At 60.0% G+C, this 56049-nt stretch carries 58 protein-coding genes and 4 pseudogenes (2 of these 62 cut by a window edge); 27 read left to right on the plus strand and 35 right to left on the minus strand.

Features of this window, described 5'->3' with window-relative positions; all coding sequences use genetic code 11:
- A protein-coding gene (locus NKI58_RS20200) for a strawberry notch-like NTP hydrolase domain-containing protein (RefSeq protein ID WP_352853654.1) crosses the window boundary here: on the minus strand, window positions 1-1695 show its 5' portion. Its footprint begins 2844 nt before the window's first position; 1695 of the gene's 4539 nt are visible here — the first part of the coding sequence; the start codon lies at window positions 1693-1695; its stop codon lies beyond the left edge, outside the window.
- A 184-nt stretch (window positions 1696-1879) separates the two neighbouring features.
- Here NKI58_RS20200 and NKI58_RS20205 point away from each other — a divergent pair, with 184 nt between their 5' ends.
- Window positions 1880-3070 (plus strand): DUF1173 domain-containing protein, encoded by a 1191-nt coding sequence (locus tag NKI58_RS20205; protein WP_352642922.1) that lies wholly within the window; start codon window positions 1880-1882, stop codon window positions 3068-3070.
- 268 nt (window positions 3071-3338) lie between these two features.
- Here the strand turns inward: NKI58_RS20205 and NKI58_RS20210 are convergent, their stop codons facing one another.
- Complete coding sequence (locus NKI58_RS20210) at window positions 3339-4217, minus strand: LysR family transcriptional regulator (RefSeq protein WP_352842731.1); 879 nt, start codon at window positions 4215-4217, stop codon at window positions 3339-3341.
- 142 nt (window positions 4218-4359) lie between these two features.
- On the opposite strand from NKI58_RS20210, the gene NKI58_RS20215 reads away from it, so the two are divergent.
- The gene (locus NKI58_RS20215; RefSeq protein WP_352642912.1) at window positions 4360-5271 is read left to right on the plus strand and encodes a DMT family transporter; all 912 of its coding nucleotides are present in this window, start codon (window positions 4360-4362) and stop codon (window positions 5269-5271) included.
- Between the two features lie 207 nt (window positions 5272-5478).
- Here NKI58_RS20215 and NKI58_RS20220 read toward each other — a convergent pair whose 3' ends face one another.
- From NKI58_RS20220 to NKI58_RS20235, 4 genes are all read right to left on the minus strand, one after another.
- On the minus strand, window positions 5479-6003 hold the full coding sequence (locus NKI58_RS20220; protein ID WP_352642911.1) for a DUF1419 domain-containing protein: 525 nt from the start codon (window positions 6001-6003) through the stop codon (window positions 5479-5481).
- 159 nt (window positions 6004-6162) lie between these two features.
- Window positions 6163-6555, minus strand: coding sequence for a hypothetical protein (locus NKI58_RS20225; protein WP_352642909.1), 393 nt, complete (start codon window positions 6553-6555; stop codon window positions 6163-6165).
- Window positions 6556-6641: 86 nt separating this feature from the next.
- A complete protein-coding gene (locus NKI58_RS20230; protein ID WP_352642907.1) occupies window positions 6642-7118 on the minus strand; it encodes a UCP036055 family protein in 477 nt (158 codons plus the stop codon).
- 72 nt (window positions 7119-7190) lie between these two features.
- Window positions 7191-9341, minus strand: a complete 2151-nt coding sequence (locus NKI58_RS20235) for a ParB/RepB/Spo0J family partition protein (RefSeq protein WP_352853656.1) — start codon at window positions 9339-9341, stop codon at window positions 7191-7193.
- 190 nt (window positions 9342-9531) lie between these two features.
- On the opposite strand from NKI58_RS20235, the gene NKI58_RS20240 reads away from it, so the two are divergent.
- Together NKI58_RS20240 and NKI58_RS20245 are read left to right on the plus strand one after the other, a co-directional pair.
- Window positions 9532-10152 (plus strand): DUF433 domain-containing protein, encoded by a 621-nt coding sequence (locus NKI58_RS20240; protein WP_352642904.1) that lies wholly within the window; start codon window positions 9532-9534, stop codon window positions 10150-10152.
- Window positions 10149-10682: a DUF5615 family PIN-like protein gene (locus NKI58_RS20245; protein WP_352853658.1), complete on the plus strand. Its 534-nt coding sequence runs from the start codon at window positions 10149-10151 to the stop codon at window positions 10680-10682. Before NKI58_RS20240 ends, NKI58_RS20245 begins: the two co-directional genes overlap by 4 nt.
- Before the next feature lie 233 nt (window positions 10683-10915).
- Here the strand turns inward: NKI58_RS20245 and NKI58_RS20250 are convergent, their stop codons facing one another.
- The 4 genes and pseudogenes from NKI58_RS20250 to NKI58_RS35585 all read right to left on the minus strand — a co-directional run bounded on the left by NKI58_RS20250 (window position 10916) and on the right by NKI58_RS35585 (window position 14587).
- Window positions 10916-12112: a DUF932 domain-containing protein gene (locus NKI58_RS20250; RefSeq protein ID WP_352642901.1), complete on the minus strand. Its 1197-nt coding sequence runs from the start codon at window positions 12110-12112 to the stop codon at window positions 10916-10918.
- Between the two features lie 131 nt (window positions 12113-12243).
- Window positions 12244-12516 (minus strand): CoA-binding protein, encoded by a 273-nt coding sequence (locus NKI58_RS20255; protein WP_352642900.1) that lies wholly within the window; start codon window positions 12514-12516, stop codon window positions 12244-12246.
- Between the two features lie 734 nt (window positions 12517-13250).
- The gene (locus tag NKI58_RS20260) at window positions 13251-13772 is read right to left on the minus strand and encodes a DUF309 domain-containing protein (protein ID WP_352642899.1); all 522 of its coding nucleotides are present in this window, start codon (window positions 13770-13772) and stop codon (window positions 13251-13253) included.
- A 438-nt stretch (window positions 13773-14210) separates the two neighbouring features.
- A pseudogene (locus NKI58_RS35585) lies at window positions 14211-14587 on the minus strand (hypothetical protein).
- Window positions 14588-15158: 571 nt separating this feature from the next.
- Between NKI58_RS35585 and NKI58_RS20265 the strand changes: the two are divergent.
- Window positions 15159-15404, plus strand: a complete 246-nt coding sequence (locus NKI58_RS20265) for a type II toxin-antitoxin system VapB family antitoxin (RefSeq protein ID WP_352496689.1) — start codon at window positions 15159-15161, stop codon at window positions 15402-15404.
- Window positions 15404-15831, plus strand: a pseudogene (locus tag NKI58_RS20270) (type II toxin-antitoxin system VapC family toxin). The gene NKI58_RS20265 and the pseudogene NKI58_RS20270 overlap by 1 nt, the downstream one beginning before the upstream one ends.
- Window positions 15832-16846: 1015 nt before the next feature.
- On the opposite strand, the gene NKI58_RS20280 reads toward NKI58_RS20270, so the two are convergent.
- The 8 genes from NKI58_RS20280 to NKI58_RS20315 form a co-directional block, all read right to left on the minus strand.
- The gene (locus NKI58_RS20280) at window positions 16847-18010 is read right to left on the minus strand and encodes a hypothetical protein (protein WP_352496688.1); all 1164 of its coding nucleotides are present in this window, start codon (window positions 18008-18010) and stop codon (window positions 16847-16849) included.
- Window positions 18011-18169: 159 nt separating this feature from the next.
- Window positions 18170-18475, minus strand: coding sequence for a recombinase family protein (locus tag NKI58_RS20285; protein WP_352496687.1), 306 nt, complete (start codon window positions 18473-18475; stop codon window positions 18170-18172).
- 259 nt (window positions 18476-18734) lie between these two features.
- Window positions 18735-19442 carry a DUF1906 domain-containing protein gene (locus tag NKI58_RS20290; RefSeq protein ID WP_352496686.1) on the minus strand — a complete coding sequence of 236 codons (708 nt, stop codon included), beginning with the start codon at window positions 19440-19442 and terminating at the stop codon, window positions 18735-18737.
- Between the two features lie 136 nt (window positions 19443-19578).
- Window positions 19579-20217, minus strand: a complete 639-nt coding sequence (locus tag NKI58_RS20295) for a glutamate acetyltransferase (protein ID WP_352828330.1) — start codon at window positions 20215-20217, stop codon at window positions 19579-19581.
- A gap of 175 nt (window positions 20218-20392) precedes the next feature.
- Complete coding sequence (locus NKI58_RS20300) at window positions 20393-21268, minus strand: Evf family palmitoylated virulence factor (protein ID WP_352853660.1); 876 nt, start codon at window positions 21266-21268, stop codon at window positions 20393-20395.
- Between the two features lie 139 nt (window positions 21269-21407).
- Window positions 21408-22103 carry a helix-turn-helix domain-containing protein gene (locus tag NKI58_RS20305; protein WP_031195139.1) on the minus strand — a complete coding sequence of 232 codons (696 nt, stop codon included), beginning with the start codon at window positions 22101-22103 and terminating at the stop codon, window positions 21408-21410.
- A gap of 290 nt (window positions 22104-22393) precedes the next feature.
- Window positions 22394-23326, minus strand: a complete 933-nt coding sequence (locus NKI58_RS20310; protein ID WP_352842855.1) for a LysR family transcriptional regulator — start codon at window positions 23324-23326, stop codon at window positions 22394-22396.
- 235 nt (window positions 23327-23561) lie between these two features.
- The gene (locus NKI58_RS20315; protein WP_352517952.1) at window positions 23562-24941 is read right to left on the minus strand and encodes an alpha,alpha-trehalose-phosphate synthase (UDP-forming); all 1380 of its coding nucleotides are present in this window, start codon (window positions 24939-24941) and stop codon (window positions 23562-23564) included.
- 569 nt (window positions 24942-25510) lie between these two features.
- Here NKI58_RS20315 and NKI58_RS20320 point away from each other — a divergent pair.
- Together NKI58_RS20320 and NKI58_RS20325 are read left to right on the plus strand one after the other, a co-directional pair.
- Complete coding sequence (locus tag NKI58_RS20320) at window positions 25511-26230, plus strand: winged helix-turn-helix domain-containing protein (protein ID WP_352853661.1); 720 nt, start codon at window positions 25511-25513, stop codon at window positions 26228-26230.
- A 1128-nt stretch (window positions 26231-27358) separates the two neighbouring features.
- Complete coding sequence (locus tag NKI58_RS20325; protein ID WP_352828336.1) at window positions 27359-27709, plus strand: hypothetical protein; 351 nt, start codon at window positions 27359-27361, stop codon at window positions 27707-27709.
- Window positions 27710-27993: 284 nt separating this feature from the next.
- Here the strand turns inward: NKI58_RS20325 and NKI58_RS20330 are convergent, their stop codons facing one another.
- Window positions 27994-28902 carry a LysR substrate-binding domain-containing protein gene (locus tag NKI58_RS20330; protein ID WP_352853662.1) on the minus strand — a complete coding sequence of 303 codons (909 nt, stop codon included), beginning with the start codon at window positions 28900-28902 and terminating at the stop codon, window positions 27994-27996.
- 185 nt (window positions 28903-29087) lie between these two features.
- On the opposite strand from NKI58_RS20330, the pseudogene NKI58_RS20335 reads away from it, so the two are divergent.
- From NKI58_RS20335 to tnpC, 11 genes and pseudogenes are all read left to right on the plus strand, one after another.
- A pseudogene (locus tag NKI58_RS20335) lies at window positions 29088-29375 on the plus strand (ATP-binding cassette domain-containing protein); the annotation flags it as partial.
- A 70-nt stretch (window positions 29376-29445) separates the two neighbouring features.
- The gene (locus tag NKI58_RS20340; protein ID WP_352853664.1) at window positions 29446-30621 is read left to right on the plus strand and encodes an ATP-binding cassette domain-containing protein; all 1176 of its coding nucleotides are present in this window, start codon (window positions 29446-29448) and stop codon (window positions 30619-30621) included.
- Window positions 30618-31622, plus strand: a complete 1005-nt coding sequence (locus NKI58_RS20345) for an ABC transporter permease (protein WP_352853666.1) — start codon at window positions 30618-30620, stop codon at window positions 31620-31622. The genes NKI58_RS20340 and NKI58_RS20345 overlap by 4 nt, the downstream gene beginning before the upstream one ends.
- 22 nt (window positions 31623-31644) lie before the next feature.
- Window positions 31645-32607 (plus strand): substrate-binding domain-containing protein, encoded by a 963-nt coding sequence (locus NKI58_RS20350; protein WP_352853668.1) that lies wholly within the window; start codon window positions 31645-31647, stop codon window positions 32605-32607.
- Window positions 32608-32644: 37 nt separating this feature from the next.
- Window positions 32645-33535: an amidohydrolase family protein gene (locus tag NKI58_RS20355; RefSeq protein WP_352853670.1), complete on the plus strand. Its 891-nt coding sequence runs from the start codon at window positions 32645-32647 to the stop codon at window positions 33533-33535.
- A 35-nt stretch (window positions 33536-33570) separates the two neighbouring features.
- Entirely contained in the window at window positions 33571-34323 is a 753-nt protein-coding gene (locus tag NKI58_RS20360) for an SDR family NAD(P)-dependent oxidoreductase (protein WP_352853671.1), read from the plus strand.
- Between the two features lie 19 nt (window positions 34324-34342).
- On the plus strand, window positions 34343-35182 hold the full coding sequence (locus NKI58_RS20365) for a transketolase (RefSeq protein ID WP_502898834.1): 840 nt from the start codon (window positions 34343-34345) through the stop codon (window positions 35180-35182).
- Window positions 35179-36201, plus strand: coding sequence for a transketolase family protein (locus NKI58_RS20370; RefSeq protein WP_502898833.1), 1023 nt, complete (start codon window positions 35179-35181; stop codon window positions 36199-36201). Before NKI58_RS20365 ends, NKI58_RS20370 begins: the two co-directional genes overlap by 4 nt.
- A 518-nt stretch (window positions 36202-36719) precedes the next feature.
- Window positions 36720-37193, plus strand: coding sequence for an IS66-like element accessory protein TnpA (gene tnpA / locus NKI58_RS20375; protein WP_031212619.1), 474 nt, complete (start codon window positions 36720-36722; stop codon window positions 37191-37193).
- Window positions 37174-37527 (plus strand): IS66 family insertion sequence element accessory protein TnpB, encoded by a 354-nt coding sequence (tnpB, locus tag NKI58_RS20380; RefSeq protein ID WP_023679592.1) that lies wholly within the window; start codon window positions 37174-37176, stop codon window positions 37525-37527. Before tnpA ends, tnpB begins: the two co-directional genes overlap by 20 nt.
- 54 nt (window positions 37528-37581) lie before the next feature.
- Window positions 37582-39153 (plus strand): IS66 family transposase, encoded by a 1572-nt coding sequence (tnpC, locus tag NKI58_RS20385; RefSeq protein WP_023679593.1) that lies wholly within the window; start codon window positions 37582-37584, stop codon window positions 39151-39153.
- Between the two features lie 1427 nt (window positions 39154-40580).
- On the opposite strand, the gene NKI58_RS20390 is transcribed toward tnpC, so the two are convergent.
- A complete protein-coding gene (locus NKI58_RS20390; RefSeq protein WP_352853673.1) occupies window positions 40581-40874 on the minus strand; it encodes a DUF2285 domain-containing protein in 294 nt (97 codons plus the stop codon).
- Between the two features lie 313 nt (window positions 40875-41187).
- On the opposite strand from NKI58_RS20390, the gene NKI58_RS20395 reads away from it, so the two are divergent.
- Both NKI58_RS20395 and NKI58_RS20400 read left to right on the plus strand, forming a co-directional pair.
- Window positions 41188-41469: a hypothetical protein gene (locus NKI58_RS20395; protein ID WP_023722439.1), complete on the plus strand. Its 282-nt coding sequence runs from the start codon at window positions 41188-41190 to the stop codon at window positions 41467-41469.
- 179 nt (window positions 41470-41648) lie between these two features.
- Window positions 41649-41837, plus strand: coding sequence for a hypothetical protein (locus NKI58_RS20400; protein ID WP_023722438.1), 189 nt, complete (start codon window positions 41649-41651; stop codon window positions 41835-41837).
- A gap of 48 nt (window positions 41838-41885) precedes the next feature.
- Here the strand turns inward: NKI58_RS20400 and NKI58_RS20405 are convergent, their stop codons facing one another.
- The 8 genes and pseudogenes from NKI58_RS20405 to NKI58_RS20440 all read right to left on the minus strand — a co-directional run.
- On the minus strand, window positions 41886-42569 hold the full coding sequence (locus NKI58_RS20405) for a hypothetical protein (protein ID WP_352853674.1): 684 nt from the start codon (window positions 42567-42569) through the stop codon (window positions 41886-41888).
- Window positions 42570-42704: 135 nt separating this feature from the next.
- Window positions 42705-43307, minus strand: coding sequence for a hypothetical protein (locus tag NKI58_RS20410; RefSeq protein WP_352853676.1), 603 nt, complete (start codon window positions 43305-43307; stop codon window positions 42705-42707).
- Window positions 43304-43630, minus strand: coding sequence for a hypothetical protein (locus tag NKI58_RS20415; RefSeq protein WP_352853677.1), 327 nt, complete (start codon window positions 43628-43630; stop codon window positions 43304-43306). Before NKI58_RS20415 ends, NKI58_RS20410 begins: the two co-directional genes overlap by 4 nt.
- A gap of 295 nt (window positions 43631-43925) precedes the next feature.
- Entirely contained in the window at window positions 43926-45101 is a 1176-nt protein-coding gene (locus NKI58_RS20420) for an AAA family ATPase (protein WP_352853678.1), read from the minus strand.
- Window positions 45101-45910 (minus strand): hypothetical protein, encoded by an 810-nt coding sequence (locus NKI58_RS20425; protein ID WP_352853679.1) that lies wholly within the window; start codon window positions 45908-45910, stop codon window positions 45101-45103. Before NKI58_RS20425 ends, NKI58_RS20420 begins: the two co-directional genes overlap by 1 nt.
- Before the next feature lie 62 nt (window positions 45911-45972).
- Window positions 45973-46197: a helix-turn-helix domain-containing protein gene (locus NKI58_RS20430; RefSeq protein ID WP_352853680.1), complete on the minus strand. Its 225-nt coding sequence runs from the start codon at window positions 46195-46197 to the stop codon at window positions 45973-45975.
- Between the two features lie 126 nt (window positions 46198-46323).
- Window positions 46324-46974, minus strand: a complete 651-nt coding sequence (locus tag NKI58_RS20435) for a tyrosine-type recombinase/integrase (protein WP_352853681.1) — start codon at window positions 46972-46974, stop codon at window positions 46324-46326.
- Window positions 46975-47365: 391 nt separating this feature from the next.
- Window positions 47366-47605, minus strand: a pseudogene (locus NKI58_RS20440) (Arm DNA-binding domain-containing protein); the annotation flags it as partial.
- 83 nt (window positions 47606-47688) lie between these two features.
- On the opposite strand from NKI58_RS20440, the gene NKI58_RS20445 reads away from it, so the two are divergent.
- From NKI58_RS20445 to NKI58_RS20455, 3 genes are all read left to right on the plus strand, one after another.
- Window positions 47689-48027 carry a hypothetical protein gene (locus tag NKI58_RS20445; RefSeq protein ID WP_352853683.1) on the plus strand — a complete coding sequence of 113 codons (339 nt, stop codon included), beginning with the start codon at window positions 47689-47691 and terminating at the stop codon, window positions 48025-48027.
- A gap of 596 nt (window positions 48028-48623) precedes the next feature.
- Entirely contained in the window at window positions 48624-49034 is a 411-nt protein-coding gene (locus NKI58_RS20450; RefSeq protein WP_352853684.1) for a hypothetical protein, read from the plus strand.
- Between the two features lie 172 nt (window positions 49035-49206).
- Entirely contained in the window at window positions 49207-49425 is a 219-nt protein-coding gene (locus NKI58_RS20455; protein WP_352579351.1) for a hypothetical protein, read from the plus strand.
- Between the two features lie 336 nt (window positions 49426-49761).
- On the opposite strand, the gene NKI58_RS20460 is transcribed toward NKI58_RS20455, so the two are convergent.
- A complete protein-coding gene (locus NKI58_RS20460) occupies window positions 49762-50094 on the minus strand; it encodes a hypothetical protein (RefSeq protein WP_352853686.1) in 333 nt (110 codons plus the stop codon).
- Between the two features lie 885 nt (window positions 50095-50979).
- Between NKI58_RS20460 and NKI58_RS20465 the strand changes: the two genes are divergently transcribed.
- From NKI58_RS20465 to NKI58_RS20475, 3 genes are all read left to right on the plus strand, one after another.
- Window positions 50980-51804, plus strand: coding sequence for an IS5 family transposase (locus tag NKI58_RS20465; protein ID WP_352458936.1), 825 nt, complete (start codon window positions 50980-50982; stop codon window positions 51802-51804).
- Between the two features lie 283 nt (window positions 51805-52087).
- A complete protein-coding gene (locus NKI58_RS20470; RefSeq protein ID WP_352853688.1) occupies window positions 52088-52285 on the plus strand; it encodes a hypothetical protein in 198 nt (65 codons plus the stop codon).
- Window positions 52286-52411: 126 nt separating this feature from the next.
- Window positions 52412-53638 (plus strand): pilus assembly protein TadG-related protein, encoded by a 1227-nt coding sequence (locus NKI58_RS20475; RefSeq protein WP_352853690.1) that lies wholly within the window; start codon window positions 52412-52414, stop codon window positions 53636-53638.
- Between the two features lie 135 nt (window positions 53639-53773).
- Here NKI58_RS20475 and NKI58_RS20480 read toward each other — a convergent pair whose 3' ends face one another.
- The 6 genes from NKI58_RS20480 to NKI58_RS20505 all read right to left on the minus strand — a co-directional run.
- Window positions 53774-53953, minus strand: coding sequence for a hypothetical protein (locus NKI58_RS20480; protein ID WP_352853692.1), 180 nt, complete (start codon window positions 53951-53953; stop codon window positions 53774-53776).
- Window positions 53954-54023: 70 nt separating this feature from the next.
- Window positions 54024-54203 carry a hypothetical protein gene (locus NKI58_RS20485; protein WP_031195317.1) on the minus strand — a complete coding sequence of 60 codons (180 nt, stop codon included), beginning with the start codon at window positions 54201-54203 and terminating at the stop codon, window positions 54024-54026.
- Between the two features lie 173 nt (window positions 54204-54376).
- The gene (locus tag NKI58_RS20490) at window positions 54377-54997 is read right to left on the minus strand and encodes a hypothetical protein (RefSeq protein ID WP_352853693.1); all 621 of its coding nucleotides are present in this window, start codon (window positions 54995-54997) and stop codon (window positions 54377-54379) included.
- Window positions 54998-55073: 76 nt separating this feature from the next.
- The gene (locus tag NKI58_RS20495) at window positions 55074-55301 is read right to left on the minus strand and encodes a hypothetical protein (RefSeq protein ID WP_352853695.1); all 228 of its coding nucleotides are present in this window, start codon (window positions 55299-55301) and stop codon (window positions 55074-55076) included.
- 31 nt (window positions 55302-55332) lie between these two features.
- Window positions 55333-55539 (minus strand): helix-turn-helix transcriptional regulator, encoded by a 207-nt coding sequence (locus NKI58_RS20500; RefSeq protein ID WP_352853696.1) that lies wholly within the window; start codon window positions 55537-55539, stop codon window positions 55333-55335.
- Between the two features lie 293 nt (window positions 55540-55832).
- Window positions 55833-56049, minus strand: the final stretch of a protein-coding gene (locus NKI58_RS20505; RefSeq protein WP_352853698.1) for a tyrosine-type recombinase/integrase. 245 nt of this gene lie beyond the right edge of the window; only the last 217 of its 462 coding nucleotides appear in the window; the start codon falls outside the window, past its right edge — the gene reads right to left on this strand; its stop codon occupies window positions 55833-55835.

Genomic DNA, 56049 nt, shown 5'->3' on the forward strand with positions numbered 1-56049 from the left:
CGACTTGGAAATCCAGATCGCACGGCGGCGGCCCTGCAGCCAATTGTCGAGGATGATGCCGGCGACTTGCCGTCCCTTGCCGCAACCGGTCCCGTCACCCAGAAACCATCCACGGCGGAAGCGGACAGCGTTCGCAGCACCCTCTGGCGCAGCCGAGACGACATCGCAGGTCTCGTCAACCGTCCAGGCGCCGGTGAGATGGCCGCAATGGGCTTCGCCGGCATAGATCACGCTTTCAAGCTGGGCGTCCGACAGCAGGCCCTCGTCGATGATCGCATCAGGAAGAAGCGGCCGATAGGAAGGTTTTGGTGGCGCGACGGCGGCCATTGCGGCCGACTGTACGAGGGGCGTCGGATGCGGTTTGGCGCGGGGAATGTCGATCGACTGGAGCGCGTAGGGTTCGTAGATTGAATCGGTGAGCCGGCCGCCCTCCTCCGGCATCCAGTCGCGCAATTCGTAGGCAAGGGGAACAGCCGGCGTGCTGTTTGCCATGACCTGGCGAGCGGGCTTCGCTCGTGCCATCGTACGGACCGGTTGGATGGCCTTCGGAGCAGCCATTGAGACAGCGAGGGGTGCGGCTCTCGCCCCCGATCGAGCAGCCATGTGCATGGCGGCATTGCGCGGGATGACGTTGGACAGCGCGCCGATCGAATCCGGAAAGCCGCCCGGTGTCCGAGGCGGCAGATCCGTGATCCAGGAGAGCAGCGTTTCGACATCCGTGGCCTTGCCGGGCGACCGGACGAAGCTTTTCGGGTCGGCGGCCGGTACCTTGTCGATAATTGTCAGGCGCGTCTCAGTGGTGGTGCCATGGCGGGCGTAGACACGGCCGTCGATCACCGCGGTGAAGATGATGGTGCCTTGCTCCTGCAGGCGTTCGAAGGCGCCCCGCCATTTGGGGTTTTCCGGAGACAGCCCGGTGCCTGTGATGGCGACCAGGCGTCCGCCCTGACGCAAGCGTGCGAATGCGGAGGAGAGGTGCCGCCATGCCGCGTCGGCGACATGGCCGTCGACATAGGCGCCGACGCTGAAGGGTGGATTCATCAGCACGACGGACGGCTCGATGGCGACGTCGAGATGATCGTCGATATGGGCGGCGTCGTGCCGAGAGACGGGCATGCGCGGAAACAGCAAGCCGAGGAGATCGGCCCGCGTCGCGGCAAGTTCGTTGAGGGCGATCGAGGCGCGCGCCATCTCGGCATTAACGGCGAGCAGACCCGTGCCGGCCGAGGGTTCGAGAACGAGGTCGCAAGATGTGATCGCCGCGGCGTGCGCTGTGACGAAGGACAGCGGCAAGGGCGTGGAGAGCTGCTGCATCGCGTGACTCTCGTCGGACCGTCGCCTATGCGTGGGAAGAAGTTCGGCGATGCGCTTCATCCTCGCCAGCGTTGCCTGCGGCGTGGTGGAACGGGACAGGATCGCGGGGCCGAACTGGCGCAGAAACAGCACCTGGGCGACTTCGAGCGCCTCATAGGCGTCCTTCCAGACCCATAACCCTTGCGCATCGCTGCCGCCAAAACTTGTCGTCATGGCGGTGCGCAGTGCGGCGGTGGTGACAGGCTCGCCCTGCTCCAGGAAAGGCAGAAGCCGCATTCCCGCCTGATGGATCGCCTGGGCGGTGCCGATGACGTCTTGTGCCGGCGCGGCGAGGGAAGCGGCCGTACGTGCGACGATTGAGGTGGTCGAAAGAATGTTCATGGAGATATCCTTCGCGAGCGGGGAGTGGCGCCCCGCGCCGGCACTCTCTCCGCGCCAGCCGGGCCGCACTTCTCCCGGCTCCCCCCTGCCTCTGGCGCCGATGCACCAATCGGGTTGCGCTCTGCGCAAAGCCATGACTTGAATGCGGACAGCGATGCGGCGGCGACCTGGAGCTGTGGAGGTGATGCGACGGTTCAGAATTGGCAGTGCGGTTTACGAGGAAGGGGCGCCTGACCTGCAGGGGGCGCTGGCGAACGCCTATGCCCGCACCGAGCGCCCGCTATGCCTGTGCCGCGAGCCGGGCTGCCCGATGTACATCGCCCGCATCGGCGACCTTCACCTGATCAAGCGCATGCCGCTGAGCGGCGGCGGGCATGATCCATCCTGTGATTCATATGAATCGCCTTACGAGCTGTCCGGGCTGGGCGCGCTGATGGGCAGCGCGATACAGCTCGATCCGCAAAGCGGCATGGCGGCCCTCAAATTGGACTTCAGCCTGTCGAAGACAGGGAGCCGGGCAGCGTCCGTGCCTGCTGGCCAGAGCTCCGCCAGTGTAACCGGAGACCCCAGGAGGATGTCGCTGCGTGGCCTCCTTCATTATCTCTGGCACGAGGCCGAATTGACGGTCTGGACATCCCGATGGGCTGGCAAGCGACATTGGTGGAATGTCCGCTGGCACCTTCTCGAGGCTGCCGGACAAATGACGGTGAGGGGCGGACCGCTCGCGGATATCCTGTTCGTGCCCGAGCCGTTTCGCGCCGAGAACAAGGAAGCGATCGAGCAGCGTCGCAATGCGATTCTTGCACCTGCGCTCCCGCCGAAATCCGGCCCACGAAAGTTGCTGGTCCTGGTCGGCGAGGTGAAGGAATTCATGCCCGCCCGATCGGGTCAGAAACTCGTCATCAAGCATTTGCCCGGTTTCCCCTTCATCATCGACGATGGATTGCACCGCCGGTTGCAGGCACGTTTCGAGAAAGAATTGTCGCTGTGGGGAGCAGATTCCAGCTCGCATCTCGTGGCGATTGCGACCTTCGGACTGAACCCGGCCGGCCTTGCAATTGTCGAGGAGGTCGCGTTGATGTTGGTATCCGAGAACTGGATCCCTTACGAGACGATCCCGGAGAAGAGGCTCGTTGACGCGCTTGCCCGCCTTCGGGAGAAAAGCGTCAAGGGATTGCGCTACGACCTGCAAGCCGACCAGCCGATCGCCAACGCTTTGCTCCAGAACAGGCAGCAGCCGATCGCGCTCTTTATCGTCCCCGCCGGTGCGGACGAAGCGTTCGAGGCGTCGTTGCAGGATATGATCGCGAACCGGCCGGAGATGGGTGCGTGGATCTGGCGGGTCGGTGACGGGGAGATGCCGGCCCTTCCATAGGCTGGGACGACATCTAGGTTTCCATCAATGCCGTGAATTGATTGGCGGCCATCGATTCAGACAATGCGTTGAACAAGGATCCCCGCTGTCTTGGACCATGACGGTTTGGTGGGGGATGACCAGTGATCATCTTTTTCGGTGAGCATGCTGCGGGTTTGCGAAGATCCGTAGCGCGAGGACAGTGGGCGCCTGATACTCGGCATGCCATTCGCCCTTGCCGAACCCCGCGTTGCGACAGGGAACAACGCGACCGTAGGACCCGAGAAATCTAGTTCCGTGCAACGCCAAACACTGAAAAGTCGAAGGTCTTCACATAATCGCGGAATGCGGCCTGCGCCTTGGACTGGTTCTTCAGGTTGGGAAAGATCAGCATCATCTCATAGGGTGGAATTTCCCACCCAGGCAGCAATTCCAGCAGGCGGCCGACCGCGACGGCCGGCTGGCATACATAAGCGGGAAGGAGAGCGACACCGCCGCCCGCGATGCAGGATTGCAGCAGAAACCCCATGGAATCCGAGATCGCAGCCGGCGGCGGTCGTAGGACGATCGGTGTGCCGTCTGACAAGAACACCCATTCGGGCTGCGCATCGTGAATTAGGCAGCGGCGATACAGGAGATCGGTCGGTTCCCGAAGAGGACTGCCAGCCGCCAGATAGGCTGGGGCGGCGACGAGAACCCGTTTGATCGAGGAGACACGCCGCACGATCAGATCCTGACCTGTGCTCGTGCCAACGCGAAAGGCGAAATCAACCCCCTCGCGGATGATGTCAAGATGCCGGTTTGTGGCGATCAGTTCGACGGCGATGCGGGGAAACTGCGTGGTAAATCCGTGTAGAAAGGTGGGCATGAAATAGGTGGCTGTTACCTCTGGGCAGGTGATCTTCAGCGTCCCGACCGGTTGTTCCTTCAGATTGGTCATCGCCATGTTCGCGGCCGAAACCTCTGCGCGAACGCGGCGGCAGTATTCGAGATAGACTTGGCCGCTGCCGGTAAGGCTCACGTGCCGGGTGGAACGGTTGAGGAGCCGCAATCCCACACGGGCCTCTAGCTGGGCGATGCGTTGGCTGACGGTAGATTTGGGCATCCCGATCCGCTCCCCGGCGCGGGTAAAGCTGCCCGTTTCGGCGACTTCGGCCAAAAGGATCATGTCGTCCACGCTGTCCAAAATCGGGCACCCCTTTTCATGTCGCCGCTCATTGTACAAGAACACAGACAATCTTTCCGTATAAACACAATTGTTGGAACGTTCTCGGCTCGCTAGCCTGGGCGAACGAAGCAGAGACGCGAGAATGTCGATTAGTCAGACGGCCCGCAAAGTGGACAGGGTGGGCATCGCCGTTGCGGCGATGGTTTTCACTAACCTGACGCTTTCCATCGCGGATGCGATCATCAAGGTCACGATCTCGGACGTGCCGCTGTCGCAGTTCGTTTTCCTGCGGTCCTGCGTCACGCTGCCCTTGTTGATCTCGATCCTGAAATGGCGCTTTCCACAGGTGTCGTTGCGCCCAGCCTATCCTGGATGGGCCATCGTGCGAAGCAGCCTGCTTCTGTCGAGCCTGCTGACCTACTACGCTTCGCTACCGTGGCTCGATTTTTCGATGGCGGCGGCGGTGTATTACACGATCCCGCTGTTCATTACTCTTTTTGCGGCCATCTGGATCAGGGAACCTGTCGGAGTGCAAGGTTGGGCCGGAGTCGCCCTCGGCTTCGTCGGTGTGCTGCTCATGCTGAAGCCGCAGGCCGGTGATGTTAGCATTTATGCTGTGATGCCGCTGGTTTCCGCGATTCTTTACGCTCTGGCGATGGTGCTGACGCGTACCAAGAGCCGCGGCGAAAACCCCTTCGTTCTGGCGCTGATCTTCAACCTGTTAGCGATCGTTCTCGCGGGCGGCGCGAGCCTGGCGACCGTGACGGCCGGGAGCGAGGGCGGGCAAAGCCTGTTCATCGGCGAGTGGATTCCAATGGGCTGGACCCAATGGGCACTGATAGGGTTTTTGAGCATGACGATGCTGATCGGCAGCATTGGCACGGCCATCGCCTACCAGTGGGGACCATCGTCGATCATCTCGACCTGGGACTTCTCCTACCTGGCCTTCGCAGTGCTATGGGGCGTCGTGCTGTTTTCGGAACGTCTGGATGCGGCTTCAATGCTCGGCATCGTTCTCATCGCACTGGCTGGGATTATCGTCATCCGGCGTTAGCCCACGCCTCCCCGTTCGCAAAGTAACGATGTCGCTATCTGGGTGGAGGCGCTGATCCCCACCGAAGCGGCGGTCGCGACCCATCACGGCGGGGATGCTGACTGTGCATACAGGCGTCAGGACATTATTACGGCTGCCTAGGAGGGGTCTGGATCGCTATCGCCTCGACTGCGTCGCGCGGGAATTGCCTGCAAGCGGCTGTCGATCTCATCGTCCGACAGGTCCTCGAGCAGTTTCAGGATCGTGCCATTGCCACCATTGTTGAGCGAGAATGACGCGTTTGCCACTCCGCGGCCCAGGTGCCGGGATTGATCTCGCCGGCGATCCCCTCGAAGTCGGGAGCGTCGTGTTCCAGATCGCCTCGAGCTGTTCCGCGCGGGTCATGCTGTCGCTCGCGCCGGTCTCGTGGGCGATGATGGCGGCGCGCATCTTGTCAGGGGACTGCCGATCCGTGAGGTCGCAAAAGCCATGAAACCAGCGTTCGCGGCCCCTGATCCGGATCGCGAAGAATACGCTGGTCACGTTGCCGGCCTTGAACTCCGACGTGCCGAACATGCCGGTGCGCATGAACAGCGGTGGCAGCAAATCGAGCCTGAAGTGATATTCTGACGCGGGGATTTCGAACCACTCGCCTGAATAGGGAGTGCCGGAAAGCGGATCGATGACGGGAGTGTCTTTGTGTCGGCTGAACAGTTGGAACATCTGCTCGCGGGTGGCGACGCCGTCGAGCACCTTCCTGAAGGGTGGATGTGCGGTGATGGGGTTCTCCTAAACGCAGGTCGGCCAGGCGCGGCATGAACCGCGTCGCCGCAACTGTTTGGTGGTGTTGTGGCTGTCGACTGGCCGAGCCTGCGGTCGGCGCGTGCACCGGCGAGATGGGGTTTGCAGGCTTCAGGCGGCGCGTCGCTCGGAGGAACGCGAAGCGCCTCGAACAACCCCAGTGATGGCACGCACGGCGGCGGCGAGCGCCGGGATGTCGTCAAGCATGCCGAGCGCAACGAAGTGGTTGGCCCCGCCGACATAATCCTTGCGGCCCTTGCAGGTGCGGATCAGGACGCCGTGACCTGAGGACAAACCGAACTGGCCGACCTGGATGTAGGCGCGGTCGTGGTGCAGGGTAATCTCACCGGAAACCGCTATGCCCGCCTTGTTGGAGCGCAGGTCAAAGCAGCCCGAGGGCAGGTTTAGTTCGGCGGCGAGTTTCTTCAGCCGTGAACGGGCTATCGTGTGGAAGCGTCTCTTGTGCTGCTCGTCATAGGAGCAGCTTCTGTTCCAGTCGAACATGTCGATCTCCATGAAATGGAACAGGCCCGCGATCGCTCGCGCGATCCCGGGCCCGTTCGTCAGGGTGGTTCTATGCGGTGAAGTGATCAAGCGGCCGTGCGGCCCTCGATGATGTCGGCGCCGACCTCATCGGCGGAGACTTCCTCGAGATAGGCCCGACGATACTGGTTGTTAGTGAGCCAGCGTTCGGCAGCCTCGCGATCCTTGGCGAGATAGAGCAGTTCCGGGCTGTCCCCGAGTTCCTGCAGGACGCGGACCATGCCGATCATGGGACGCTCGATGACCTCGAATCGCAGGTCGGTCTCGACGGACCAGGTGCGCCTTACCGAGACGATGATGATGCCGCCCTGCCCGAAATCGCCCTCATGCAGGGTGAAGTAGGCCGGCGAGCTATAGGTCGCGCGCTCGCGCGGCGGTTCCTTCCTGACCAGGCGACCGAGGCCGTTGCGGCTCTCCCAGGCGGCGAGCTTCTTGGAAAAGCGAGCCGGCGGCTTCGCCGCGCCGTCGCTGTATCGGATAAAGCTCCCCAATGGGGCGGATTCGTACACGATATGTGCGGACATGCGGGTTTCTCCATGTCGGAAAACGAAAAACGGCCCGGCGGAGTGCCGGGCCCGGTGCGAGCGTGAGGCCGATTATTCAGCGGCCTGGAGGTGGTCTGCCTCGTCGCCGTCGATGGTCACCGGCTCTTCGGAGGACGGATCCGCATCGTCGGCGAGGAAGGCCGGCAGCTCGGTGGCATCGCCGTCGAGCGTCACCTCGTCCGACATATCGCCGGCGACCCCGTCGCCAGCATCGGTGGCCACTTCATCGACCTCAAGGCGCAGCGGCTCGGGCAGCCAGTTCGATCCTTCGAGAAGACGCGCGGCTTCACGGGCCATGATGTCCTTCTTCATGTGGTCGATCAGCTGCGCGGAGTCTGCGCCACGCGCTTCACGGACAGCCTGTAGAATCCGCGCCTTGGTGAGCCGCCCCAGGAACTCGACTGTAGGCGTCCAGCCTGCGTCGACCATGTCGAACTGGAGGGAACGGCCGAGCACGTCTGCATGCTCGAGCGCCTTCGCTCGCCTGTTCCAGGGTTCGACCACCGCATTGAGGGTCAGCGAGACGCAGTGCGCGAACAGCGCCTTGCGGCTTGCGTCGTCGAGGCCGAGAAGGAAGTCCCACAGGCCTTCCGCTTCATCGGGCAGATCGCGATCCCAGGCTTCGTGCCGCTCGGCGATCTCCTTGGCCCAGGACGTCTCGGCAAGACCCTCAACCTGGCTGAAGCTGCCGCTCTTCACGCTGATCTCCAGGCACGTGTCCGGCGCGAAGCGATAGAAGACCTGCAGGACGAAGGCATGGAGTGCCGCGACGAAGGCAATGTCGACGTCACCGGCGAGCGCGTTGCGCAGTGCCAGCGTCCGCTGCGCGGTTAGGTCGAAGACCAGCCGATCGGGCAGCGGCTTGATGCCGTCGTCCTCGCCGTCGTCGTTAGAGCCGTCTTCCACCGGCTTGCCGTTGACGTCAACACCATCGCCATCGTCGTCGCCATTGGATCGGGTTCCGCCGTTGGCGCCCCTTTCCTCGCCCTCGTCGACGTCGCCGGTCTCGGTCCGCGGCTCGTCCTCCGACCGCACGAAGCCGGCGTCGACCTGGAGCTTGCCGTTCGCGGCAAGCGTAACGAACACACCGGCAATGGCCTTCTGGGCGGGATCGTAGCTTTGAGGACGATCATCGATCGCATCGAGCTCGGCGCCCAACTGGTCGAGCTTCGCCTCGATTGCCTCGTCGGCGTCCTCGGCCCGGGCATAGTCCGCGTCCAGCTTGTCGTATTCGGCCTTCAGCGCGTCGTAGCGTTCGATCTCCTCGGCGCTGAGTTCCTGCGCCTCTGCATAGATGCGCCGCATGCCGGAGGTGTGGCCATAGGGAAAGCTGATCGCCGCCTCGACCCATTTCCAGCCTTCGGCACGGATCGCCTCGGCATCTACCTTCAGCCTGTCGAAGACGAGCTGCTCGAGGAGCGCGGCGTCCTGGAACCAACCGCCGGAATCCTGTTCGAACAGGTCGCGCAGGATGACGCCGCCAGCCGCCTCATAGGCTTCCGCGCCGACATAGACGGCCCGTCGATCATCGGTCCGGACCGTGGTCTCCGTCAGCAGGCGCCTGATGTAATAGGGTTCCTGCATGTGCGAGCTGCAAATCCGTTCCCAGACCTGCTCCTGGCGCGCGTGATCGTCCGAGATCGAAAACGCCATGATCTGTTCGAGCCGGATTTCGTCCTTCTCGTAGAGGTCGAGCAGCTTGGGTGAGACCGATGCGAGCCGCAGGCGCTGCTTCACGGTCGAAGGCGATACGAAGAAGCGGACGCCGATCTCCTCCGGATCGAGGCCCTGGTCGCTGAGACTCTTGAACGCGCGAAACTGGTCGAGCGGATGAAGGTCTGCACGGCGCAGGTTTTCGGCAAGCGAATCCTCCTCGGCCGAGGTCTCCTGCCCGCGGTTGACGATGCAGGGGATTGGCTCGTTCTTTGCCAGGCGCTTTTGCTTGATGAGAATGCCGAGCGCGAGATAACGCCGGCCCCCGGCGGGCACCTCGAACGTGCCGGTCTCCTCGCCCTCGGCGTCGAGCACGGGACGGACGTTCAGGCTCTGGATCAGCTTTCGGCGTCCGATGTCTTCGGCCAGCTGTTCGATCGACACGCCGTCCTTGATGCGCCTAACATTCTTCTGCGACAGCATTAGCTTGTCATAGGGAATATTCTCGGCGGCGTTCATCGCGATCTTCTGAATGGCGTTCTTTGCCATGGTCAGGTTCTCCATGACGAGCGGCCCGGGGCCTCTCCCCGAACCTCCAAGCCCGTCAGGAACCTCCCCTTCCCCCTCTGCCTCCAGGCCTCACACCGGCGCCGGCCGCCTGCCGCCTGCCGCAAAGCTTCGCTGGACTGCGGACGGCAGATGACTATATATCTTCCATGAACGTGGAAGGATTATTGTCATGCCGGGGTTTAGTACCGAAGTGCTCACCGCCAATGAGGCGGCGGCGGTAACGCAGGTGCCGCTCAAGCAGGTGCATCGCATCATCGATGCCGGATTGCTGCGCGGCCGTGTCGAGACACGCCGCGGCAGCCGCGTCATCATCGGAGCGGGTCTCGTCGGCCTACGCCTCGCCTGGCTGACGGCGGAGACGCTGACGCCTGCCGCGCGGCGGCGGATCGTCGAGCACGCCATTGCCGATGAAGCTGCGCCCGTGGTCGCGGACGATCCGCTTAAGGTCGACCTGAAGCCGATCACCGCCGGGGTAAGGACCGGCCTCAGCCGGCTGAGGAAAGCCAAGGCCATGGTGGCGCGCGATCCAGCGGTACTTGGCGGTCAGCCGGCTTTTGTGGGAACACGCGTGCTTGTTCATGACGTTGCCGACATGCTCGCCAATGGCGATACGCCCGAGACGATCCGTGCCGCCTATCCGCAACTGACTCTCGACCAGATCGGGCTCGCGGCCGACTATGCGCTCGCCTATCCGCGGCGTGGCCGTCCGCCGGTCAAGCCGGCGTGGCGCAGCACGGCAGCGAAGTCGAGCCGCACAATCCGTCTCGACGATCTGCCGGCCGTTTCGTGAAATTCCTGATCGACGAATGCCTGAGCCCAGAGCTTGCGAACGCGCGAACGGGGTTTTCCCGAGTCGAGCCATGTGCGCTGGCTGGGCTCGCCGGCGCCAAGGACCATATGGTGACCCGGCGCGCGGTCGATGACGGCTATGTGCTCGTCACGCACAACACGACCGACTTTCGCGGCCTCTATCGCCGCGAGGAGCTGCATGTCGGGCTGGTCGCCTTCAACACCGCCCCTGGCCTGATGAGCCTCGATCTCCAGCACAGGCTCTTTCATCTCGCCCTTTCGGAGCTCGGTGGCGAGGAGGCATGGAACGAAGTGCTGGAGATTACGGTGGATGTCGAGCGTACCATCACAATCGAACGGTTCAACCTCCCGACTGACGGACCTCCGCGTTCGTTTCCTGCAATTGGGCTGCCAGAAGCCGCCGCTCGCACAACGAAAAAGCCCGCCGCGGGAGGAGGTGCGGCGGGCTTGATTTGGACGACAGCATTCGGGAGGAATACGTCCCTGATCGCCGAGGTCGGGAGGAGGTGACCCGGACGAAACTTGATACCGACAACCTACTCCCTTCCACGCTCCCGAGAAGCATTAATTGTGCATAGCAGCATTGCGATTTTGTGCAGCGCACACCTAGACCTGATAGATGTGTTTGCCAGACCGGCAGCGCAGGCCGTGTGCTGCGCGCCGCAGCGATGCACATGTTCGAAACTGGCGGCATCAGCAGCCCGGTGACGTTACCTACTCCCGCGGCGCGCAGCATTGCGGTATCATGCTGCCAGATCGTGAAGCTTCTTGGCCTTGCCCTCCATCTCCAGGCGAACATCCTGATGCGACTTGTCGCGCGCCACCCGCGTAATGCCCTGCACGAAGTCGAAAATCGAGGCGGGCGGGTGCCCTTCCTCCGAAAGCACGGCATCGATGATCTTCGTCGTCTCAGCCTTGGAGAAGCCGCGCTTGCGCAGGAAGCTCTGGCGATCTTCATCGTCCCGAGCGACGACACGCTCCCGCGAAGCCTTGATGCCATTGACGAACGGCATGGGCGAAGACTCCGCGAACCGGATCAGCGCTGGCTCGGCTTCCAGGGCAAAACGCGAGGCGGCATATTTAGAATGCCGGATAGTGATTTCCTCGAAATCCTCCACGCCCCAGAGGCAACGATTCTGGCACACTGCACGTAGATAGAAGCTGGCGATTCCAAGCGTGCGGGCGCCGACCTCCGAGTTCCAGCAATAAAACCCCCTGAAAAAGACGTCGGGCGAGCCATCGGGCAGCTTGCCGGCTTCGATCGGATTCAGGTCGTCGACGAGGAAGACAAAGACATCACGGTCGGACGCATAGAGCGTCGTCGTGGCATTGGAGATGTCGACATTCGGATTGTAGATTCCCGTCGACCAGTCGAGCACGCCGGGCACCTTCCAACGCGTGTCGCCGGTACCGTTGCCGGCGATTTTTTGGACGGCCGCGATCAGCTCTTCATCGAAAATCCTGCCGTAGTCCGGACCTGTAACCGCTCGCAGCTCGAGGCGTCCGTTCTCGATTTCCAGCGTCTTCACCTGCTCGGCGCGGCGGTTGAGGAGACCGTGCTGAAGGTTGATCGCCGCGAGCGGGGCCGGAAGCTGGCGCAGATAGGTGGCCGGTGCACCTACCAGGCTGGCGAGTTGGCCAAAACTCCAATGCGTGGGGGCAACTGGGGCAGGCGCATCGGGCAGCATTAACCTCAGGCGCTCCGGATCGTCGCGGCTGGCCTCGACGCGGATCAGCTCACTCTCGACGATGCGGGTCTTGCTGCGCTCCGACCGGGCCTTCACCGAATTCCGAAGGTCGGTGAGCGACAGGTATCGCTCGTCCGCCGGCCGGTTGAACCATTCTGACGACACGCGGCCGATGCGCTGACCGCGGCTGACGTCGACCTTGTAACCGGCACGCTCGTTGCGGGTGGGCGTGTGAATTTCCATCTGTGTCATGGTTGGAGCTCCTCGGCGGGCGCCGGGAGACTCTCTCCCGGACCTTCACCCGCCACCGCAGCCCACCCACGCTCTTCCTCTGTCGGCATCCGCGCGCCACCAGAAGCGTCGGCATTGCGGAAGCGGCCGCGTTAGGGGCCGACACCAAGCACCGCCAGATCCGGCGCCTCGTCAACGTCCGCGAAGGCGGCGAAGCATGGCCTCCCCAGGATTTCGGTCTGACGCGGATCGATGAACTGGATGCGCCCCGAATATCCGGCGCTGACGACGGACTGGGCCAGCCGCAAGCCGAATGAGCCTTCCCTGCCGGACACCCCGGCAACCACCATGGAGCGGGCGTCCAGCATCGGTGCCAGACGGTGCTGTCCAAGTAGACCCGCGCGCGTTGTGGTTACCGCGTCCATGGCTACTTCCCCTTGAACTCGGAATTGCGCTTTTCCGAAAGGGCGACGGCATCTTCGTTGAAGTCATCGGAGCGGAGCATGCGCTCGTAGTGCTGTAAGCCGCTTTTGCCCACCCATGCCTTGTGGCTTGCCTCAAACGCCGCCTCGACCGAGAGGTGTGCGGTGGCCCGAATGAATTGAAGGTCCGGTCATGATCGTTACCATGGACCGTCCACGACGGATGCCATCGATACGGCCGTCAGCATGATGGTGACACGGATGTCCTGAGGCCCGGCACTCCCTTTCTCCCGCAGCCGGAGGCTGGCGCTTCATTAAACGAGCTCATTCCGGATTAAACGAGCTCATTCTGGCGGCTTGACCGCCGCACCAGGTTTGTTGTGATTACCCCACTATAAAGGCGACCCAAAGGAAGCATGCCAGGACAAGACGTGGTTCGACTGGAAGCAATGGTTCCAGCATTCCGGGGTAAACGTGTCGGAAGGGGCTGCCGGGTCCTGTGTTCGACAACCACCTTACGATGAGGCAGGCCTTGGCTGGCAGCGGAATAGCGTTGGGTTGGATTGGCACGGCGAGCGAACAGGTACGCCGCGGCCAACCGGTTGAGCTCCTGCCTGGGGAAGATCAACGCCCTGGTAACGTCTATCTTGTATCGCTCAAAGAAACGCCGTGGAACAAAGCTGCCGCGCTTTTTGCAAACTGGCTCATGTCCAAGCCTAGTCCGGCTTTCGATCCAGTTAGACATTCCACGACACGGAACAATGCGACCGTAGGACTTGAGAAGTTCGCAAAACAGCCGGGAAAGTTGTGGCCGTTTCGGCGTGTACCGCGAGCGCGGCAGGTGTCATTCCGAGTGCGGCCTCAAAGGGCCGGCTCGGCAGAGGCGCCACCCGACGAAAAAGCGCTGCAGCTCTCGCCGCATGGCGCGCGGCAGCGACCCGCTTTCCCTCGCGGATTTTCACCCCGGCCGCCGCCAACAGGATCAATCCCTTGAACAAAAGGCGATGCTGAGTGCTTTGTTTCGCAGCGTGCCAAAGAGGCTCCCAAGCCTCATGGGCTTCCCAGTAATAGCCGTGATTGAAAAGGTCGATACCCCATCGGAACCCGTTTGAGCTGAGTGATTCCTCGACGGCAACAACGGTCACCGGGTCGCTTTGGTAACTGTGACCCAGCGGGTCGCGAACCGGATGCGGATGTTTGCCAGGCAGGTATGCGTAGCCCGGGAAATTCTTTTCGGGTAGCAAGCGACGACGTGACATAGACCCCAGCAATCATGAAAGCACGTCGATGACAATCATGTCATATGGAATCTGATGGACACCGCTGCATTGGCTGCTGGGTCCTTCCATCCCTGAGATTTCAGCCTCCGCCGTACACGAACGACGCCGGACGTCTTCGGTGGCAGACGCCGATAGCGCTTGACCGTCTTGAAGCCCGACTACTCGCGCACCGAAGACTGACGCTGCTTCTGCGAGCAGCAAGCCCGGTCGCAAGGCCGAAGGCGACCCCAAGGTAGTTCGGATCGATCTCCGCCCGGAGCCAGTCGCGCCGGCGTTCAACGTGAGCAGTTTGATGACGGGAACGAAGCTGGGTCTAACTGCGGAGAGGCTGCTGCTGGCGGGGATTCGCGCGCCTGGTGCCTCATCGCCGCCGCGCCATCTGCTTAGCCCGCAAGGTAGGAAGCGGCGCTCAGCCGGCTAGAAACGGGCGAAGTGACCTGAGCTCCGAAGTTTGGCTAGCAGGATGATGGCCGTTCCGCGGTGGTCAACCCTCGCTTGCTCACTCAGCGGAGACGCATCCCAGGCAGCCAATTCTGCCACCAAAAGGGCGGTGTCCCCGTTTACCGATGCGCATCTAAGTTGTCCGTTCTTGTCCATCACGATTATTGCTGTGCCGGTGACGCCATATCCAATCGCGGCCATCCGCTGAACGCAGATATCGCCGTCGACACGAACATCGAACAGAACCGACCCTGCGGTTTTCTCCGCAGCGTCAGCCACACGATCACAGAACGGCCGATGCAGGCCTTCGATATTGCCGAGTACAACGCCAACTCAACATGCTGCGCCACCATGGCTGCAAAATGCGCGCCGGCTGGCACAATCGACAATAGGCCAGCTGACTATCCACGCACCAATCGCCCTCCAGATGCCTACATCGCAACTGCGCTCTTGGCCGGCGCTACTTCGCTTGTCCGCGGCATGCCCAAGCCGTTGGAGCGCTCCTCAAACAGATTGCGCATAACATCACAGCCCAAGATGGCCAATAGGACGAACGACCTTGTAATATCGCTTCATTCGTCCTCGCGAGCGCCGCGCTTCTTTTCCACAAGAGTTTCGGCTTGCCGGAAATTAGCGTCTCGGTGGATAAATCCGCATGGCTTTTCGGGTGGGTGCTGGCAGGAAGACTTATGCGCGGGCGAGGATGGATCAAGGCGTTGCGTCAGGACGACGCTCGGCAGGTGCGTGCGCATTGCGAAGCCCGAGCGCGACTCATGGCCGACCAAATGAGGAGCGAGTCAAGGAATGATCCCTGCACGATTTTCGCGAGTCACATTCTTCCTGCCAGTCGAACCGGCAGATTGCGAATTTGGTGGCGAGTATATCTTTTGCATGATATATGAATATCATTCAGAGGATATACAAATGCCGCTCTTCATTCGCGATCCCGACGTTGATGCTTTGGCCGTCGAGCTGCAGCAGATCACAGAGGCGCGTAGCAAGACTGAGGCCGTCAGAACCGCCTTGCGCCACGAGATCGAGCGCAACCGCAGCAGCGTCCCGCTGCGCGAGAGACTGGCTAAGGTCAAGGAAATGGCACGGCGGATCGGGCCGGCCAATCCTGATTTCGACATGAAGGAATTCACTGACGAAATGTGGGGCGACGACTGATGTTCGTCGACGCGTCGGTGATCGTCGCCATCCTCAATGAGGAGCCTGGCGCGGAAGAACTGGAAAAGCGGCTCGCGGCCGCGACCAGGCCGCTGTACGTCTCCCCACTCGTCCGCTTCGAGGCAGTTCAAGGTCTCGCGCGAGCAGCGGCTGAAGCCATCAAGAAGAACGCCAAGCCCCGCCCGACATGTTGGCGCAAGCTCGCGACACCGTCGACGCGTTCATAGCCGAGGTCGCTGGCAAGGAAATCATGATATCCGGCGATATCGGCAATCGCGCGATCGAAGCCAGCATGAAATACGGCAAGGCTGTGGGGCACAAGGCCGATCTCAATTTCGGGGACTGCTTCGCCTATGCATGTGCGAAGGCCCACCGGCTCCCGTTGCTCTCCCAAGGCAACGACTTTTCGCAAACGGATCTGGCTTGAGTTCGCTGAGATCGGTGCCCTCACCCGGCAGGTCAGGGCGAAGCGCGATGACCTTAGCGTTGTTGCGCGGCTTTCGCTGTCGTTCGTCTCGCTTGCTCCGTCTCGGCATGGCCCCTCTCAACGTCATCGTGAGAGGCCAAACTGGCAGAACGGCGCAGCCGAGAACCAGGCGCTACATCCGTTTGGCGATCGGGCAATTCCTTTCCTTTGGTCATTCGAGAAACCTCCGCCCGAAAGACTCAGAACCATCTCCGACACTGAGCAAAATCGTCCTAAGCCACATTGTCGTATTGCTTCATTTGGCATTGCTGCTCCGCCCGGTCAGAAAGCATTCTGATCCGCAAACCTTCTTGTGTCGGAAGCTGGGCAAGAATGTCGGAAGCCCTACCAAAAGGGAGAGAGGGCGGGTCACCGGTACCGAGAATCGGTGCAGCGCAGACGATACGCCAATTCGGCACGCATTTTGCTCCGATTTTTTGTCACGGGGGACGGCGATGGCAGATCTCCGATCGCCCCCGCAGGAGCGGTTCGTGAAGCCGCGCCTTCGTGCGGCAGCCAATGACAGGCGTATCCGCCGGATCGAGCAGTGGAGGTAGGACAGCATGGTCGCGAGGCATTCTGATGCGCGGGAGGGCGGCGGCCAGTACGTGATCGCCGTCAAAGGCAACCAGTCGAAGCTGGCGAAAGCGACGACCAGCGTGTCGCAGGACAGGCAACGGACTGCCAGACGCCGATGGCGTTCAATCGAAGGCCTGATCGCGGGAAGCTCGATCTTATAGTGTTCGCTGACGGATTCGGCAGCAAGATCGCTCGACAGACTGGCCCGGCAGCCAGGGCGATCGAAATCCTCGCTCAGGGCGGCTGTGACCCTTATGTCCCGCCTTGGCGCCGCCGGGCTTCGCCTTGTCCCGACGCTCCTTGCGATCGGCTGTCGTCTCCTCGTCAGTATGGCCTCCGCCGGCTAGATTACGGGCAGGTCGCCCAGACCTTGGGAGTTAAGTTTTACTAAGATCGGTTACCGATTGATCAATGACCCCCTTTTGTCGCGCCTATTTTGGTGCGCTGGCCATCGGAATTCGAATTTCTTCCCGTCTCGCCATGCCAGGCCGAAGCCGTTGTCCGTTGCTAAGGCGAGATCGTCCGGATTCGATGGCCTGCAGTCGGTCACAACGAGGAGTCGCGGATTGCCCTCTTGCTTCTGATGGTAGTCGAGCAGTTGGCCAATTGCGGCCCGTATCGCGAAACGGATCGTCAGCGGGTCGGTCGGCTTGATCTCTGCCAGCACCGGTCCGAATTGCGCGTCGTGATAGCGGACATCGACCCATTCCATGTTGGGTACAACTTGCGTGGCGTTGGACGCTTTGAGAAACGCCTCGAAAGCCGACTGCAGGTGATGATGCTTGGGCGTAATTTGGAATTCATTTTCCTGGAGGTAGCGGGTGTATGGATCGGTGGCCGTTCCAGCGCTTTTCCTCCCTTTGCCCCTAGGTGGAGGCGCATTGCGGACGCTCCGGTCCCGCACGTCGTCGAAATCATCCGTCGATAGCCACGCTAAGATTGGATGCGAAGATGGCAGCCTTTCGGCGATAATGGCCAAGGCTTGATCAGGCCTCACCGCTTGGTAGCTCCCATGCATCTTGATAATTGCCTGCCGAGGCGGCGACGGAGGTTTCGAGGGTATGATGTCGTCAGGGATGATTAAAATCGACGGGCTGAACCAGACGAAGTGCGATTGTGGACAACGCCATTGGACCCATTCGTACGCATCCTCCCAATGGGCGTCGAAAGCTGCCTTGTTCTTCTTGAGGCTTTTGATCCCGGGTAACTTCCAGAGTGCATTGCCGTTCCTACGCAGATCCAGCTCTTTGGCAATTGCCGCTCGATCGTTCTCATCATTCTGATAGATGGCGCATGCGGCACCTACAGCATAGAACTGACCGTCCTTCATCGTCGTCATGATGATGCCGAGGTTGCCCTCGTCGGCATAACTGAACATTCGGCCTTTCCCTTGGGTGTGAAAAACTTTCCAGCCCTTCCAGACCCAATCGGACCGACCATTCCATTCCTCGTGGCCATAGCCATGAACTCCGGCATAACCGCTCGACGTGGTTCCGCCGGTGGGGCCGAGATAGCCATTGCTGTTCCAAACGACTGGCTTCAACACGACCATCTTACCCATGCGGAGCTCCTCGATGATCCAAACCGACAAAAGTCGGCAAACAAGAGTTCAACTGGCGGAATATCAATGCCAAGGCTCTATGGGGGCGTCGTCTCGAGTACTCGGTCCAAGTCGAGACATCGAGGATGAGCCGATATTTGTCTCTCACCCCTTCGAACATCAGGCGGTCGCGCGGAACACGAACTGGACGCCGACTGCCTTTGGCCTCCTATCGTTTCTGCTCTTGAGCTCGTCTAAGGCCCGCTGAACACAGGCTGTGAACTGCCGCATTCTCGCGTATAAGTGCCACGCGACATCGACTTCCCTCAATTGATCAAGCATCCGGTGCAGTTCGGGGCGCTCCCATCGACCGCCGGAAGCTTCCTCTTCAAAGATCCGTTCGCAACCGGCATCGGTGAGCGCCTTGATCTGCGCCTTCTTGGACTGCTCGTCGCCTTTGCTCACCCGGGCATAGCCGATCAGCATGGAGCTTCCTTTCGCAAACGGTCATTTATGGAAGGCCGAGGGTGTCCACGAGAATACAGGTGCGGAGCCTTTCATAATCCTCTTTCATTATGGCGCCGTAAGGCAAGCGGTTTGTGAAGGGATGAACGATGCCGGGATATCGATGACGAAGACGCAGCGGGAGAAGCTTCCGGTGCAGCCTGACAAGGCGTGGGCGTGCCTTGTACCGTTCGGGAGGAATCGACCATGCGAAAGCTCTTGCCCGGCCGGGAGCGAAGATTTAGCGCTCCTCGCGCAGCAACTTTGAACAACGCAGACGTTCCTTCGCGTCGCGAGAGGGGAGAGTACCTGCCGGCCCAAATTGACCAAAGTTTTCAAGGGCCGGATTGACGACATTTCCATCGTATCCGAAGCCCCCGATCTCGGAACGCTTTTCCATAAACTTTTGGAAAAGCGACCAATCCCCCTGCTTGAGCGCTTGTCTCGTTCCGGACCATCCCAACGAGCCAGAGAGCCATATATGGTCCACCAGCCCCTGGCGCTTCATGTGGTGTCCGACCGTGCCCGATCCGTAAACGCCAACGAGATAACGGCCAGCCAACGCATTCCGCACACTCCTGAAGTAGGGTGCTATCCGTGCAAGATGCTGTGGTGTGTGGTAGTCCCAATCGACTGCAAAATAGATTCCGGAGCCTTCGGGCTGTCCCAACGCGGCGGCCAGATCAAGCGCACGACCGGAGTCTCGCTCTCCAGCCGCACCATGCAAGTCTCTGATATTGCCGCCCGAGCCACCCCGCTGCTCGAAGGCCACAGCTACCGATATTCCAGCACCATGAAGGGCGGCGAGTTCCTCCCCTGTCAGACATTTTGAGGGAAATGGTGTACTATTCCGATGGTTGTAGTACCGGATTACTGTATTGACACCAGATTCTGCCAAGCACACAGCAAAATCGCCGACGTTCTGCGGGACGTCGATAATATCGTGCATAGTCCGTCTCCCCGAAGGCCGAAATTATATGGAAAATGCGCAGTTTATACGGTCACCTCGCCCTCCCACGCTATTTCTTCGCGCAGCCTTTTGATGTCATTTCCCGCAGCCACCAACGCGGCGCAGACGCAATCAGCTATACCTCTGTTTGCCCCTCGGTCTGCTGCAGAATGTCGCTACGTCTCTGACTGTGGGACCGCCGGCTGGAGAACAAGCGCAGGTAGTACGGTGAGTCGCTCGGCGAGCTGAAACGGCCGAAAACCTGCGCGATAATGGATTGCGTTTGCTTGTTTGACAGGTTCAGCGATGCGGAGAGCAATATGGAGGTGATGGCGAGACTGTCAGCGCTTCCAACTTCGACCACGGCAAGGCAGGTTAAAGATAGACGGACTTCCGCGGAGTCGGATTGATCTAGGACGAGGCAATTGAACGCCGTCGGTTCGCCGTGTTTGCTCAGATAGCTACGGATTGCCTTTGCCAGACCGACGCCAGCTTCATTGCCGTCGGCGGCATTCGCGCAAATTGACGCAAAGGCACTGGGCAATTCCGCCACGTCCATCGTGCGGTTCAGCGTTCTTGAAGTCGTGGCGGTTTCCACCTGGTTCGGTACCATTTGCGCGGCATTCTGCCATGTTCGAGAATCCAGAGTCCGGGTTGGGTCTTCGAATAGTTTCTGGACTATGGCAGAGCAAATCCTCTCCGCCTCGAGCGGTTGGCTGCTCTGCGGGCCGATCACCAGGAAAAGGCCCGCAGCTGTTTTTGCGAATGGGTTCATGTCTGCTTCCCTATGGAAGCGGGACCGGAGTTCGCCGGCACCGGGGGCGCGACAGAGCATCGGTAGTTCGCAAGGGCTTACCGGACCGCTCTATCGCATCCATGATGCGGGCGACGTTCGTCCAAATCCACGCTATTGGTTGGGTGCGCTGCTTTCGCGATCAAAGGCCTGACGATCAGACCTGCGGCTTGATGTCTTGTTGCGGCGTCGAGCCACCGTTGAAAAAGTTCTTGGCCTTCTTGAACTGGTCGGTGGAGTTCTTATTCACAAGCTCCTGGAAGTTTTCGTGATCGGGGCCGCCTTTGCGGATCCGACGGGTCTGAACGAGATTGGTGACCTCGGCATAGTCCATGTCGACGCGGACGTAGTGGGTCGACGAACAAGAGGATTTCAGCTCGAGGAAGTGCTCTTTGAACTCGATCTGCCGCAGAACGATTGCTCCGTAGTCGTAATATCCGCCTGCCCCATTATCGAGAAGGTAGCTCTGGTAGGTGCATGTCAGCGCCTTGTATCGCTGCGCCTTGCCGTTTGCACTGAAGGTGAGATTCCCCATTTCTGTAAGGAAGGACTGGAAATCCAGCAGCAACGATGCCCCGTCGGTAATGATCGCCTTGGCAATCAGCGAGAGGAAAGTAGCTGAGACCGACGTCCCGGCCACCTTTTTTGAAAAACTCTTCAGTTTTTGCCCGCCCATAGAGAGATCTGGAATGTTGCCAACAACATCGGTCCATGTGTTGATATCAAGCTTCTGTGCATCGATGTTCGCATAATGGGTATGGATGTAGTCGTTAATAATTCCTCCTATTGCCAGTAGATTGTCCTGATTCTCATTGAGGGTGCCGCTGTACGTCGGATCTTCGGTTTTTTGGCCGATGAGGTGAAACTGCACTGTCCCTTGAGCGTTGGCGATCGTGTCGTCACTGGGGGGCGCAGCATCTAACTGGGCCAAAACAAGGGGCTTGGCGTAGAAAAATGCGGACGCCGCCTCATAGTGTTCTTTGGAATAGCGCTGTTCATGCTCTTGAACATTCACTGAAAATGCGTTCGACATGCTTTATCCTCCTGCTGTGAGACATGAGCGTTGGTGCGAGAGCTTAAGGTGCCCAAAGCGCGGAAACGCCTCGGAGATGAGATGATCTTTGCGTGCCCGCGTCGCCTTATACCAATTCGCTCCGGCCCCCACCTTTGCGTTAGGCAGGCTTTTCTCTGCGCCGTATCATTTTGCGATAGCGCAGTGGCGAGAGGCCATGAAACGCCTTGAAGGCTGTGGAGAAGTTGTTGCTGTTCTCGTAGCTGAAGGATTCGGCGACCTTGCCGATGCTTTCATGCCCGTTACGCAACCGGTCAGCAGCCTCCGTCATCCGGTAGCGCCGTAGCCAAGTCATTGGCCCGCAGCCAAACGATGTCTCGAAGCGGGTGGTGAGCGTTGTCCTGTTGGTCCCCACCATTCGCGCCAATTCGACGAGGGTGATCTGCTGATCGACCCGCTGCGCCAGCAGACTGCATGAATTCTGAACGATCGGATCGGCTGAGAAGAAAGGCGGGGTAGAACGCTGCGCGAACTGAACGATGCAGGCGGTAAGTCTGCGCAGAACTTCCTGCTCGGTGAGCGGCCACAACAGGTAATCGGAATACCCGTTGGAGAAGACCGCTTGTCGATCCAGGCTCTCTTCCAGAACCAGAGCCAGTTTGACAGGTTCGGGCGAGAGCTTCGCACGCCCGTGCTTGTCGTGAATCGGTTCGCGACAATCGACGATGACGATCTGCGCGGAGCGCCCTGCCCGCAATAAACGGTGATCAAGGATATCGATCTGCCTCAGAGAACTCGCGATTAGTGCCAAGGACTTGCATGCTTCGGGGTCCGAGCCAAGATATGCTGCCAGCATGCAGGCACCTCACAGACACCATGGGAAGCTGGCCTGTGGAAGGCTTGGCGCGGCCGAATGGCGGTCGAAGAGAGGCGGTTTTTGGCCTGTATATAGATGGCTGGGCGTATGATACCTTCTCGTCTGGCCCTGTTGCCTCGCTTCAAATTGTCGAAACCGGCACGGTTTCAATGCGCTGGCACAGCAGAGCCAGCTTCCCCTCCCAACGGGCGAGCAGGGCAATAAACTTTTTCCGTCATATCCTGACGATAGCCCCGGATTCGGATCACGTTTCTTCCCTAGGCGACTCATCAGTCATTTGCCTTCCCAGTTGGGATATTTTGCTCTGTTCCCGCCGCCGCGGCGACGGCGATCTCGTGGCGCAGCCAACGATGCTCCGGGTCGCGATGGGAACGCTCGTGCCAAATCAGCGCGACTTCATAGGGTGTCAATTGCACAGGCGGATCCATGATCGCTAGCGGCAGCAAGGCGGCGATCCTGGTCGCGACGCGGCGTGGTACAATCAACAGCAGATCGGTCGCCGCGATCGCCAACGCGGCCGTCAAGATGTTGGAAACCAACACCGGATCGCGACCCTGGAGATCTAACTTGACCAGTTCGTCATGCACCCGGCCGAAGCCGTCTTTGGAGTCCAAGGCAATGGCTGCGTGGCGCAAGGCCGCGAAGCTCTCGATTGTCCATTCCCGCGCCAGGGCTGGATGGTCGTGGCGCAGCAGGCAGGCAAACCGGTCGGAGTAGAGGCTGCGCCTCAAGTATCCGGGCGGCGAGGCGCTAATCTGCCCTATAGCCAAATCGATCTCGCCTAGCTCAAGCCGCCGCATCGCGCCGGAGAGAAGCGGATCGATGACGACGTCCAGATGAGGCGCGTGCTGGCGCAGCCGGGGCAGGAGCCGCGGCAGCAGGACCAGTCCTTGATGATCGGGCATCGCCATTATCGCCTTCGATCGCCAATTGGCTTGGGCAAGACTGCCGTTCACTATCCCGCGGATCGCATCCAGCACCGGCGGCAGCATTCGGCTCAAGCGTTGGGCCTGCGGGGTCGGAACCAGGCCCATGGAGCCGCGAACCAAAAGATCGTCGTTGAAAATGCCACGCAGCCTCCTCAACGCTCGGCTCATCGAGGGCTGGCTCAAGCCCACGTGTCGAGCCGCATGCGTGACGTTGCGGTGTTCCAGCAGCGCTTCGAGAGCAAACAGCAAGTTCAGGTCAATCGACGCCAGCATTTGCCGCTGCCGTGTGGCGCGAGGTTCCGCGACAAACGGCTGCGTCCGCTTTTTTGAAGTTTCGCGACTGCAAGCGAGCTCATCCACGGCCTTCTCCTCTTGTCTTAGTAAGCGGTGTGCTCGCGCTAAGCGTCAGCACATTCGGCATCGCTCAGCGAGGCCGAAATGCTGCCTGATTCACTTGGTCGCGGTCAGCCTCATGCTGGCGAAGCCAGGCCCAGGAACGCGGCAAAGCTCAGCGCTGATCCAGGCCTAAGAGAAAGTCGTCGCACCAGCGATAGACGTTGTATTCGCGGAGCCGGCCGATCATCGCACGCCAACGATCGATCCGCTCATCCAACTGCATGTCCAGGGCTTCTTCGATGGCCTTCGCCATCGCTTCCGGATCGTAGGGATTGACGAGGATCGCTCCGCCTAGCTCTCTGGCTGCGCCGGCAAAACGCGAAAGCACGAGAACACCTGGATTCTGTGGGTCCTGTGCGGCGACATATTCCTTAGCTACAAGGTTCATGCCGTCGCGGAGCGGCGTGACCAGGCCGACGCGTGCCATGCGGTATAGACCGGCGAGCTCGCTGGGTCCAACGGACCGGTTGATGTAGTGGACGGGCATCCAATCGATCGTTCCGAGTTCGCCATCAACGCGCCCCACCCGCTCGGCGACGTCCTTTTGCATCGCCAGATATGCCGGTATTTCCGTGCGGGATTTCGGTGTGATCTGCAGCAGTTGCGTCTTGCCGATGCGGTGGTCGTTGCTCCGCAGGAAGCGGTCAAACGCGACGATGCGCTTCTCGATGCCCTTCGAATAGTCGAGGCGGTCGACGCCGATCGCGACTTTACAACCGGCAATCCTCTGAGAGGGCTCCTGCAGAGTCTCGCTGCGCGCCGCCTGCTCGGCCAGTCGTTCGAACTCGGCCGTGTCGATGCCGATCGGAAAAACGCCGCAGCGAAACACACGTCCATAGGCTTGGCACACACCGTTTGTGATGGGGTCCGGTAACCCCTGACGGCGCAAGCATTCGGCGAAGTTACTAAGATCGTCATCGGTATGAAAGCCGACGAGGTCATAGCACGAAAGCCCGCGTAGCAAATCATCATAGTGCGGTACGGTGAAGAGGATGTCCGCCGCCGGCCACGGAATGTGCAGAAAGAAGCCGATCTTATTGCCGCAGCCGAGGTTCCGCAGTTCTTTCGCAAGCGGGATCAGGTGATAGTCGTGCACCCATATGACGTCGTCGTCGCTGATGAGCGGCTGCAACAGCTTTGCAAAGAGTCGGTTGACGCGCTGATATCCGGACATTCGTGCTTCGGAATACTCGGCGAGGTCGACTCGGCAGTGGAAAACCGGCCAAAGAACCCGGTTGGCAAAGCCGTAGTAATAATCGTCCAAATCTGTCTGCGAGAGATCGGTAAGCGCATAACTGATCCCGCGGGCCTCCCGGCGTGAGATCGGCCCTGACGGGTCCTCCCCGGCTTTCACCTTCCCCGACCAGCCCATCCATAGGCCGTGCCTTCGCTGGAGCGCAGCGCTCAGCGCAATTGCCATCCCGCCTGGCGGCGGGGAACCATGCTCGTCGGGCAGCGAAACCCTGTTTGAGACTACGACCAGTCTACTCATCTCCACTCTCCTGCTCTCGGACATCCCGCCGTTCATGAAAGCTCCGCCCCCTGAGCGATCTGCACAATAAGACATGCAAGTTCAAAAGAAAGAATAGCATGGATCTAGAAAGGGGATTGGAATTATATAAAGGGTTGATCATCATAAGTTTCCTATAGACAGCGGAATTGACATCAAGGCGAGTTGTGCGTCTGATCAATAAATCTCGACGAATCCATACGAATGTCAACTTTTCAGCGATTTAAATTGAAACAAAGCTGAACTGAATTGGAGCCGCCGGGAGAGGAAGTTGGGTGCAAAAGCGCTCCAGTGATGGTGCCAGAGGACCGGAGCGATACGAATCTCAGCGGGGATAAACCCGGTCTGCCGAACGAGTGGTGGCAGAGGACGGACAATCCATCAAAAACTAGCAGGCTTTGGGGGCACTGTTGCGCAGCAGGAACTCCGCATAGGACCTATTTGTCTGCGCTATTCCGCAATACGCCTGATGAAGATTGTCCCACCTGCTGAGCGTCACTAATTTGACTACCGTCCCCGGCAGCCCAAGCTGCAGTCAACAGGAAGTGACCATGAAGAACATTCTCATTGTCGGTCAGGACGCGTCGACGAGAGAACCGCTTATGGGCTTCTTGTCTAAGCATGAGTTTAACATCAGAGCGGTCGAAAACCGCCAGCAGGCCGCCAGCAATATGGCTTCTGAAGCGATTGATCTAGCAATTGTCGACCTGAGCTACGGCCGAGAGGACGGTTTGCAGTTCGTTCGAGATTTCGCTGCCAAGAGGGATCTTCCGATCATCATCGTCAGCGGTGACTACGTAGATGAGGCCGACAAGGTGGTTGGCCTCGAAACCGGCGCCCGCGATTACATCACCAAGCCCTTCGGGCTTACGGAGTTCCACGCCCGCGTGCGCGCCGCTATGCGCCAGCGGCCGGAGCGTGACCGAAATACCATCTACCATTTCGATGACTGGCGAGTTAGCACCAAGCGTCGGAGCTTGCGCCGGGGAACGGATCCTGACGTCAAGCTCACCGCCGGCGAGTTCAACCTCCTGATGGCCTTTCTCAAGAACCCAGGTCGGGTCCTTTCACGTGAGCAGCTTCTGATGGCGACCCGTGTCTATGATCAGGAGGTCTATTACCGCAGCATCGATGTTCTTATCGTCCGCCTTCGCCGTAAGCTGGGACAGGGCAAGTCGCCGCGCCCGCAGTACATCCGCACCGAGCGGGGCGCGGGGTATATTTTCGACAGCGTCGTGAATATTGAGGAACTAAGGACGCGCCGTGGTTGATGGACGGGCAAGATCGCGCGGGAAGCGAACGTGACCCAGCACCACTGCAGCGCTTCAGAATATCACGAATAGGGTCAGGCTTTGCCTTCATAGGAATGGCCTCCAGCCACCTGGGCACCTCGTACTACCGGCGTTTCGCGGACCGGTAGGGCCGCGCTGATTTCTGCGTGGTCTGATGACGGCGATCGCTTCGGAGTTGGTTGTTGAGATTGCCGATTTTGGCATCGCGGTGGCGGTTTGCGCCGCCTTCGCCGTCATGCGGGCGCAGTTCGCCCCTGGTGCCATACGGGACTGTGGCACCAACCAGACTCGAATGGACTTATGTCTCGGGTGGCGATTACGAACTCGCGAGCAGCTGCTGTGGCGGCGACGTAACCTTCGGCCTTGCCGATCACTTTACCAGTCGCTTTCGCCTGTACCATCAGACCGGCATATTCGCGCGAGGCATCCAGGTCGCAAGCAAGACGCGATTTCAAATAAGGGGCGTCTCGCGGCGCCGACAAGGTTTCGGGATTTTCCGCTCCTCGCAGGTCGGTAGTGACTGTTGCATACGTGCAACTCAAGCGCGAAGAGTTATCTCAAGGGCAACACTATTCTTGAATTCGGCGGTCAGAATGCGAGTAATCAGCCAAGCCCGCCCGATCGAGTCTTCTCGCTACGGGCCACCAATCAACCTGGGACGCCCCTGTGAGTGCCGATACCATTGCTGACGCAGTGAGCCGGGAGAGCCTCTCTTCCCATACCTCCGCATTAAACCCGAGACCACTGTGCCAGCCCAGCGTCCTCCGCCGGCTGGCAGCAAGATGACGGCTGCCAAACGATGGGGCTCCGTGCTCTAAAAATAGAAAATGACGTGTGGTCTACTGCACACCGGGCTTTTGCCTGTGATCGCTGCCAAGCCATCGGTGGTCTTGGTCGTGACGAAACCGCATGCGTATGTTTGCCCGCTGTGTCTAGACGGCGATCCTGCCGAGCAAACTGAGCGTTTTGACTAACATTCTCGGCAAGCTTAGAAGGAGTGGTTCGCCCGATAACAACAAACCCCGAAAATACCTCGCTCATTGTCCGGACCACGCGCTATCTGCATCGTGGAATTTCCTTTCATGAAGAAAACAGCGGCAGTTTTTAATGAGAGATGAAGTAACCGATCTTTTAACTGAGTTGGCCCTTTGGGCGGATGTGGTGATGAAATCGGAAAGGGGCGACAGAATTAAAATTTGCGCCGCCTACGACGCCGGTCTGCAGCTAATAGCTGAGCGTACTACGCCCGGGTCTCCGCCCCGACCGGGCATTGAAGCTTGCATCCTGCAGCATGAGAAACTGAAGGCTGCCGAAGACATCAGCTGCGTAGGTTGGATACTGGCCGCGATCGCCACGCGTGTTGGGGAACGAGATCTTCCAAAATGGGAGGAAACTCAGAAGGTCATTGGCGCCACGGTTCGGTTGCTTAGTCGCTACCGTCAAACTCGCGTTCATTGAAGCCATGGCCGCGTCGGCGGCATGGCATTACAATGCTGTCGAGCATTCCCTGTAGCGTTGCACGGACGATGACGCTGGTAGTTTACGGCTGTATGAACTGAGTGCCTCCGTCTCCGGCTGCGTCAGAAAACAGGTAAGTCAGTCGTTGTCGGGTTGGAAAAGAGGAAGGGCGCTGGAAAAGCGGGGCCAACCCGCCTCGCTTGCACACAGCCTGCGTTTTGCCAGCTCCTCAACCGCAACGTGCTGTCAATCTTCGTCTTGCCATGTCTTGAACGCCGAACTGTTCACGCCATTGGCGCCGCTTTGTCATCCCGTGCCCCGAAATGAGGCCGTCGTTCGAACGATATGCGCAGTTGCTTATCCGCCAGAAACCGGCGAGCCAGATCGGTGTCGCGCTTACCCACGCGTGACACCCAGTCCGAAAACAGGCGAACCGCGCGCCGGTTCATATGCCGCGAAGGACAGACCAGCCAGTATCCCGGAAACTCGATGACCTCGAACTCTATCGAGACCGGAACCAGAGAACCCGACACCAGGTCCTCGAATGCGATGGATGTGCTTTCCAGGACCACACCTGCACCGTCCTTCGCCAGTTGAACCGACATTGACGAACGGTCGAAACGATAGGGATACGTCATGCGGGCGCCCTGGATACCGTTGCACGGCAGCCAATAATCCCACCGGAAATAGGCCTTCACACTGTCGATCAACCGCGCATGGCGAAGCTGCTCGCGCGGATCCGGTGAGATCGCGCGCAGTTCGGCAAGATAGGAAGGCGAGCACATCGGCAGGATCAGATCGTTGACGACGCAATCCGAATAAAGGCCGGCCCAGCCGCCGTCGCCATAACGAAGATCGAGATCGATGACCTCCGTTTCGAAATCCGAGAAATTGGGCGTGGCGTCGACGCGCAAATTCCAGCTCGGATAGCCCTTGCTGAACTCGGCCAACCGCGGCGCCAGCCATTTCTCGCCGAAGGAAGGACTGACGCGCAGGCTAAGCTGGAAGCTTTCGCGCTGCCGCACAATGGCATTACGCACCTCGCGTATGGATTCGAAAGCCTGGGTCGTGGTCTGGAAGAGCCGCTCACCGTCGATCGTGAGCGAGAGATGGCGCTTTTCGCGCTGAAAAAGCCGCACCCCGAGTTGGTGTTCGAGCAGCCGCAGCTGCTGGCTAACCGCCGAAGGTGTCACCTACAATTCCTGAGCGGCCTTTGCCACGCCGCCGAGCCGCGCAACTGCCTCGAAATGCGTCATCGAATTGAACTTGATGTCTGACCTCGTCCTCGTCAGTTAAGCTCAGCTACACAGAATGTTAAGAAACGAAAATTGAGCCGAATGTCAATCGGTCGCACAGTGGTCCCGGAAGGAGATACAGGATGGAGCCGAGTTCAACCCAAAGCTTGGGTAGCGCCGGCAACGTGCCGGGAGTTGGACAGGTATTGACCAGGAAGCCCCTGATCGAAGCTGCGAATATCGAGAAGAGTTATGGCGCAACCCGTGTCCTGCGGGGTGTGAGTTTTCAGGTCCGGGCCGACGAAATCCACGCGCTCCTGGGCGGCAACGGCGCCGGCAAAAGCACTCTCATCCGCATCGTCACAGGGCTGACCTCACGCGAAGCCGGCGAGATTGGCTTCGCCTCGTCGAAGGCCGACCACAACAGCCCGATCATGGCGGTGGTGCATCAGGAGCTGGCGCTGTTGCCCGAGCTGTCCGGTCGCGGAAAACATCGGCATTGTGCATGCAAAGGCGGGCTGGTCGCAGATCAGCCGTCGCCGCATGCGGGAAATCGCGCTTGGCGCCCTGCGCCTGATCGACCCGGCGATCGGCGAAGAGATCATCGATTTGCAGGTGCGCAAATTGTCCCTCCACGAAGGCCAGATCGTAGAGATCGCCCGCGCACTTTCGACCGGAGCGGAAGTGCTGCTTCTCGATGAGCCAACCGCCAACCTGACAGCCGGCGAGACGGTCAAACTCTTCTCGGTGCTACAGCGGCTGGTGCGAGAAGAAGGCATTGGTATCGTCTTTGTTTCTCACCGTATGCGCGAAATCCGCGAGCTATGCGATGTCTGCACTATCTTGCGGGATGGCGTCACGATCGCGAATGCCACGCCCCTCGCCTCGCTCAGCGACGCGGACATCATCCAGCAGATGGGCCAACACGCGCAGCGTCCAGCAACCCATCGCAAACCGCAAAAGGGCCTCCGACAGAGCGCACCGATCGAGCTGCTGGGCCCAGACGACGTCAGGATCGCGATTTTGTCCGGGACCATTTTGGGACTGGCCGGCGCACCGGCGGGCCCGACCGGCCTCATTGCTCCCCTTGTGGGTGCCGGACCCGCAGCTGGCTGGCGCCTTTCGGGCCGGGGTTTTGGGGACCGTTTCTCGTCCCCAGCGGCAGCGGCGCGGGCCGGTATCGGCTTTGTTTCGGGCGACCGCGCAACCAAGGGGATCCTTTCGCAGCTGCCCATCGTCGATAACGTGCTTGCAGCACGCAGGGTTCGCGAGAGGCGGCGGATCGTAGCCGCAGCCGAGCGGCAGGAATGTCACGGCCTCGTTTCGGCGCTGAAGTTGAAAGCCGGTTCGATCTGGGACCTGCCGGCTTCGCTGTCCGGCGGCAACCAGCAGAAGCTTCTCGTCGCACGCTGGCTTGGACTGCCGCTCAAGATGGTGGTGCTGGAAGAGCCGACGCGAGGCGTCGACATCGGCACCAAACATGACATCTACGCCCTGATCCGGGAGATGGCCGACGCCGGCACGATCATCGTCTGGTGGTCGACCGAGAATGTCGAACTGCTTGAGCTTTGCGACGCCATTTTCGCCTTCGACACCGATGGGCAGCCGAAGGGATTCCTGCCTGAAGAGCACTTCACCGAGGAGGGGCTCGCCGAACTGACGGGGATGGCGGCATGACCGACGCAACCAACGGCACCACCACCACGAACAAACTCCGGACCACCACGTCGCGCGTCCCAGTAGTTCTCCTGTCCTACCGCACGGAAGCCGCGATTGCCGCTGCGATCGTCGTCCTGGTGTTGGCCGTCGGCATGTTCGTGCCCGCAGCACTCAGCATGGGCAATGTGCAAAACATCATCCAGGCCGCCGCGCCTCTCGTAATCATGTCGCTCGGTGTTTTGCTGGTCGTCATTACCGGCGGAATCGATCTTTCGGTCGGTTCAGTCTTTTCCCTGACCGGAATGGTGACCGCGCTGGCGATGGCCAGTGGCGCTGACGGACTGACCGCGAGTGCTGCCGGCCTGGCGGTCGGCCTTGTGTTCGGCTCGATCAATGGTCTTCTGGTCACGGTCGTCGGGCTCGCGCCTTTCGTCGTCACGCTCATCACCTACGCGGTGGCGGGCAGCCTTGCCTTCATCGTCACGAATGGTCGTTCGATGCCGATCGGCGCGCCGGATTTCTGGCTCCTGAATTCGGGCGAGATCATCCCAGGCATCCCGAACCATCTTCTGTTCTGCATCATATTGATGATCGCGCTGGAATACGTTTTGCGCAAGGTCGTGCTCGGACGCTGGTTCTATGCCGTCGGCTCGTCGGCAATTGCTGCCCGGCTGCTCGGCATTCCGGTTCTGCGCATCAAGTTTGCAGCCTATGTCGCTTCGGGCCTGCTTGCCTCTTTCGCGGGGCTGCTGACCGTCAGCTACATCCTCAACGCCGAAGCCACGGCAGGGGCGAGCTTGATGCTGCAGGCGATTGCCGCGGTGGTCATCGGCGGCGCCAGCCTCTTTGGCGGGACGGGCAGCGCGATCGGCGCCGTGCTGGGCGCGCTGATGATCACCTGCATCCAGAATGGCGTGAACCTCATCGGCGTGAACAGCTTCTGGCAAGGCTCAGTCACCGGCGCCGCGATCCTGCTCGCGGTTCTGATCGACCGCTTCAGCAACAAGAACCGACTCTAGATCATCAACGGGAGGAACCAAGATGAAGTTGAAGACCATACTACTTGCAGCGTTGGCGGCGGCCGCCATGTCCAGCGCATCACACGCGCAGGACAAGAAGACCGTCGCCTACATCGCCCCGTCGCTGGACATCTCCTACTGGCAATGGGTCGGGTACGGCGTGAAGGAGAAGGCCAAGGAACTCGGCATGGACTATGTAGAGTACACCTCAGAAAACTCACCCGCCAAGCAGATGGACAATGCGCGGACCGCCGTGACCAAAGGCGTCGCGGCCATCGTGATCGGCCCCGTCAGCTCGACCTCGACACCTCCGCTGCTCGACTATCTGGCGAAGCAGAACGTGCCGATCGCGTTCGCCGGCATCGGGCCGCAACCGGGCCTCACCAACTATACGTCCTCGGTCACCGCGAACAACTATGAGACCGGCAAGGCGCAGGGGAAATTCACCTGCGAGCTCGCCAAGGAGCGTGGCGGCAACAAGGTTGGCATGCTGTCGCTGCCGCAGGACCGGGAGAATGCACAGAAATACCTCAAGGGCGCCAAGGAGGCGTTCGCGGCCGCAGGGTGTGACCTCGTCCAGATGCTGGAGACGCGTGGCCTGACGATCAACGAAGCCGTCACGCAGGCAAATGACCTCTTGACCGCCAATCCCGATGTCAAGGCCATCTACGGCATGTATGACGAAGCCGGCAGCGGCGCCGCCAAGGTGGTCGAGACCCGGGGCCTCACCGGCAAGATCGGCATCACCGTGGCCGACGGCTCGCCGACCACGATCGCGCTGCTCAAGAAAGGAGCGATCCAGGGCATCTTCTTCCAGGAGGCGGTGGGCCAAGGCATCGACGGAACCCAACAGGTCTACAACGCACTGACGGGCGCACCGGTGACCCAGGACCTGGCCTTGGTCATGCCTCTTGTGACCGCCGACAAGGTCGAGAGTCCTGAGGCCAAGAGGGTCATCGCCCGCGTCTTTCCGCCGAGCAACTGACCGCCACCCAATGGACCCCGAGCGAGGAATCCCGACCGTGGCCGAGCTGCCGTTCATCGATCCGCACCATCATCTGTGGGATCTGGAGACCAACTACTATCCGTGGCTGACCGACGGGGTTAAGCCGTCAGCTTTCGGTGACTACGAGGCGATCCGCAAAAGCTACCTTCTCGACGACTATCTGGAAGACGCCAGGAACCAGACCCTGGTGAAATCGGTGCACTTGGACGTAGGGTTCGATCCCGGCGATCCGGTTGGGGAGACGCGCTGGCTGCAGGAGATCGCCAACAAGCGGGGCTTCCCCCACGGCATCGTCGGCTATGCCGACCTGTCCATACCCGATGTCGGCGACCTCCTCGACCGCCACATGGAATATCCGAACTTCCGCGGCATCCGGCAGTCGATGAATTATCATCCCGACCCCGCCAAGACCTATCTGGCGCGGCCGGAGGCCAGTCGTACGCCCGAATGGCGGCGCGGCTTCCGGGAGCTGGCGAAGCGCGGGCTGAGCTTCGACCCGCAGCTCTACTATCCGCAGATGAGCGAGTTCCTCGAACTGGCGCGCGACTTTCCGGACGTGCAGATCATTCTCAATCACACCGGCATGCAGGTCGACGGCGCCGAGCATTTTGGCGCCTGGAAAAAAGGCATGCACCAGTTAGCGCAAGCGCCGAACGTCGCCTGGATCTCGGGCCTCGGCATGGGCGACTGGACTTGGACCACGTTCTCGATCCGTCCTTATGTCGAGGAGGCGATCGCAGCCTTCGGCGTCGGCCGCTCGATGTTCGCGACGAACTTCCCCGTCGACAAGCTGTTCTCGAGCTTCGACGCCATTTTGAACGCCTTCAAGGAAATTACGATCGCCCACCCGCACGAGGAGCGGCTCGCGCTGTTCCATGACAACGCCGCCCGGTTCTACCGACTTTAGATCACCGGCAAACAGAAATAGCAGGAGAGTTCGACTTGTTGCTGAAGGGCAAGGCCGTGGTGATTTCGGGGGCGGCGAGCCCCCGGGGAATTGGCCGCTCCACGGCAGCGCTGATGGTACAGCACGGGGCTCGCGTTGCAATACTCGACCTCGATGACGGGCAAGCGCGTGACGCCGCTGCGTCGCTTGGACCCGACCATATCGGCCTTGCGTGCAACGTCGCGGACCTCGACGCCTGCAAGAGGGCGGCGGCGCAAGTGACAGAAACCTTGGGCAGGATCGATGTGCTCTGCAACAATGCGGGCGTCACGCAGCCGGTCAAGACGCTGGAGATCAGCGCGGCTGACTGGGACCGCATCCTCGATGTCAACCTACGCGGCGTGCTCCATCTCAGCCAGGCATTCATCCCGAACATGCGCGAAAATGGCGGCGGCTCGATCATCTGCATGTCGTCAGTTTCGGCCCAGCGCGGCGGCGGCATCTTCGGTGGCCCGCACTATTCGGCTGCCAAGGCGGGTGTTCTGGGGCTTGCCAAGGCCATGGCGCGCGAATTCGGTCCCGAAGGCATCCGCGTCAACTGTGTGACACCGGGCCTGATCCAGACCGACATCACCGGCGGCAAACTGACCGACGCCATGCGCGCCGACATCATCAAGGGAATCCCGCTCAGCCGGCTGGGCGACGCGCGCGACGTCGCCGGCGCCTATCTCTTCCTGGCGTCCGATCTGGCCAGCTACATCACCGGCGCCGTGATCGACGTCAATGGTGGGATGCTGATCCATGGCTGAGTGGACAACGGATCTTGAGATGCCCCGCGCTGGCAGCAATGTCAGCCTGGCCGAACGAGCTTATCGTATCCGCCGACATGCCGTCCGGATGAGTCAAGTCCAGGGCCAAGGTTATGTCGGACAGGCGCTGGGTGTCGCCGACGTGCTTGCCGTCGCCTATTTCCATGCGCTTCGCTACCGGCCGGACGACACGCTGTGGGAGGGACGCGACCGCTTCCTGCTGTCGATCGGACACTACGCCATCGCGCTCTACGCGGCGCTGATCGAAGCGGGCGTGCTGCCGGAGGAAGAGCTCGAGACCTATGGCAGCGACGATAGCCGCATGCCGATGTCCGGCATGGCGGCATACACGCCCGGCATGGAGATCACCGGCGGCTCGCTCGGTCACGGCCTTGGCATTGCCGTTGGCATGTGCATGGGGCTGACGCGCAAGCGGAGCGACAGTTTCGTCTACAATCTTTTGTCCGACGGCGAGCTCGGTGAGGGCTCGACCTGGGAAGCCGCGATGTCGGCCGCCCACCACAAGCTCGACAATCTCATCGCCATCGTCGACTTCAACAACCAGCAGGCGGACGGTCCGTCGACGGCCATGCTCTCCTCCGAGCCGGTGACCGACAAGTTCGAGGCGTTCGGCTGGCACGCGCAGCGCGTCGACGGCAACGACATCAAGGCGGTTCGCGAGGCCTTCGACATGGCGCGCGGCCTGAGGGAGCCTCGTCCGCGTGTGATCGTTTGCGATACGCGCATGGCCAAGGGCGTGCCGTTCCTGGAAACCCGCGACATCACGCATTTCATCCGCGTCGAACCGCACGAATGGGCGCTGGCGCTCGAAGCTTTGGAAAAGGGACGTCCGCGTTGAGGTTGTCAAAGTTCGCGCCGCGCCACGCCGCCAATGCCGGTGAGCGCAAGACCACATCGGCGATGATCGCCTCGATCGCGCCCGATGGCGTGCCGACACGCAATGCGCCGTTCGGGCACACCCTGGCCAGACTGGCGCACCAGCGGCCCGGGATCGTCGGAATGACGGCAGACCTCGCGAAATACACCGATCTCCATGTCTTCGCACAGGAGCATCCGGACCGCTTCTATCAGATGGGCATGGCGGAGCAGGTGCTGATGAGCGCCGCCGCCGGCCTGGCGCGGGAGGGCTTCACGCCCTTCGCGACGACCTATGCCGTCTTCGCATCGAGGCGGGCCTACGATTTCATCTGCATGGCGATCGCCGAGGAGAAACTCAATGTGAAGATCGTCTGCGCCTTACCGGGGCTGACGACCGGCTACGGCCCCAGCCACCAGGCGACGGAGGACATCGCGATCTTCCGCGGGATGCCGAACCTGACGATCATCGACCCTTGCGACGCGGTCGACATCGAACAGGCCACGGAGGCGATCGCGGACTACAACGGGCCGGTCTACATGCGGCTTTTGCGCGGCAAGGTCCCTGTCGTGCTCGACGAGTACGATTACACATTCCAAATCGGCAAGGCACGCCTGTTGCGCGAGGGTGAGGATGTGCTGTTCATTTCAAGCGGCCTGATGACCATGCGCGCGCTGGAGGCGGCGAAGGCGCTTGAAGCCGACAGGATCGGCTGCGCCGTTCTGCACGTTCCGACGATCAAACCTCTGGATACGGAGGCGATACTCGCTGCCGCGCGCCGTTCGGGACGGCTGGTGGTGGCGGCGGAGAACCACACCATCATTGGTGGCCTTGGCGAAGGCGTTGCCGCGCTGCTGATGCGCGAGAGAGTGACCCCAGTCTTTCGCCAGATCGCCCTGCCCGACGAGTTCCTCGACGCTGGCGCGCTGCCGACGCTTCACGATCGCTACGGGATCTCAACTTCCGAGCTCGTGCGCCGCGTCCGCATTTGGAGCGAATGAGAAGTAAGAGCTCTCCCCACACAACAGTTGAGCCATCGACTTGAACTGTGAGCTGGCTAACCCCGCCGCGGTTGTCGCGCTCGTCACAGCGTTGTGGACTAAGGACCTGGGCTTCCCTGATGCCTGTCAATCGGGCACATCCTGCGCGGCACTGATTGAGCACCGGCCTCCTGTTCAGATGCGGCTGGACGAGCTGTCTTCCAGTGGTAAGGAGAGAACTTCCTAGGATCTTGAACACACATCGAGGGCATTCGAGGACTTGGTGTCAGGCCCCCTGGTGCCGGTCTCCCGCGAGTTCGACGTAAGCAAGTTTCGGGATGTTGGCTCGTCTGTCCTTCGCGGCATATGGACCGGCGCGCGGCTCGCCTGTTCTCGGAACGGGTGTCACGGCACCGGTTTGGTCGAAGGTGAGATGACCCAAGCCTACCAGTTCATCGTAAGCGCGAATTTCCCCGCACCTTTTGCTGTTGAGTGCTCTGATGCATGAGGTGTCCACCAAAATAGGTGGACACCTTGTGATGGAAGAAGATGAGCAGAAACTGCGGGTGAGGCTTGTCGGTCGGGATGGGCGACGCCGATACGACCCGGCATCGAAGGACCGTCTTGTCTCGGCCTGTCTTGAGCCTGGCGTGTCGGTATCGAGGCTTGCGCTCGAACATGGGGTCAATGCGAACCTTCTTCGGAAGTGGATAAAGAAGCGGGCGGAGACCCAGTCCGTCCCACAGCCCCCACCATCGGCGTTCATCCCGGTTCAGATTGAAAGCACTTCCGATCGGGCCTTGCTGCGACAGAGCAGCATGGCTGCGGTGGATTTGCCGGGGACTTGCGATGGGGCACGTAGGTCGGCACCGAAAAGGACGGCGCCTTTTTCCTCTCCAGCCAAGGTGAGCGCGTCGCTGCCGAACGGCGTGAAGTTGACGCTGGAATGCGGTGATGTGGATGCGTTGACGGCGACCATCGGAGCACTGGGTCATGTTCAGACTGGGCGCTGACCTGAAAGTCTACCTGCACCGCGAGCCGATCGACTTCCGGGCCGGCATCAACAGCCTTGCGGTTCTGGTCCAAGAGACGATGGCGCTCGATCCGTTTGCTCCGGCGGTTTTTGCGTTCTGCAATCGCCGTCGCGACCGGATGAAGCTCCTGTTCTTCGATCGGTCGGGCTTTGTGCTGGTCCTGAAGCGGCTGACCGAGGACAAGTTCCGGTGGCCGCGCGGGGAGGCAGCGGTGGTCACGCTTACGACCGAGCAATTGCACTGGATCCTCGACGGCATCGACATCGATGCGATGGTCCGCCATCCGGTGCGGCAATATCAGGTTGCGGGTTGAGGGCTCTCGAATTGAGCGGTTGACGCGGCGGCATGCTTTCGATTCAAGAATCTGATGAATCGACCCGGCGAACCGACTGTTGAAGCGTTGATGGCGCGTATTGCTGCGCTGCAGGCGCAGAACCGTCAACTCACCGAACGCGTCGTCAAACTCGAGGAAGAGCTGGCGCTTGCACGACTGCATCGTTTTGCGCCGCGCAGTGAAAAGCACATTGACCGCCTCTTCAATGAAGCCGAACAGGCCGCGGATGAGGACGCCGCCGACAACGAAGATGGCGGCGTCGTTGTCCTGCCGGACACGGGCTTGCCGGCGAGCGAAGGGGCGACGGGAAAGAAGCGCGGCCGCAAGGCCTTGCCGGAAAACCTGCCGCGCGAGCGCGTCGAGTATGACCTTCCCGACGATCAGAAGGCTTGTCCTTGCTGCCGTCACCAGATGCATCGCATGGGCGAGGCCGTTACCGAGCAACTTCATATCGAGGTGAAGGCGAAGGTCCTGCAGAATGTGCGGTTCAAATATGCTTGCCGTCATTGCGACCGTACCGGCATCAACACGCCGGTCGTGACCGCGCCGATGCCCGCGCAACCCTTGCCGGGCAGCATCGCCACGGCCTCGACGCTGGCCTTCGCGCTCGTTCACAAATACGTCGACGGCACACCGCTCTACCGCCTGGCGCAGGCCTTCGAGCGCGCGGGCGTTCCTGTCAGCCGTGGCGCTCTGGGTCACTGGGTGATCGGCTCGAGCGAAAAGCATCTCGCCCGCATCTATGACGTGCTGAAGCTGCGGCTCAGATCGCAGCCCCTCATCCATGGCGACGAGACGACGGTCCAGGTGCTGAAGGAAATGGACAGAGAGGCCACCAGCACCTCGTACATGTGGGCATACCGGAGCGGCCACGACAGTGACGAGCCGATCGTGCTGCTCGATTATCAGCCGGGTCGCGGCCAGATACACCCGCAGACCTTCTTGGGCGATTACCGCGGCATCGTGATGAGTGACGGTTATTCCGCCTGGCGCACGCTGGAAGGAGCAACGCATCTTGGCTGCATGGCCCATTCCAGGCGGCGCTTCGTCGATGCCCTAAAGGCGAGGAAGAAAGGCGGCGGCCCGCCGGAACAGGCACTCCGGTTCTTCGAACAGCTCTATCGGGTTGAAAGGCAGGCGCGGAACGAAATCCCCGATGACGGCGAAACGCGAGATCACTGCATTCGCCACTTCCGCCAGCAACATAGTGTCCCGATCCTCCATGCTCTCAAGGCATGGCTCGACGACATCGCCCCAAAAGTCTTGCCGGACAGCAAGCTCGGCGACGCCGTCTCCTACACCCTGAACCAATGGGGATATCTAACTCGTTACACCGAGGACGGCAGCATGCCGATCGACAACAATCTTCTCGAGCGTGACATCAGAATCTTTGCCACTGGCCGGAAAAGTTGGCTGTTCAGCGATACCGTCGACGGAGCCAGGGCCAGCGCCGTCATCTACAGCCTGATGTTGACCTGCCGCGCCTGTGGCGTCGAGCCGTTAGCGTGGCTGCGCCACGTCCTCACCGAATTGCCCCAACGCAACGAGGACGCTGATATCTACGATCTGCTGCCCTTCAACTTCGCCAAAGCAACAGCAGCCTGATCAGACCAGATACCGTTCCCGATTCGAAGGCCATCCGTCGAAAGCGCCCGCGTCAAGGTGCAGCGAAAATAGCGCTTACAGTTCATCGGCGGCCATCAGTGGACGATCCCCATCTTCCTACTCCGGTACCATGCAGGGGTGGAAAGCTCATCTTCGATCTGGCTCGCGATCCGGCTCGCGTTCGTGAGGTTCCCTGCGCCACCGGTCGCCGGGCTGAAGCGTCAGGATATCGGCGAAGACGCGGCATCCTTGAGCGTCCAGCTTGGGCGCGAGCCAAAGAGTAAATTCGGATCGCATCAATGTTACGATCGCAAGCGGTGACACTCGGTCCGCAGGCCCAACTTTGATCAATCGCGGCCGGGCGCCAATCTTTCACCGCAGGTCCCCGAGCGCGCGCATGCAGTGCCTCCCAGCATTTGTCGGCCGGCGAGCAACGAATTTGCCCTGCAGTGGATGACATTTAGCTGGCCAATCTGCTTGCGGTGATCGATGCGGGGGCAGCATTGTTGGGGTTTGCACGAAATCCGCGTCGCACTGAGCCGGCATCAGCCGCCCCGATCTCGCCAAGCAACAAGGACAGGCCGCACCCAACCCAAGGCCACCGAAGCGGCACGGACGTTCAGTCGATGTTTACCATTCGCTATTATCTTTCGCGAAGCGGCAAGGTTCTGAGTACCGCGCAAGTCAAAGGGCCTGCTCCAGACAATGGGGCGGGCCTTTTTGCGTCACTTAGGAGAACGGACCCCAACGAATTGCCGGTTACCTGAAAAATGGGCCCCAGGCTGTGAAACGTCGAACGTGGCCGGGTTGTTGGTGCATCCGCAATCGGTTGGAAGGCAGGCCCCATTCTCGCGATACTCTGCCAGCGTCAGGGCTGGGCCAGGGGTAGGTTAGGGCGTCACGACCCGCAACATGGCGGCTTCATAGACGAACGAAACACGATTTCGTCCATGTTGTTTCGCTTCAAAAAGGCACCGTCCGGCAGTGCGAAGGACGTCCTGAGCATCTGCATTGGAGAGATTTCCGCGCCTCCAATGCTGACAGTCACTTTCACGCCATGAGAGCGCGTTTAATTAAGTTGGGGTCAATTCGTGGCAGCAGGGTTCGTGCTATGAAGAAGGGACCGGTTCCCAACCGCGGCAAGGCACTTGCCTTCAAGAACTGCAGGCACTGCGCGGCGGGTCTCGTGTATTGTCGCGTCGACTGACCAGTGCGCTTGATGCGCATGGTGGATGCGGTGGGTTCACCTGGGTGACCGCGAAACCCAATCGATGTTTCCTGGTCCAGGGAACCAAAACCTTTAACCGGTGCGAAGAAAAGGCATGACGTCGGCGCGAAAAAACAGCCGGACGGTCACTCCCTCCGCCAGGTGCCGTTGATTTCATTGAACCTTTTGTCGGTATCTTCTTGCGGCCCCAATTTCGGCCCTAACGGACAGACTCGTCAGTGAGTCGTGGGGCTCGGGAACAGGAACTTGTCCCTTCCTTGAGAATCCACCGGGCGCGGGCGAGATGAGTTTCCCAGGCTCGGTGCGCCCGCTTCGGTTCCTTCTCGGGATCGATATGCAGCACAGTCCTGGCAACCACGCGCCAATCCTCGTCGTCATAGGCGGCGTCCAGCAGCCACATATACATGGCGACGCGTTTATTGTCGTATGGGGTGAGGTAGGGCTCGCTTGGCGCTTCGTCCGCGACCTCGGGATCCGGAAGCGGGCTGACCACTACGCCGCCTTCTTCGGGTCGCCGATGACGCGCGCCGGCAGATACGCTGGAGCCGGGGGCGGCAGCAAAAAATTGTTGTCAGCTGCAGTGCTCATGGGCGCAATATACATTGCGAATAGTGCCCATTCAACGCTGCGATCAAGATGGACGCGGAACGAGTCTTGCATGGCGCTCAACACGGCGAAGACCAAAGAAAACCGCGTGCGCTCCCTCGGCCATATCAATCGATTTTATCCGACGTGTCACATCCGCGTGATCTAGCGACACCTAATGAAAGCGGCTAAGGGGGACTGTGGTTTGGGGAAAAATTCTTATGAACAGCCAAAAAGACGCAGAGCGTATCCGTGCCGAAATGTCGATCGCACAGGCGATTTACGACGCCATTTGCGAGATGAACGGATCTTCGTACAGGCAAGACAAAGTACCTTTGCGGTGGGATACTTCGTCAGGCACACCGTTGAGCCTGATGAGTATTGACGGCTTTTTCGAATTGCGGGAACTGGCCCGGCGGATAGCGTCGAAGATCGACACGCCTGCGCTCATCAGTCTCAAAAGCCACACCGCGCAGCCGTCGAAAAAGATTGACTTCCACTAGGGTAGATTTGCCATCGCCGTGAAAAGGTTGCTCGAGATCACGTCGAGGATGGCATCCACCTGGCCCGTGGCGCGGTTGTCGCGCTGGTCGACGCCATCCGCGCCTGCGAGGTCGGTGACGCTTGCGCCGGCCCAAGCACGCGCGCATTCTGCCCCGAACCAAAAACTGGGGAGGGCCGAATGTTCGAAATCGGAAGAGATTACCGCATCACCATGATTGTAGCGGTTCCGGGCGACTGGAGCGACGAAACTGGCGTCTGGACGGTCGCGGAAGTTGATGGGACGCTAGTGAAACTCACCAATCCCTACACCCCGGACACGATCATTAACACGGCGTCATGGCATTTCGTCCGCGCCGAGATTGTCTAGGCGCAACTTAGAAGTTGTCGAACAGCCCCGCCGCCATCATGCCGCCGATCAGGTCCTGTCCAAGATTGTTGGGGTGAGTTCCGTCTCCAGGACCCATCCAATGAACGTAGTTGAACTGGTTGATGATGCAGCGGCGGTACAGATCGACCACTGGCACCTGTTTAGGGCGCAGACCTCAAGCATGGCGTTGGCGTAGTCGATCAGCTGGCTTCCGGCTCCTCCCGCAGTGCCGTCCAGCGTCCGCCATATCGGCGTCGTGAAGATGAGCTTCAGGTTCGGCCGGGCGGTCATGATCGTCTGGATGCCGTAGTTGATGGCTCCCTTGAAGGTCGCCCCCGTTATGTCCGCATTGGTGCCGATGGGGCACGTCGGGCCGGCGCCGGTGAAGTCGTTGGTGCCGAACGAGGGGATCAGGTAATCCAGCAGGCTGTAATCCACCGATGCCATGCGCGCTGCAATCGCTGGAAAGGTGCCTCCGATGACCGTTGCTGCGGCTATCTGTTGGGAAAAATCACCGGAGGCAATGGCATCGGCCAGCCGGTAAAACGAGAACTTGTCATAGTTCGCAGCATGGTTGGCCATGCGGGTACCGCCGCCGCCGCAGTTGGTGATCGTCATGCCGGTGCGCTGGGCAATCTTGGCGGTCGGCGTGATGCCCGGCCAGATGACACTTTCGATGATGCTATCGCCGAAGTGCGCACCGATCTTGCCGGCGAACTGCGAGGCCGGCACGGAGGCAACGTCCTTGGCCAGTTTGTCAACCGGCCATGGTTATCGATCAGCCGGCCCGGTGCCTTCTGGATGGCCCAGCCGAGAAGGTAGGCATCCGCGGCCAAGGCCCCTGTCGGAAGGATGCGGAGCTGGTGATTAAGGCCGTAGGTAACGTCGTTCTGGGTGACCACGATGGGCAGCGAAATATACGTCAGGCCATTGACCGTTTTGGTTATCTGAGCGGTCTGGGTCACCCCGGACGACACCGGAATGTAGTGGATGAACTGGATGGACTGGGCACTCCCCGCCATGAAGGCGAAGATACACCAGACAGTTTCTCCCACCGTCAACCCTGCTTCGGCTACGGGCGTCTTGATGTCGTGCAGCGTGGCCGGCCGGCAGCTTGATGGCCTTGGTGCCGAAGGGCGAGCCGGCCGGCGCGTTGACCAGAACAGGAGGAAACCCGCCAGCCGATGCTCCGATCAGGGGGTTGCCAGCATAGTCGTTGGTGACGCCGCTGGCCGCAATGCGGAAGAACGGGTCGATGTTAAGCTTCGGGTGCGCATCCTCCGCCACCATGGCCGCAGATTGGAGAGCCCCGCCGATGTAGGTCAGGCGTGACTTGGCCTTCTGGACAGCCCAGCCGAGCACGAACAGGCCATTCGCACCGACGCCGGCAGCGATGTTGAGCCGAACCAGCAGGCTCGTGCCAAACGTGACATCGTTCTGGGTCGGCGTGACGGTCAGCCCAACGCTCATGTAGCCAGCCCGCCCGCCACTGCCGGGTTGACCGTGTTGCTCTCGTTGTGCGCCACCCCGGATGACACCGCGATGCTGCCGATGATCTGAAGGCTTTGTGCGGCGATCAGATCAACGATGATTTCAACGGGTTCACCAACCCGCAGGCCGAGGTCGGCAGCGGACACTTTGAGGTCCAAAAGCGTCGCCCCGACCGACAGAGACAAGGCCGGCGTGGCAAATGGCGACAGGGCCGGGGCGGCGACGAAGGAGGTTGTGCCGGCAGCCGGAACACCAGCCAGCGCGTTGCCGGCGAGGTCTGACGTATAGCCCAGATAGGCCATTCGGAAGAATGGATCGGTGTTGAGCTTCTGGGTGCCGGCGAGGACCGACGTTGTTCCAGGCACAGGCGCGGCAAGGTACTGCGGTCGCACGTCGCCCTTGGCCGCCGCGACCGCCAGCAGCTCGACGGACCCTACCGTGCTAAAGGCCCGAAGCTCGACAGCGACAGTAGCTGCCGGGATAACGCCAGAGGCATAAAGGTCCCTGAAGCCGGCAGCGCCAGCGGTGTAGAGGGCGATGGAGCCGGTGCTTGCGCCAGCCGCGTTGAGGGAAGCGCGTTGGAACCCCGATGGAAGGTCATGAAAACACCTCGCGGAAAGGCTCTAATTTGAGGGCCAAGCGTGATCGTTGATGCGAGGGAGAACCGAACACAACGTTGTCGATCTCCCCTTTCTTGAGCAGCCGATCCATTGCCTTTTTTAGAGCAGCCTTTGAGAAGCCGGCGGCGTCGGCATCCGACGCAAATATGGAGGGCGCATTAGTTGGGCCTGGCGATGCCGAAACATTGCGATCTTGGCTCGCGTAGGTCGACAGGATCTTCAAGAACACCGCCTCGGCTCGTGCCTCCGCTGATATTCGGTCGATTCCGCCTGCGCCGTGTTCGGGGACGAAGCGCCCCGATTTCCAGCGAAGTAGGATGTCGCCGCCTATTGGTCCATAGTTCGCTTTCATTGAACGCAGCCGACGCAAATCCACGTCCGGCTCCATCCCGTCATCGGCTTTCACTCGCTCAAGATAGAGCCGGGATCGAACGCTGTTGTTCCAGGCCGTCGAGCCGGACGTGCCGCTTCCGGCCGTCATCCCCGCCACCGAAGGGTGTGAAAGCAGGACAACCGCCGCTCTGGTAGTCATCGCGAGACCACGCAACATGCCTACAAACTGGCGGACCTGGGCGCGGTCGTTTTCATTGCCGGCATAGAGATCAGCCGACGTGTCGAGCACAATCAAGGCCGACATCAATGCACAGGCTTTGGCCGCCAGGGCGTCAAACAGCGCGGTGGCGCGGATGGCATTACCCTTTGTCATCGGACTGGCAAGAACGGCGTCTAGGCCGGCTAACGGTGCGATGGTCAGCTTCCGCAAATCAGCAACAGAGAAATCCCGCCCCGCGCATATTGCAACGAGGCGTCGGTGGATTTCATCAATGTCGTCTTCCGCCGATAGATAAAGCGCATGGCCCTCTTCCAGCATATTGCCGATCCAGTCGGTGCCTGTGGCCGTCGACACTCCCAATTGGAGCGCCAGCAAGCTCTTTCCGGTGCCGCCATCGCCAGAGAACAAGGTGACGGTGGCTGCCGGGATAAGTTCGGGAACAAGAAATTTCCGTGCTGGCGGGTCAGTGGCGGCTAGGTTGCTCGCGTTGATCGTCTTGAGTTGGGCCGCACCGCTGGCGGCGCGGCGAGAAGCGGGCTCCTCCTTCAATGGAGGCTTGTCCGACGAGTAGTCGTCGGGGGCCGGGCGATGGCCGTCCATCACAACTCACCACGTCCCGCCGCCTTAAGCGCGGCGTACAGCGCGCGGGCGAAACGGAGGCGCATCTTTCCCGGACCATGGCCCCGGATGTACTGTGCGAGCGCCTGTCGCCGCGCGGCGCACGTCCGCTGCGGCTCGGGCAGGTCCGAGCCCTCCGTGATAATACAAATGCGCTCTTCCAGAACCTTCGAACGCACAAGCGCAGTAAAAGCCGCGTCGCTGTTAGAGCGGCGCCAGCGCGTTGTACGACGATAGGCCGCCAAGCTCCGAAATTCGGAAACATCGGCCGCCAGATTGGCGTAGTTGACCGGCTCACGCTCCGCCGTTTCAAGCGCGATCTTGCAAAACGTCGCCAGATCGGCCGTAGGGGCCTTCATTTCGAAAACGATGTCGTCGGGCAGAACGTCTAGAATAGGCACGACGCGGCCTAGGGCCGGTTTGCGGCGTCCACCGTGAAATGGCGGAAAACCGTCGCTGCATTCCGGGACTCTCAAGGGATCGGCACTCAGCCCAGTAAAATGCAGTCGCCTACATAGGCTGCATTTTGTGATCCCGGTGATGTGAAGGCCGCCGCCTCGGAGAACTTCGACGGCCGTGGGCCAAGCGTAGGTAGTCGGAATACTCGGCTCGATGTTGGCGGCCTGGGAGCACCGAATCGCTTCAACTTGGTCTTCGGACAGACCCACGCCAGAGGCGATGAGCCGGTGTAGTCCACCGGGCGGATTGATGTCGGGTGTTTGCGTTTTGCAAACGCTTTGGACGTCGCCAGCGACTTGCTCGCCGGGCGCAATTTGAGTATGAACTGTCATCGGTTATCTGCCTGATTATGAGAATGCGAAGCCCTGCCGGCCATGGCAGGGCTTTTCGCGTTTTAGGCAGATTTGCGAAGGTGGGACGGCAAGGGACCCGGTTCGGCGGGAACCAAAGGAAGGGCGTCCATGTACCGATCAAAATCGTCTCTAAGTACAACGGGCCTGCCGCCAAACTTGCGGAACTGTAGCGCACCGCGAGCGCGCATGTTGTAGATGGTTGCCCGGCTCACGCCGGTGAGGTGCATTAGGTCTTTGATCGTGTAGAAATTCTTGGTCAATTCCATGTCCGTAATCCTCAATAGATTTTGTACCGGACTGACAAAATATACATATTTTTGGATGGTGAACTCCGCGATGCTGCGAAAAGGCGGGCGTCATCGACAAGCTCGGGTCTGCAGGTGCGACTCCCTCTAAGCAGTTGCATTTGTGGAGAAAGGCACGACGTTTCCTGACTTCTCGGCCGAAACATAGGTGGCCCGGGCGTCCATCAGTTTACGCCGCTTGTCCAGCGCATCCGAACGCCGGTAAGCCAATTCGGTAGAATCACCGACACGATGCGCAAGCGCCTGTTCCATGATCTCGCGCGCGAAATATGTTTCATTTCCAGCCCAGTCACGAAACGAAGATCGGAAGCCGTGCACCGTTGCGGACGGGTCCAATCCGCGCAAGCACATTGCGAGCGCCATCACTGACAATGGCCGATCTGACATAGCGCCCGGAAATACAAACGCCGCCGCTCTAGCAGCCCCTTCAGGCGCGATCTCTGCCATCCTCCGCAGCACTTCCATTGCGGCCTCTGAAAGCGGTACGCGGTGCTCCCTGCCCGCCTTCATTCGTTCCGCAGGAATCGTCCAAATCTTAGCGACCGCGTCGACCTCTCGCCAAGTGGCGCCCCTGACCTCGCCAGTTCGCGCCACGGTCAAGATCAGAAACGAGAGCGCATCGGCCGATATGCTGTCGAGGCTTCCAACGGATTGGAAAAAAGCGGGCACCGCCGAGTAAGGCATCGCGGCGTGGTGACCGCGCTGTAGTTTTGGCCTTGCCGGCAGCAACAGGGCCAAATGACCGCGAAGGCGGGCAGGGTTTTCGCCTTCCCTGTGTCCGCTGGCCTTGGCCGATCAAGAACACGTTCGATCCGGCCGCGGATTCGGCCGGCGGTTTCGCCTTTTGACAACCAGATAGGTTGAAGGACGCCGAGGACATCGGCGTGGCGATTTGATCGACGGGCATCTTCCGTATTGCTCGGCAATAAGTGTCACCCAAGGTCATTTTCCATTGCGCGACGTGCTTCGCATTGCGAAACCCGCCCTTAATCTGGTCGATCAGGCTATCGGCGAATTCCCCAAAAAGAGGTGTAGCGCCGGGGGAAGGGTTTGCGGCCTGAAGCTCCTTGGTGCGTTTCAGACGAAGTGGATCGCCGCCAGCACTTAAGACCGCCCTCGCCTCGTTTGCCGCCTCCCGCGCCCGCGCCAATGTGACATCGCGAGCGCTCCCAAGCCCCATCTCTTTGAGCTTCCCCTCGCGCCGATAAAGGAAAATCCAGCGGCGTCGCCCATCACCTGACACATTCAGATAGAGCCCGCCGCCGTCGCCGTGCCGGCCTGGTTTGTCGATTGCCGCCACGCTACGCGCGGAAAGTTTGTGCAGAGATCTGGACACGTTGCCACCATTCGACTGTCCGGTCCCTTCCATCCATCCTGGCTATGGCGGGATGCTGGCAATTAATGCCGGAAGGCGATGAGTATGGAATTGCAACATAGAGGATTTTAAGAATTATGACGGTGGTCTGCCTTTACCTTGACGGCAATCGACTCATCTGCTTGGCCGACTCGCGAATAACCGGCGATGAGCGTCAAATCTTTTCGGACAATGTTTCCAAGATAATGATTCTTCCTGTTGTGGTGACGCGATGGGGGAACAATATGCAGCCGGTAGTCGCGAGTCAGCTACGTTTTGGTTTTACCTATGCCGGTTCCACGTTGCTCGCATTTTCCGCATATGCGGCTCTCTCATCGGCCTGTCAAACATTGGCGAGCACCAACCCAAAGGGCCCACCATCTCTTGAAGAGATTGCTGGTTTCCTCAGAGTTGTTGTGACCAAAATTTCCAATTAAATCCGGAGCTCTCATAACAATCAAGGCATCTATGGCCGCGGCGAAGTCGTCCTCTTCGGACGTTGCCCTAAGCTGCGTACCTTTGCGGTGTATGGCCTCATTGTACAGGAAGATCCTGCTGATATCGCGGTGGAGAAAGTTGAGTTGAAGGACCACATCACGTCCCTCGGGCAGCCCAAAGAGCTAGCGCGTAGAACAGCAAAAGGACAGCATGCTTGGGATGCAATCGTCAGCCTGATAGATGACGCGACTGTACCCAGCATAGGCGGACGATTGCAGTGCTGTGAAGTGGACATGAAGGGGCACGTTCGGCTGGTTCCGATTCTAACTCCTGTCGATCCCCAAACCAGATCCGCATCCCTGAGCGTTGGTGGGTTCGAGCTCGAAGGGAACGGGGGGATCGGCCTCACTGCGATCGGCTATCATGCGAGAGCGGCACGCCGATGAGCTGATACAGTCAATTTGCTGAAGGCCTCCGTCGGGGAGCCTCACCAGCGCGCGTTTCGGCTCGCCGCTGTCTGACAACGGGAAGCGCCCCCGCGCGTCCTGGCGGGCGCTTGTGCCAGCGGTGCGATGGTGATTTGCTGCGCGCCTCTATGCGAACGCTCGACCGCAAATGTCGGCGCGTCATCTCCGTCGCCGGCCTGGAGAAATTCGACGACGGCAGAAAGAAGTCCCTCGGCCAGGATTCTATTCAGCCAGTTCCAATCGCACCGCTGTCGGTCTCTAGTTCAAGCAGTCCGTTCAACGGGTCGGCCGATAGCAGCGTCGTGTCGGCGGCGAGCAGGTTAGGCTCCTCAACATCCGCCGGTCATTACCGTTTCTTCTTCGGAGTGATTTCCTCGATCCGGGCGCCCTCGCCGATCTCTTTTAGCATAGCCTCTGCTTTGGCCTTGTCCTTCGTGGTCAGCACAGTGCGCCAGTACGGCTTCTCGAAAACGCTAACGATGTACGTCGTCGCAGGCTTGTCGTTTATCGCCCGTCCAGCCAATTTGCTATGCGGCTAATGTAGATCCAAGCACAAAAGCTCGCCCATTCGTTCGCATGTTTCGCTTCGAATTGACTTGAGCGCATGTATTCGTCAGCCGGCCAGTCCACCATTTTCTCGCCGGTTAGGCCCGGTGGCCGAGCCCCACGACGCGGGCCGCTGTGTCATAGTTCGCAACATGGAGGAAAGCGGTGCCCAGACCCCAACGCGCTGCCTGTGATAATCCAGAGGGCTATGACGGCCTTTTGGAAACCCGAATTGAAGTGGTAGAAGTCCACGGCGAGTGGTCGGTGCACGTAGTCGAGGAAGACGAAGAACGCATCTACGCATTCGTGCTGGAATCCTTCGCCCTAGCCTTCGCGGAGGGCCAGAGGATGCGCCTGAAACTCGCTGATATTGTGCGGCCTTAGCGCTGCGTTTGGGTGCCGTCCTTTGCCTCGCTGTAGGTGTTCTACCTACCCGACATCGGCGCCGCATGCGGCCGCTCGTAGTCGGCCGGCCTGCCGTTCAGCAGATTGATCGCCCGCTTTATATCTCCGTGCAGCCGGTCGATCACGTCCCAAGGCTCATGAAATGGCTTGAGCGACAACTGCGCGTCGCGGAGTTCTACCGTCAGAAGCCACGCCTGTCGTTCAATTTTGGCGAGGTGATATTCGGAAACGGCTTCGTGTCGGCGAGGGTGCGGCATCCCGCAGAATAGGAATATATTCCGCATGCCGTCAAGGCACATAGACTTCGTCCTGCCCTCAGCGCCTGCTCGCCGCGGGCATTTTGGGGGAAGCATGAATCAAGTTATGTGCATTTGTAGCCATCAGCGTTTTGTCGGGCTGCGCTACTCGCCCAGCCGACATCAAGCCCACGCTGGTTTCGTCCAGCGTATACGCGGCAAGTCCTGCAGCCAGTTGGAAGCCGAACTTTACCGAACGAGTTCCGACCTGGCGCCGATAATGGCCGTACAACACAGAACCGCCCGCCATGACGTGGACGGCGTGTTTTGGCTTGGCTTGCCGGTTGGCAGCATGATGGACAACACAGACATCAAGGCACGTGAAGCCAAGAGCCGAGCTGAAGGGCAACATGGACGCGATCAACGCAGCCCGACGAAAGGGCGGCTGTGTTGCCGGCACTCTGTAAGCCGTTCCAACGTTAAAATTGTCGGCTTGCTTCCCGCCCTCGCGACTGCGGAGTGGTCGTTTAATCGATTGACTCGCGTAATGCACCGGCAGTTAATCTCCCCGCCAGGGCAAAAAGAGGGGCTATGAAACTGGGAGCAAACGATGACTGTCCAAAAAGAAGACTATCGAACCAACAGAGCCGACTACGCCATAGCTGCGATGCATAGCCGAGCGACCGCTGAGGGCGATCGTGACGATTTGGTGGCGAGGAAAAAGTCCCTGTGGGTAACAGATCGGCGATCTGCAAAATTCGCTGCGAACACGTCCGAAAGCTCGCCAGAACCCAAGGCAAAACCGCGCGGTAAGTGAATCGGACGCCAGCCACTTTCTTACCGCCGCGTACTTCGTTCGCATGGTTCGATTATATTAGAGTTATCTAAAATACCAACCAGCCAGTCGAGCATTCCCTAAAGGCTCGCCGGTCAGGCCCAGCGGCCGCCCCCTAACCCAAGCTGCTGGGCCGCCCGCTAAGGAAGTGCGTTGTATCACTGATACGGTCGTCGGTGACCCCCTCCGTACCGCGGCCGTGATCGCAACCACGTCACCGATGCCAACGCCCCGCATCGTACCACTCAAACGAATGGCAATTTTCTGTCTGGATGCGTTTAGTATCCATTCTCGGGAGACCCACGCATGGGTGTCGCGTGGGAGACAAGTGACTCCCCTTTAAAGGCATCGAGATGCTACGAGCGCCGAAAAGTCAGTTCCTTAGTGTCCGTTCCAAAAAGAGTTGAGTGATTTCAGCAGGTTGTGATTCCGTCGGATTTGCAAGATTCGATGGAGATCACGATGGCCTGGACTGAAATCACCCGTGCGCATTATGAGCGGCGTTGCGCCCGCTACGCAAGCGATCTGACCGATGCAGAGTGGGTGCTGATTGCGCCAATGATGCCGTCGGCGAGCCGCATCGGCCGGCCGCGCAAGACAGACCTGCGCGAGGTCGTGAACGCACTTCTTTACCTCGCCTCGTCGGGCGGCGCGTGGCGATTGCTGCCGAAAGACTTCCCACCCTTTTCAACGGTGCAGAAGTACTTCTATCGCTGGCGTGAGGCGGGCTTGTTGCGGACCATCAGCAACAGCCTCGTCATGGCGGCGCGCGAGGCTGAGGGTCGGGAAGCGAGCCCGACGGCGGGCGTGATCGACAGCCAATCGGTCAAGACCACGGAAAGCGGCGGAATTCGTGGCTTCGACGCGGGAAAGAAGATCAACGGGCGCAAGCGTCACATCGTTGTCGACACCATCGGCCTGATGGTCGGTCTCGTCGTCCACGCCGCTGATATCCAGGACCGGGACGGCGCACCGGCTGCCCTCAAGACCATTCTCGAACGCTGGCCGTGGCTGCGACACGTCTTCGCCGACGGCGGATATGCCGGACCGAAGCTTAAGGGCGCGATGCAAAAGATCGGCACGTTCACCCTGGAGATCGTCAAGCGGACGGATAAAGCCAAAGGCTTTGAGGTCCTGCCGCGCCGCTGGGTCGTGGAGCGCACATTCGCATGGCTGGGGCGATGCCGCAGGCTGGCCAAGGACTGGGAGAAATCCCTCGCTTCCGCAGAAGCCTGGATATACGTCGCTCACATTCGCCTGCTCACCCGCAGGCTCGCAAGAAGTTGATATCAAAACACTCTTTTTGATTCAGGCTCTTAGACCTAAAGATCGGGCGATTTGCCAGCGGGTTGTCGACCAGATAACCGCCGACGCTAAATGGTACAGCACTTCGATAGACGGTCAGATTCTGGCCTCGACCACGCTGAATCTCTTTCAATCAGGGGTCGTAAACGAAACGAATTTGCTGGCACATGTTCGCGCGCGGCGCCACGACTTCACTAAACTGACAGGCTAGCTCCACCCGGGCGGAAACAGCGCGTTTCAGCAAATCGTGAATTGACCTGCATCCATGGAAGCCGGTTGGCGGCACGGCGAGGTGATGCGGTCGCTCCGTCGCCTGATCGCCGCCGACAACATGACGCAGAAGGAAAACGCCAAGGTCGAGGCGCAGCTCGCCATCGCGCGCGCGATGATACGTGCGGGCCGGCGATCACCAGACCGGCGCCAGACGGCGGCGCACTGGCGCTTGGCGGCGTCATCGTGGTGAATTTGAGACGCTGATTCAGCTGCTCCCCGCAAGCTGATTTGCGATCGAGACAACTTTACCCGCTGGCGAAACGGACCCTCAATATGCTGCCGCTAGGTTAGTCCCAGCTAAATGAAGGGGGCTTCCATGCGGGTGACCGAACGATTTTGGCGTTCAGAACGCGGCAACCTCGCCGTGGTGTTTGCGTTGGTCTTGCCGGTCGTGCTTTTGGGCGTCGGAGTGGCGATAGACTTTGCGCGCGTGAGCCGAACTGCCCAACAGTTGCAGGAGGGAGCCGACTCCACGGCCCTTCAGTTGGCCGTGGCAAGCGCGAACAGCAGCGATATGAGGTCGGAGCAGCGTCAGGAGAACGTTGATACTTTCGCCAGCCCCACCTTTGTGGCCACGCGAAGTCCCTATAGTGGTGACGCCCACCAGACGGTTGGATCAACCAATCCCACAATCGTGACGGTTGTATTGCACCAACCGCAGGAATTGGCCTTCTCGGCAATCCTTGGCGTCGTTAAACTTGATATTAGCCGAAGCGCAACCGCGATTGCCTATCCGCGATACCCAGTCTGTCTTCTCGTGTTAGATCGGTCCGCCTCGAACGCATGGTCGAATTCGGGGTCTTCATCGATAAATGGCCAGAAATGCGTTGCGCAGGTGAATTCAAGATCGGGGTCCGCACTAGCCACGAATGGCGCATCGTCCATCAGGACATTGGTCACGTCAGTCGTCGGCCCCTCCGGGCCGTCTGCCGGCTTCAACCCTCAACCGCTTTTTAATCAGAAAGAGCTGGCAGATCCCATTATCTCCCGACTGGTCTGGCCAACAGACAATGTCTGCACCTACAATAACCTGGTGATCAAAAACGCCACCGCAAATCTCATTCCCGGCACTTTTTGTGGAGGGCTCACTCTATCGGTCGGAGCGGTGGTCAATCTTGCCGCGGGAACGTATGTCATCAGGACGGGAGGGCTTTCGCTCTCCTCCGGCGCGGTTCTCGATGCAGCTGACGGTACCACCATCGTTCTACTCGACGATCAGGCCACCACCACAATGCAGGCCGGCGCCAAGCTACGCCTGACGGCGCCGACCAGCGGCCCGTGGGTGGGGATCGCGCTAGCTCAAAAACCCCAAGGCGTGGAGAGAACCTCGACGCTCATTGGCGGTGGCGATACAGATCTAGGCGGTATAGTCTATCTGCCGTCACAAAAGCTTTTTCTTACAGGGGGCGGTGCATTGTCGACCGACAGTAAGCCTCGCATCTTTGTGGTCAACCGGATCGAGATGAACGGCAATGGCTCGATTTATCTTGCTGGCGCAAGTGACTTATTGACAACGAATTCTGCAACGAGACTGATGAAATGAACTTGGCTGTAGCCAGCGCAGTGTTGTGAGACAGACTACATTTGAGGTTCGCTTGCTTCCGTGTTGGACGGATCGAGCGACTGACCCGCGGCCCCAATTGAGGTGCGCCCCTCAGCCTCGCTCGATCATGGGGACCTAAGTCTGACCTGGCTGCGCAATGGTCGGTGCATATGCGGCGTCGGGAACAACCGTGGCCCATTCACAGTGGATAGCGCCATCTGCGGGAGGAGAAATCGGCGCAAGAAAAGTCCCTTCATTGCGCTGAAAAGGCCCGCCGGCCATTCCTGGACTGTCCTTGCGGGTGGTCTTTGTCATGGGTGGTCATCCCAATTCGAGAAACCGGCCAGGCCGGGTAGTCCGTTTCCGCAATGCGCGGGACGGGTAGTCAGTCGTCATCCTTTAAATCTTCGGCTTCGTCCTTGAGCTTCTGCCAGTCAGCGCCGTGCTTCCGCAATAATGTGCGCGCCTGTTTGGCCGATAGGTCCGTGACTTCGGTAAGGTGCTCTACCTCAAGTTCTGCGCCCTTCTTAACGCGGCTATCGTCGCTCTTTTTCTTCACGGCCATATCTCCGCGCTCCTCGCCCATCGATCAGAGGCAACGAGCGCTAGTGAGCATTGTTCCGGACCTGTGGAACTATCTGCCCGCCGCATTGGTTTCTCCATTGAAAGGAGGACGATCATGCTAAAATTTTTACTTGGCCTTGGCGCGCTCATGCGGTGTTCCAAATCGGCCGAGACTTACAACGACAATCCTCCTAAGTCCCGCTTCAAGATGACCTGGTTTGACGACATTGCTGATAGCCGCCCTAAGAACTTTCTCATCAAGGGCGTCTCTCTCTCGATGTAAATAATCCCGGCCGTGTCGGCGTCACATTCTGGAATGTTGTCGACCACAACGCACCAGCGGAGGGCCTCACTGATATCTGCAGGTTCGTTGTCGGATCGCGGCTGTAACAGTTCGCGCTTGAACGTGTAGTGGTCCCAGGCCACGTCTTCCGGCGCAACCATGATCGATCCGCCTGTCCTGGCCATATTGCCGTAGTGAAAACTGGCCAGCCTCTCTGCGTCGCCATTGTTGATAAGGTCGAGGAACGTTTCTGCTTCAGTGTGGGTGCGGTCATTCGGCGTCGGCTCCATGAGCGCGGCAACAGCGGCGCTGGCAATTTCGGCAACAAGAGAACGAGAAAACGTGACGACGCGCCCACCATGAGCGTTCGGCGCGAAAACGGCGAAGCCGCCATCGGGTCGCTTGGACACCTTCAGATTATAGATTTTCACGGCATCATCCAGTGCTACGTCGACGCGCGCAATGACGTTGCCGCAGCCTGGCGGCTCCGGTCGGGCATCAAGGATTTTCAAGGGGAGCGGTCCAGTCTTGGAGTGCCGCCGTTGGTCGGCGGTGTTTTTTGAAGAAACGCGCGGCCCGTCAGTGTGCTCACTCTCGAGTGATGCGCATTGCTGTCATTTCAATCAATTCGCCAAGGAAGCGGATGCTGACTAAGTCCTGCGCTTCTCGATCTTTGTCTGTTCGGTCGATGGGCCACTCCTCTTGCAGTAGGTGCAAGCCGGTTGCGAACTTTTCCCTATTGAAGTCCGGAACATCCTCTATCAAGCGGATCAGAAGATGCTGCAGGAACGCCTTCTCGGTAGCCTTCCAAAGCATAAACATTTCGCAACAGTTTCGGCATTGTGGCTCATGCTGCCGCGCTCGCGGCGATACGCTTATCAATCCACTCTTCGACCTCGGCACGCATATATGCACTACGTCGTTCGGATAGCGAAACGGGCTTCGGGAACCCCCCGGCTTCGGCCATCAAAATCAATAGTGTACGAGAAAGAGACGTGGCTGCCGCCGCGTCTTTTGGTGCGATCAGGCGCGGTCGGTTGTCGTTTGCTGTCATCGGAATCCCCATTGCAACCCGGCGCAAAAAGAGCGTGCGGAAAATCCAACGTGCGAAGGGGCACGTTCAAAATCTGAATCTTTAGAGAGGGATTCGGGTCGCCGTTAACTTAGGCGAGGTAAGCCAAGGTGAAGAACAATATGCGTTTTCGCCTGTAATGTCAATATGGTCAACGGGCTTTATTTTCACAATACTGTGCCAGTCTACCATCAAGCCGCGTCTTTTTTGCGACGCGGTGCCACTGTATGCGGCTTCGGTCTTGTCCTTGAGCACATGAGCCAAGGCCGCCTCGGCTACATCGCGCGGGTAATCGGTCTATCGCCAGCCCAATCACGGAACGATGAGCGCAGACCATGCAAGGTCGCATCGCCCGCACCAGCGGCCCTAAGCGCCTTCGTCATCGCTGTGTCGCTGATTGGCCTTCCGTCGCGTCCACCTTCGAACACCAGATCGCTGGTCGACTGCTGCTGTGTAGCGCGGAGGATTGTCACGGCGCGCTCGGAAAGCGGA

Source organism: Mesorhizobium sp. M0522 (assembly GCF_040321085.1).
Taxonomy (GTDB): domain Bacteria; phylum Pseudomonadota; class Alphaproteobacteria; order Rhizobiales; family Rhizobiaceae; genus Mesorhizobium.

Bases quoted from the DNA above. Each gene is read 5' to 3' on its own strand.
- NKI58_RS20205 (WP_352642922.1), top strand. From the start codon at position 1,880: ATGCGACGGTTCAGAATTGGCAGTGCGGTTTACGAGGAAGGGGCGCCT.
- NKI58_RS20210 (WP_352842731.1), bottom strand. From the start codon at position 4,217: ATGATCCTTTTGGCCGAAGTCGCCGAAACGGGCAGCTTTACCCGCGCC.
- NKI58_RS20215 (WP_352642912.1), top strand. From the start codon at position 4,360: ATGTCGATTAGTCAGACGGCCCGCAAAGTGGACAGGGTGGGCATCGCC.
- NKI58_RS20225 (WP_352642909.1), bottom strand. From the start codon at position 6,555: ATGTTCGACTGGAACAGAAGCTGCTCCTATGACGAGCAGCACAAGAGA.
- NKI58_RS20230 (WP_352642907.1), bottom strand. From the start codon at position 7,118: ATGTCCGCACATATCGTGTACGAATCCGCCCCATTGGGGAGCTTTATC.
- NKI58_RS20235 (WP_352853656.1), bottom strand. From the start codon at position 9,341: ATGGCAAAGAACGCCATTCAGAAGATCGCGATGAACGCCGCCGAGAAT.
- NKI58_RS20240 (WP_352642904.1), top strand. From the start codon at position 9,532: ATGCCGGGGTTTAGTACCGAAGTGCTCACCGCCAATGAGGCGGCGGCG.
- NKI58_RS20250 (WP_352642901.1), bottom strand. From the start codon at position 12,112: ATGACACAGATGGAAATTCACACGCCCACCCGCAACGAGCGTGCCGGT.
- NKI58_RS20255 (WP_352642900.1), bottom strand. From the start codon at position 12,516: ATGGACGCGGTAACCACAACGCGCGCGGGTCTACTTGGACAGCACCGT.
- NKI58_RS20260 (WP_352642899.1), bottom strand. From the start codon at position 13,772: ATGTCACGTCGTCGCTTGCTACCCGAAAAGAATTTCCCGGGCTACGCA.
- NKI58_RS20265 (WP_352496689.1), top strand. From the start codon at position 15,159: ATGCCGCTCTTCATTCGCGATCCCGACGTTGATGCTTTGGCCGTCGAG.
- NKI58_RS20280 (WP_352496688.1), bottom strand. From the start codon at position 18,010: ATGGGTAAGATGGTCGTGTTGAAGCCAGTCGTTTGGAACAGCAATGGC.
- NKI58_RS20285 (WP_352496687.1), bottom strand. From the start codon at position 18,475: ATGCTGATCGGCTATGCCCGGGTGAGCAAAGGCGACGAGCAGTCCAAG.
- NKI58_RS20290 (WP_352496686.1), bottom strand. From the start codon at position 19,442: ATGCACGATATTATCGACGTCCCGCAGAACGTCGGCGATTTTGCTGTG.
- NKI58_RS20295 (WP_352828330.1), bottom strand. From the start codon at position 20,217: ATGAACCCATTCGCAAAAACAGCTGCGGGCCTTTTCCTGGTGATCGGC.
- NKI58_RS20300 (WP_352853660.1), bottom strand. From the start codon at position 21,268: ATGTCGAACGCATTTTCAGTGAATGTTCAAGAGCATGAACAGCGCTAT.
- NKI58_RS20305 (WP_031195139.1), bottom strand. From the start codon at position 22,103: ATGCTGGCAGCATATCTTGGCTCGGACCCCGAAGCATGCAAGTCCTTG.
- NKI58_RS20310 (WP_352842855.1), bottom strand. From the start codon at position 23,326: ATGCTGGCGTCGATTGACCTGAACTTGCTGTTTGCTCTCGAAGCGCTG.
- NKI58_RS20315 (WP_352517952.1), bottom strand. From the start codon at position 24,941: ATGAGTAGACTGGTCGTAGTCTCAAACAGGGTTTCGCTGCCCGACGAG.
- NKI58_RS20320 (WP_352853661.1), top strand. From the start codon at position 25,511: ATGAAGAACATTCTCATTGTCGGTCAGGACGCGTCGACGAGAGAACCG.
- NKI58_RS20325 (WP_352828336.1), top strand. From the start codon at position 27,359: ATGAGAGATGAAGTAACCGATCTTTTAACTGAGTTGGCCCTTTGGGCG.
- NKI58_RS20345 (WP_352853666.1), top strand. From the start codon at position 30,618: ATGACCGACGCAACCAACGGCACCACCACCACGAACAAACTCCGGACC.
- NKI58_RS20350 (WP_352853668.1), top strand. From the start codon at position 31,645: ATGAAGTTGAAGACCATACTACTTGCAGCGTTGGCGGCGGCCGCCATG.
- NKI58_RS20365 (WP_502898834.1), top strand. From the start codon at position 34,343: ATGCCCCGCGCTGGCAGCAATGTCAGCCTGGCCGAACGAGCTTATCGT.
- tnpA (WP_031212619.1), top strand. From the start codon at position 36,720: ATGGAAGAAGATGAGCAGAAACTGCGGGTGAGGCTTGTCGGTCGGGAT.
- tnpB (WP_023679592.1), top strand. From the start codon at position 37,174: ATGTTCAGACTGGGCGCTGACCTGAAAGTCTACCTGCACCGCGAGCCG.
- tnpC (WP_023679593.1), top strand. From the start codon at position 37,582: ATGAATCGACCCGGCGAACCGACTGTTGAAGCGTTGATGGCGCGTATT.
- NKI58_RS20395 (WP_023722439.1), top strand. From the start codon at position 41,188: ATGAACAGCCAAAAAGACGCAGAGCGTATCCGTGCCGAAATGTCGATC.
- NKI58_RS20400 (WP_023722438.1), top strand. From the start codon at position 41,649: ATGTTCGAAATCGGAAGAGATTACCGCATCACCATGATTGTAGCGGTT.
- NKI58_RS20410 (WP_352853676.1), bottom strand. From the start codon at position 43,307: ATGAGCGTTGGGCTGACCGTCACGCCGACCCAGAACGATGTCACGTTT.
- NKI58_RS20415 (WP_352853677.1), bottom strand. From the start codon at position 43,630: ATGGCCTATCTGGGCTATACGTCAGACCTCGCCGGCAACGCGCTGGCT.
- NKI58_RS20420 (WP_352853678.1), bottom strand. From the start codon at position 45,101: ATGGACGGCCATCGCCCGGCCCCCGACGACTACTCGTCGGACAAGCCT.
- NKI58_RS20425 (WP_352853679.1), bottom strand. From the start codon at position 45,910: ATGACAGTTCATACTCAAATTGCGCCCGGCGAGCAAGTCGCTGGCGAC.
- NKI58_RS20430 (WP_352853680.1), bottom strand. From the start codon at position 46,197: ATGGAATTGACCAAGAATTTCTACACGATCAAAGACCTAATGCACCTC.
- NKI58_RS20445 (WP_352853683.1), top strand. From the start codon at position 47,689: ATGACGGTGGTCTGCCTTTACCTTGACGGCAATCGACTCATCTGCTTG.
- NKI58_RS20450 (WP_352853684.1), top strand. From the start codon at position 48,624: ATGCGAACGCTCGACCGCAAATGTCGGCGCGTCATCTCCGTCGCCGGC.
- NKI58_RS20460 (WP_352853686.1), bottom strand. From the start codon at position 50,094: ATGTTGCCCTTCAGCTCGGCTCTTGGCTTCACGTGCCTTGATGTCTGT.
- NKI58_RS20465 (WP_352458936.1), top strand. From the start codon at position 50,980: ATGGCCTGGACTGAAATCACCCGTGCGCATTATGAGCGGCGTTGCGCC.
- NKI58_RS20470 (WP_352853688.1), top strand. From the start codon at position 52,088: ATGGAAGCCGGTTGGCGGCACGGCGAGGTGATGCGGTCGCTCCGTCGC.
- NKI58_RS20475 (WP_352853690.1), top strand. From the start codon at position 52,412: ATGCGGGTGACCGAACGATTTTGGCGTTCAGAACGCGGCAACCTCGCC.
- NKI58_RS20480 (WP_352853692.1), bottom strand. From the start codon at position 53,953: ATGACAAAGACCACCCGCAAGGACAGTCCAGGAATGGCCGGCGGGCCT.
- NKI58_RS20485 (WP_031195317.1), bottom strand. From the start codon at position 54,203: ATGGCCGTGAAGAAAAAGAGCGACGATAGCCGCGTTAAGAAGGGCGCA.
- NKI58_RS20495 (WP_352853695.1), bottom strand. From the start codon at position 55,301: ATGCTTTGGAAGGCTACCGAGAAGGCGTTCCTGCAGCATCTTCTGATC.
- NKI58_RS20500 (WP_352853696.1), bottom strand. From the start codon at position 55,539: ATGACAGCAAACGACAACCGACCGCGCCTGATCGCACCAAAAGACGCG.